At 35.4% G+C, this 47,711-nt stretch carries 44 protein-coding genes; 21 read left to right on the forward strand and 23 right to left on the reverse strand.

Going from position 1 to position 47,711, the window contains the following annotated elements:
- Positions 1 to 133: 133 nt before the first annotated feature.
- From ACE01R_RS15105 to trbB, 14 genes are all read right to left on the reverse strand, one after another.
- Positions 134 to 571, reverse strand: coding sequence for a hypothetical protein (locus tag ACE01R_RS15105; RefSeq protein ID WP_064534726.1), 438 nt, complete (start codon positions 569 to 571; stop codon positions 134 to 136).
- Positions 572 to 738: 167 nt separating this feature from the next.
- Entirely contained in the window at positions 739 to 1,131 is a 393-nt protein-coding gene (locus ACE01R_RS15110) for a hypothetical protein (RefSeq protein WP_064534728.1), read from the reverse strand.
- The gene (locus ACE01R_RS15115; protein ID WP_395552308.1) at positions 1,124 to 3,295 is read right to left on the reverse strand and encodes a DNA topoisomerase 3; all 2,172 of its coding nucleotides are present in this window, start codon (positions 3,293 to 3,295) and stop codon (positions 1,124 to 1,126) included. Before ACE01R_RS15115 ends, ACE01R_RS15110 begins: the two co-directional genes overlap by 8 nt.
- A 79-nt stretch (positions 3,296 to 3,374) precedes the next feature.
- On the reverse strand, positions 3,375 to 4,832 hold the full coding sequence (locus ACE01R_RS15120; RefSeq protein ID WP_395552314.1) for a TrbI/VirB10 family protein: 1,458 nt from the start codon (positions 4,830 to 4,832) through the stop codon (positions 3,375 to 3,377).
- Complete coding sequence (locus ACE01R_RS15125) at positions 4,833 to 5,276, reverse strand: hypothetical protein (RefSeq protein WP_004282000.1); 444 nt, start codon at positions 5,274 to 5,276, stop codon at positions 4,833 to 4,835.
- A 12-nt stretch (positions 5,277 to 5,288) separates the two neighbouring features.
- Positions 5,289 to 6,320: a P-type conjugative transfer protein TrbG gene (gene trbG, locus ACE01R_RS15130; protein ID WP_080547883.1), complete on the reverse strand. Its 1,032-nt coding sequence runs from the start codon at positions 6,318 to 6,320 to the stop codon at positions 5,289 to 5,291.
- A 27-nt stretch (positions 6,321 to 6,347) separates the two neighbouring features.
- Positions 6,348 to 7,052 carry a VirB8/TrbF family protein gene (locus ACE01R_RS15135; RefSeq protein WP_004282002.1) on the reverse strand — a complete coding sequence of 235 codons (705 nt, stop codon included), beginning with the start codon at positions 7,050 to 7,052 and terminating at the stop codon, positions 6,348 to 6,350.
- A 66-nt stretch (positions 7,053 to 7,118) separates the two neighbouring features.
- The gene (gene trbL / locus ACE01R_RS15140) at positions 7,119 to 8,477 is read right to left on the reverse strand and encodes a P-type conjugative transfer protein TrbL (RefSeq protein WP_228128555.1); all 1,359 of its coding nucleotides are present in this window, start codon (positions 8,475 to 8,477) and stop codon (positions 7,119 to 7,121) included.
- Between the two features lie 84 nt (positions 8,478 to 8,561).
- Positions 8,562 to 9,338 carry a type IV secretion system protein gene (locus tag ACE01R_RS15145; RefSeq protein ID WP_004282004.1) on the reverse strand — a complete coding sequence of 259 codons (777 nt, stop codon included), beginning with the start codon at positions 9,336 to 9,338 and terminating at the stop codon, positions 8,562 to 8,564.
- A gap of 40 nt (positions 9,339 to 9,378) precedes the next feature.
- Positions 9,379 to 9,777, reverse strand: coding sequence for a hypothetical protein (locus ACE01R_RS15150; RefSeq protein ID WP_395552316.1), 399 nt, complete (start codon positions 9,775 to 9,777; stop codon positions 9,379 to 9,381).
- Positions 9,749 to 12,238, reverse strand: coding sequence for a hypothetical protein (locus ACE01R_RS15155; RefSeq protein WP_159373006.1), 2,490 nt, complete (start codon positions 12,236 to 12,238; stop codon positions 9,749 to 9,751). Before ACE01R_RS15155 ends, ACE01R_RS15150 begins: the two co-directional genes overlap by 29 nt.
- A 12-nt stretch (positions 12,239 to 12,250) precedes the next feature.
- Positions 12,251 to 12,538, reverse strand: coding sequence for a conjugal transfer protein TrbD (trbD, locus tag ACE01R_RS15160; protein WP_001292901.1), 288 nt, complete (start codon positions 12,536 to 12,538; stop codon positions 12,251 to 12,253).
- Positions 12,539 to 12,591: 53 nt separating this feature from the next.
- Positions 12,592 to 12,969, reverse strand: a complete 378-nt coding sequence (locus ACE01R_RS15165) for a TrbC/VirB2 family protein (RefSeq protein ID WP_000561381.1) — start codon at positions 12,967 to 12,969, stop codon at positions 12,592 to 12,594.
- Positions 12,970 to 12,979: 10 nt separating this feature from the next.
- Complete coding sequence (trbB, locus tag ACE01R_RS15170; RefSeq protein WP_004282008.1) at positions 12,980 to 13,930, reverse strand: P-type conjugative transfer ATPase TrbB; 951 nt, start codon at positions 13,928 to 13,930, stop codon at positions 12,980 to 12,982.
- Positions 13,931 to 14,537: 607 nt separating this feature from the next.
- On the opposite strand from trbB, the gene ACE01R_RS15175 reads away from it, so the two are divergent.
- The 7 genes from ACE01R_RS15175 to ACE01R_RS15205 all read left to right on the forward strand — a co-directional run bounded on the left by ACE01R_RS15175 (position 14,538) and on the right by ACE01R_RS15205 (position 19,066).
- On the forward strand, positions 14,538 to 15,032 hold the full coding sequence (locus ACE01R_RS15175; protein ID WP_395552318.1) for a hypothetical protein: 495 nt from the start codon (positions 14,538 to 14,540) through the stop codon (positions 15,030 to 15,032).
- A 219-nt stretch (positions 15,033 to 15,251) separates the two neighbouring features.
- Positions 15,252 to 15,707, forward strand: coding sequence for a hypothetical protein (locus ACE01R_RS15180; protein WP_159373008.1), 456 nt, complete (start codon positions 15,252 to 15,254; stop codon positions 15,705 to 15,707).
- Between the two features lie 51 nt (positions 15,708 to 15,758).
- Complete coding sequence (locus ACE01R_RS15185; protein WP_159373009.1) at positions 15,759 to 16,094, forward strand: TrfB-related DNA-binding protein; 336 nt, start codon at positions 15,759 to 15,761, stop codon at positions 16,092 to 16,094.
- 73 nt (positions 16,095 to 16,167) lie between these two features.
- On the forward strand, positions 16,168 to 16,938 hold the full coding sequence (locus ACE01R_RS15190; protein ID WP_004282011.1) for a ParA family protein: 771 nt from the start codon (positions 16,168 to 16,170) through the stop codon (positions 16,936 to 16,938).
- 17 nt (positions 16,939 to 16,955) lie between these two features.
- The gene (locus ACE01R_RS15195; RefSeq protein ID WP_159373010.1) at positions 16,956 to 18,215 is read left to right on the forward strand and encodes a ParB/RepB/Spo0J family partition protein; all 1,260 of its coding nucleotides are present in this window, start codon (positions 16,956 to 16,958) and stop codon (positions 18,213 to 18,215) included.
- 139 nt (positions 18,216 to 18,354) lie between these two features.
- Positions 18,355 to 18,528: a hypothetical protein gene (locus ACE01R_RS15200; protein WP_000692790.1), complete on the forward strand. Its 174-nt coding sequence runs from the start codon at positions 18,355 to 18,357 to the stop codon at positions 18,526 to 18,528.
- 112 nt (positions 18,529 to 18,640) lie between these two features.
- Positions 18,641 to 19,066 (forward strand): hypothetical protein, encoded by a 426-nt coding sequence (locus ACE01R_RS15205; protein ID WP_001015365.1) that lies wholly within the window; start codon positions 18,641 to 18,643, stop codon positions 19,064 to 19,066.
- 49 nt (positions 19,067 to 19,115) lie between these two features.
- On the opposite strand, the gene ACE01R_RS15210 is transcribed toward ACE01R_RS15205, so the two are convergent.
- From ACE01R_RS15210 to ACE01R_RS15220, 3 genes are read right to left on the reverse strand one after another with little or no spacing between them, the layout of a single operon-like run.
- Entirely contained in the window at positions 19,116 to 19,601 is a 486-nt protein-coding gene (locus tag ACE01R_RS15210) for a hypothetical protein (RefSeq protein WP_395552326.1), read from the reverse strand.
- A 9-nt stretch (positions 19,602 to 19,610) separates the two neighbouring features.
- The gene (locus tag ACE01R_RS15215) at positions 19,611 to 20,336 is read right to left on the reverse strand and encodes an ArsA-related P-loop ATPase (protein WP_159373012.1); all 726 of its coding nucleotides are present in this window, start codon (positions 20,334 to 20,336) and stop codon (positions 19,611 to 19,613) included.
- Between the two features lie 15 nt (positions 20,337 to 20,351).
- Positions 20,352 to 20,714: a hypothetical protein gene (locus tag ACE01R_RS15220; RefSeq protein WP_064534759.1), complete on the reverse strand. Its 363-nt coding sequence runs from the start codon at positions 20,712 to 20,714 to the stop codon at positions 20,352 to 20,354.
- A 327-nt stretch (positions 20,715 to 21,041) separates the two neighbouring features.
- On the opposite strand from ACE01R_RS15220, the gene ACE01R_RS15225 reads away from it, so the two are divergent.
- The 7 genes from ACE01R_RS15225 to ACE01R_RS15255 are packed head-to-tail and all read left to right on the forward strand — an operon-like array spanning position 21,042 to position 30,608.
- Positions 21,042 to 21,428: a plasmid mobilization protein gene (locus ACE01R_RS15225; protein WP_159373014.1), complete on the forward strand. Its 387-nt coding sequence runs from the start codon at positions 21,042 to 21,044 to the stop codon at positions 21,426 to 21,428.
- Between the two features lie 9 nt (positions 21,429 to 21,437).
- A complete protein-coding gene (gene traI, locus ACE01R_RS15230; protein WP_159373015.1) occupies positions 21,438 to 23,345 on the forward strand; it encodes a TraI/MobA(P) family conjugative relaxase in 1,908 nt (635 codons plus the stop codon).
- Positions 23,346 to 23,353: 8 nt separating this feature from the next.
- A complete protein-coding gene (locus ACE01R_RS15235; protein WP_212749250.1) occupies positions 23,354 to 25,357 on the forward strand; it encodes a type IV secretory system conjugative DNA transfer family protein in 2,004 nt (667 codons plus the stop codon).
- Positions 25,357 to 25,944: a signal peptidase I gene (lepB, locus tag ACE01R_RS15240; RefSeq protein WP_395552341.1), complete on the forward strand. Its 588-nt coding sequence runs from the start codon at positions 25,357 to 25,359 to the stop codon at positions 25,942 to 25,944. Before ACE01R_RS15235 ends, lepB begins: the two co-directional genes overlap by 1 nt.
- Positions 25,945 to 25,952: 8 nt before the next feature.
- A complete protein-coding gene (locus tag ACE01R_RS15245; protein WP_228128556.1) occupies positions 25,953 to 26,621 on the forward strand; it encodes a lytic transglycosylase domain-containing protein in 669 nt (222 codons plus the stop codon).
- Between the two features lie 13 nt (positions 26,622 to 26,634).
- A complete protein-coding gene (locus tag ACE01R_RS15250) occupies positions 26,635 to 26,823 on the forward strand; it encodes a hypothetical protein (protein WP_004282023.1) in 189 nt (62 codons plus the stop codon).
- Between the two features lie 2 nt (positions 26,824 to 26,825).
- Positions 26,826 to 30,608, forward strand: coding sequence for a DUF5710 domain-containing protein (locus ACE01R_RS15255; protein WP_395552342.1), 3,783 nt, complete (start codon positions 26,826 to 26,828; stop codon positions 30,606 to 30,608).
- 134 nt (positions 30,609 to 30,742) lie between these two features.
- On the opposite strand, the gene ACE01R_RS15260 is transcribed toward ACE01R_RS15255, so the two are convergent.
- Both ACE01R_RS15260 and ACE01R_RS15265 read right to left on the reverse strand, forming a co-directional pair.
- On the reverse strand, positions 30,743 to 31,195 hold the full coding sequence (locus ACE01R_RS15260; RefSeq protein ID WP_395552344.1) for a hypothetical protein: 453 nt from the start codon (positions 31,193 to 31,195) through the stop codon (positions 30,743 to 30,745).
- Positions 31,196 to 31,222: 27 nt separating this feature from the next.
- Positions 31,223 to 31,876, reverse strand: a complete 654-nt coding sequence (locus ACE01R_RS15265) for a recombinase family protein (RefSeq protein WP_004282026.1) — start codon at positions 31,874 to 31,876, stop codon at positions 31,223 to 31,225.
- Positions 31,877 to 32,059: 183 nt separating this feature from the next.
- Between ACE01R_RS15265 and ACE01R_RS15270 the strand changes: the two genes are divergently transcribed.
- From ACE01R_RS15270 to ACE01R_RS15300, 7 genes are all read left to right on the forward strand, one after another.
- A complete protein-coding gene (locus ACE01R_RS15270; protein ID WP_395552346.1) occupies positions 32,060 to 33,004 on the forward strand; it encodes a hypothetical protein in 945 nt (314 codons plus the stop codon).
- 2 nt (positions 33,005 to 33,006) lie between these two features.
- Entirely contained in the window at positions 33,007 to 33,486 is a 480-nt protein-coding gene (locus ACE01R_RS15275; RefSeq protein WP_395552347.1) for a hypothetical protein, read from the forward strand.
- A 12-nt stretch (positions 33,487 to 33,498) separates the two neighbouring features.
- A complete protein-coding gene (locus ACE01R_RS15280) occupies positions 33,499 to 33,771 on the forward strand; it encodes a hypothetical protein (protein WP_004282029.1) in 273 nt (90 codons plus the stop codon).
- Between the two features lie 14 nt (positions 33,772 to 33,785).
- Positions 33,786 to 34,766: a hypothetical protein gene (locus ACE01R_RS15285; protein ID WP_395552348.1), complete on the forward strand. Its 981-nt coding sequence runs from the start codon at positions 33,786 to 33,788 to the stop codon at positions 34,764 to 34,766.
- A complete protein-coding gene (locus tag ACE01R_RS15290) occupies positions 34,763 to 35,791 on the forward strand; it encodes an Mbeg1-like protein (protein WP_004282031.1) in 1,029 nt (342 codons plus the stop codon). The genes ACE01R_RS15285 and ACE01R_RS15290 overlap by 4 nt, the downstream gene beginning before the upstream one ends.
- Positions 35,792 to 35,950: 159 nt before the next feature.
- On the forward strand, positions 35,951 to 36,727 hold the full coding sequence (locus ACE01R_RS15295; RefSeq protein WP_395552349.1) for a SprT-like domain-containing protein: 777 nt from the start codon (positions 35,951 to 35,953) through the stop codon (positions 36,725 to 36,727).
- A gap of 301 nt (positions 36,728 to 37,028) precedes the next feature.
- On the forward strand, positions 37,029 to 38,375 hold the full coding sequence (locus ACE01R_RS15300) for a DNA-primase RepB domain-containing protein (RefSeq protein ID WP_065996190.1): 1,347 nt from the start codon (positions 37,029 to 37,031) through the stop codon (positions 38,373 to 38,375).
- Positions 38,376 to 38,496: 121 nt separating this feature from the next.
- Here the strand turns inward: ACE01R_RS15300 and ACE01R_RS15305 are convergent, their stop codons facing one another.
- From ACE01R_RS15305 to ACE01R_RS15320, 4 genes are read right to left on the reverse strand one after another with little or no spacing between them, the layout of a single operon-like run.
- Positions 38,497 to 41,667, reverse strand: coding sequence for a type III restriction-modification system endonuclease (locus ACE01R_RS15305; RefSeq protein ID WP_395552350.1), 3,171 nt, complete (start codon positions 41,665 to 41,667; stop codon positions 38,497 to 38,499).
- Positions 41,668 to 41,679: 12 nt separating this feature from the next.
- A complete protein-coding gene (locus ACE01R_RS15310) occupies positions 41,680 to 43,545 on the reverse strand; it encodes a site-specific DNA-methyltransferase (protein ID WP_395552351.1) in 1,866 nt (621 codons plus the stop codon).
- A gap of 16 nt (positions 43,546 to 43,561) precedes the next feature.
- A complete protein-coding gene (locus tag ACE01R_RS15315) occupies positions 43,562 to 44,239 on the reverse strand; it encodes a DUF4391 domain-containing protein (RefSeq protein WP_395552352.1) in 678 nt (225 codons plus the stop codon).
- A gap of 2 nt (positions 44,240 to 44,241) precedes the next feature.
- Entirely contained in the window at positions 44,242 to 47,517 is a 3,276-nt protein-coding gene (locus ACE01R_RS15320; RefSeq protein WP_395552356.1) for a helicase-related protein, read from the reverse strand.
- Between the last annotated feature and the right edge of the window lie 194 nt (positions 47,518 to 47,711).

Raw genomic sequence — 47,711 nt, forward strand, 5'->3', positions numbered from 1 at the left:
GCCAGTCGTTCCTTTTGCCTGGTACACATGCTTAACCTGGGCCATAGGTTCTCTTCAGATCCTCAGTGATCTTCATTTGAATGAAACCTAAGTTACTACGCCAAAGATTAAAACTATGCTGTACGCGCATAGTTTAAAGTGATCCAGCAGCTTTGTTTTGAAATTCAATTGTGTTCACATCATTGTTTTTCCAAAGTCTATCTGCACATACTGCATGAAATGCTAAACTAGGAGTAAGCTTTATATCTCCCATCACTGTGTTTCTTGTAAATATGTACGCCCACTCTTTTGGTGAGTTTGGCTTACCAAGATATTTATCCTCCAAGTAATATCCACGTGAACACATAACAGTAAAATTTGCCTGAAAATTATGTTTAGAATTCGGATAAATCATCTTCATATCAAAAGAGCGAACATCATTGTCATTTGTTTTTACTGAATTTTTGTCTAAATAAACTTTTACTAACTCTTCTTTAGATTGAACAAAAGCATTTACTAATTCCCACTTAGGTTGTTGAGCAAAAGAAACAACAGGAATCATAAAGCAAAAAGATATAAATAGTTTTTTCATCTTAGATCCTTAATATAAAATAGGGTGAATGTATCATATCGTTTTGGTTTTAAATAGATGATATTTTGTAGAAATAATATCTATTGTTTATGTATTTAGTTTTTATTTATCATATTTATTATTTGAAAAAAGGAAAGGATATTAACTATCCTTTCCTTTAATAATAACTAGAACTGTTTTTTATAAAACTTAAACCTTAGATTTCCATATTTAATAATTAATAAAATATAGAAATTAATAAGATATTGCTGAGGTAGTCCTTTTAAATGAGAGAGCATTTCCCACATTTGTTGATCACTTTCATAAATATATAAACATTTAGCCTTCTGATAATATGGATTTTCAGTTTGCTTAATCATGTAATTATGAAGCTCAACAAAATGTTCTACTACATCGGAGGGAATTATTTTATTTTGCTGGTTATGAGCATCTATCCAAGTCTGAATAGCCTTTATATTAGTAAATCCCCGAAACTTTTTAATACTAATATATCGGTGAATTTCTTCAGCTGAAGAGAATCCTAGCGATTTCATAAGAAGAAAAAATTCTGCATTATTCATATTTTGGCGCACCATTATTATCTAAATAAGTGGTTGTGCATTTAGGATATGCAGAACATGACCAAAATTTGTAATTCTTTTTAGTTTTTGAGCTTTTTCCTTGACGTAATATTAATTTTGAATTGCAGCTCTTACATTCAAAATTTGAAAGTTCAACTTTTTTCATAATAGGGCCAGGTTTTCCCTTTAGATCAGGTTGAGTATGAGTACAATTTGGGTAGTTCGAGCATCCCCAAAATGGCTTTTTCCCACGAGTATTTTTTTTCAGGTATCCATCACTACAAGTAGGGCATTTGTGCGATTTATCCACTACATTTAGTTGTTTTTGCTTTACTTGGTCAATTTCACTACTGATAAAGTTCATGAGCTGAGATATGAAGGTTTGAACTTCATTTTTTTGGCGTATTTCCTTAATTTGTTCATGCCAAATTGCTGTCATATCAGGGTATTTAATTGTATCGGGTAGTGCGTCATAGAGCTTTTCCCCTGTTGTTGTAGGAATAATATTTTTCCCTTTTTCAACCAAGAATCCACGGTTAAACAAAGTAGCAATAATGCTATCCCTGGTCGCAGGTGTGCCAATAGATCCATGATCTGAAGCCTTATCTTTATCTTTATCTACTAAGATTTGTTTTAGCTTTGGATCTTTAATGTACTTAGCAGCACGAGTTAAATCCTTCAACAAGGTAGCTATTGTATAGAGGGGGGCTGGCTTAGTTTCTTTTTGCTCAAATATACCTTGAGTACAATTGCCCTGGCTATTATTTTCTAGGGATCTTAAATCTAAATTTTGTGCTTCGGGATTGTCTGCTATATCATCATTTCCTACATCATTTTTATAAAGAGTTTTCCAACCCCAGGCAGTCGGAACATTGGAAACTGTTTTGAACTGATAGCCTGAGCATTCAGTAATAACCGTTGTTTCATCATATTCATACTTAGGATAAAATTGTGCAATATATGCACGAGCGATCAGAAAATATATGTTCTTTAGCTCTTCCTTTAAAGTGCTAATATCATGTGTTGATTGTGTTGGAATAATCGCATGATGAGCAGAAACTTTATCACTATTGAATGCGCGGCTTTTAATACTTGAATTGGCATTTAAAATAACATTTTTAAAAACACTAGAGTTTTGGCTAATTACATTTAAAACAGCTGGTGCGTCATTGTGCATTTCTTCATTAAGATACTCACAATCGGATCTATTATAAGTAATTAGTTTATATTTTTCTCGTAATTCTTGAGTAATTGCTTTTACTTGATCAGGTTTATACCCAAACTTTCGAGAAGCATCTGATTGAAGCGTTAAAAGATTATATGGTAGCGGTGGATTAGTTTGCTTTTTCTCAGTCACAACGCTGGTAATAATCGCAGGCTTTCCGTGAATATCATTTTTAATATTTTCAGCAAAAACTTTATCAATAATCCGTTTCTTTTCATCTACAGGATCATTATCTCTTACAACATAATTTCCGATGTATGTTACGCCAAAATCGAAACTGCCTTTTACATTGTAGTAATAACTTTTCTTGTGACTGTTAAATTCTCGATAGCGTCTTACAACCAGCCCTAAAATTGGAGTTTGTACCCTACCTACTGATAAGACCCCATCCGATCCAGCTTGAAGCGTATAGCCGCGAGTTAAGTTATATCCAAAAAGTTGATCCGCAACACTTCGTGCTTCAGCTTGGAATCCTAAATGTTCATATTTACTATTACTTTCAATTCCATCTAAAGCGCGTTTAACAATTGCTGGCGTATAGTCATTAACTAAAACACGGTAAACAGGTTTATTATTTCCAAAAAACTCTAATAGCTCATCTACCAGCAATTGACCTTCATCGTCAGGATCACCAGCATTTACTATTGATTGAGCATTTTTAGTTAGACTTTTGATTATATTAACTTGTTTCTTTTTGTCGTCACTTATTTTTTTTGTCCACGGCACATGACAAAAGGGAAGATCAGCCATGTTCCACTTTGCATATTTTGAGTCGTAATCTTCAGGATCAGATAGTTTCAGCATGTGACCAAAACACCAGGTAACTTTATCACCATTGCTGCATTCAAAATAACCATCATTTTTTGTGAAAGAGGATGCAACTTGTGATGCAATAGCTTTAGCTAATTCAGGTTTTTCTGCAATAAATAATCGGCTCATGTAACCACCTTCGTTTTATTAGATTTAGTATAAAAATTAAAAATAACTATGAGGGATTTAATCCCTCATAGTTTTAAAGTTACTTACCGTATGGTTTAAGAATCATATCTTTATTGACCATGACATTAAATTCATAACCTGGGCGAATACGGATTGTAGGAGCAATATTTAGATTTCGCTTAATCAACTCTTGCCCCGTTTGTGACCACTGGCGGCCTAGCTCTTCAGCTAGTGTTTCACGATTATCTTGTGAGCTTGATTGGTTAGTATTGCCATTATCGCTAACAGCAATTTGACCCAAAGCAGAAAACATAGAAATTAAAGTAGCTTGACCGAATATTCTGCCATAGTGATTGTCAACTTTATCTTTAAATCCAGCATATCCAGCTTTATCCGTACCTTGCATTGTACCGAGTGACATTGAAGAGCCATTAGGGAAAATAATGCGTTGCCAAGCGACTAGGCCACGTTGTTGACCCATCGTTACACCATTATCATAAGTTCCAATTAACTTAGATCCTTGTGGGATAAGTAAAAAACGACCACTTGTAGAATCATAAACATTTTGTCGAACTTGACCGATAATTTGACCTGGTAAATCACTATTCATACCAGTAACTAACGTAGCAGGAATGACAGTACCTGTTTTAACTTCATAGTCACTCATAGGATCAATCAGAGCTTTAGCAAGATAAAAATTATCGTTAGATGGGCGTTGTGTCCACTGTTCTTTTTCACCTTGACGATTGATTGAATACATATCATCTTTATTTCCACCACCACCAGGCATAAAGCTATCTTGACCACCAGCCCCACCTAGTAAGCCATTTAAGTCACTATTAGGCTGCTGAGATCCGTTAACAGATCTTAATCCAGCTGAGTTATTTCCCGTTGATGTGGGCGCACCTAGAACCGCACCAAGATCATTTTGTGAGTTAGCTCTTTGCTGTTCCAGGCTTTGTAGGCGATTCATTTTAGATTGGAAAACGGCTTGTTGTTCTGCTTGCTTGGCTTGTAATCTCATATCAATATTACGTCTTTCAGCTTCAAGTAACATGATACGTCTTTTGTTTGCAATATCTTCTGGCGATCCCTCAATAACATTAACAGTAACAGCTTGTTGATTTGGATCAGTTGCAGTACATGGTTGTTGTTGAGGTGTGCCATCTGTACCAATTACAGGGTTTCCCTGAAGGTCTAAAACAGGCTCTAAGCATCCAGGAGCTTGAAGATTGTTCACAGGAATAGATCCTGATCCCGTATTTGCAAATAGATCATTAGGATTTGCACTTTCATTATTGCTTTGAGCTTGCTCTTCCTCTTTTTGAGTATCTTCATTATTGCCTGCTTTCATCATTGCTAGAGCAGTTAGAAATAAAACTAAGCCAACCACACATCCGATAATGATAAGTGGAAATTTTGTGAGTCTACGTCCACCAGTTAGTGCTTTAGACTCCCCTTGCTGCATATCAGGTGTTCTATCATCATGGAGATTAGCATTATCTATACCTGGATTTTTTTTATCTAAATCAGACATTTAATTCTCCTTGACTGTGTAGCTTGTGAATGGCTTCCATTGATTATTAACTTTAAAAGCCATGCCAACAGCTTCATTACCAGCCAAGTTAATAACGATAGAAACAGCATTATCAGCTACAGGCGAAACACGGTATTTTAGAACTGTAACTAATGTATTTTCAGGAAGGGGGGCTTCAACAATTGCATAGCCTTTATTCTGCAAAACTGTCTGAACATTGCTATAAATAACTGACTTTTTACGGTCAGGTACAATCAGTAAATTGGTATTGGCCGCAGGAGCTTTTAGCTGGACGTAATTAGAAATTACTTCGGATACTACAACCGCATTAGAATTGTTTACACCATAAACACTTGATCCTTTTGGCGTTGTAGTACAACCTACAAAATTTAAGGCTAGTATTGATGTAATAGAGAGCGTAAGTGCTTTAGTAAGTTTTTTCATGGTTAGCTCCCCTTATTTACGTTTAATGTCAACACGGGCTTGTTTTCGTCCTACACCACTAATTAGCATTGCATGATCAATCACGTTATCAACTACAAAACGATCACCTACTAAACGGTAGTTAATCAGCTGTTCTTTTTTGTCAGAACCAATAGCTAAAAGCACAGGTAAATTATCGTTAGTACGTGTCACATTTTCACTAAATTGAATATAGGTTTTTGATCCATCTGTATAGACGCGCAAAGGTTTCCACGGAGTATTATTGCCACTAATTTTAAAGTTAAAGTCTAAGTTAGAAATATTTTGTCCATTCGACATAATATTATTTGCATTATAAGACTTAACTTGCTGGTTGTATTTTTCCCAAGCAGCTTGAGTATCTTCGGGATAACTGAAGGCTGCTAAAGGCATCCAATCTTTCAAGCGACTAAGCAGCTTAACAACATACAAACGTCTATCTGTTGAGATAGTCATGTTTGTTTCTAGGTTACTATCTTTCGGCTTGATAATAATTACAGACGTTTGATTATCACCCGATCCTACTACTGAAGGGGCAACATTCCAGCGCACATTGTCAGCAATATCAATTTGCTGAATAACTTCCCCAGGCTGCAATTTCAGCGTACAAGCATATAAAGGCGCACATACAATAGTTGGCAAGCTGGCCCCATACGCAAACACTACAGCCCCCTCATTGCCATGAGTAGGCATATCGTTACGTTTAATCCATGAGTTCGCAGTAGCAACACCTTTAATCTCTTTTGGTGATAGTTTTGGTTGAACACCGTTGAAATAGTTCACTGGCACAGTATTGTTTGCACCGCTAGCAATACCATTTCCAATAGGTGCTTGGCCTAGTTGTTGTTGAGCTTGATTAGCAGTCTGCAAAAGTTGATTAATAGTTTGATTGTTTACGCCACCGTTGTTTAATTGTGCCGCTTGTTGGGCGAGAATTTCCGATGCTTGAGCTGGATCTACTGCATTATTTGCAAAAGCTGGACTGGTAAAAACTAAAGCTACTGCAAGTGAAAGCGATTTTTTCATTTTAAATATTCCTATATCAGAGATTTCTTAGAATTTGGTTGACCAGTTGAAGTCTTGAACAAATACGCCCATCGGATTACGCAAAATATTTGCTTCATCGGTAGGAGGTGTAATTTGAATAGTAGTAATTGCAGACATTTCTACCGAAGAAAGTGCAAGACCTTCACGGTTATGTTTTTGCTCCAACCATTCAACACGCCAAGAGTTTTCTGAAATTGGCAACACATTATGAATTTGAATACTAACTGTTTCCGTTTCAGCACGTTTAAATGGAATATTTGCTTTATAGAAAGCTGTCATTTTGTTGTGCGCTGGGCTTCCAGTTTTTAGCATTGAATAAACATTATTAACCAAGCCTTTTTGAGCTTCAAAGTCAGTATATACACTACGACTACCTTCAATGAATGAAGCAATTTGAGCTTTAATAATACGACTATCAGGCTTCATAGCAATATCTGCACGTTGAGTACCGACAGTTGAACCTAAGCGATCCACTTGAACAACATACGGTACATATTTGCTTTGAGATCCGATATAAATAACGCCAAAAACAGCAACTAAAGCAATACAGCTAGTGATAAGTGAAATTAAACGCCAGCGGTTACGCTCTTTAATATAAGACCCGTAGCGTTCCATCCATTCTCTTCTGCCGTTCAAATACGGATTACTATTAGTTGAAGAGTTTGAAGTGTTTTTAGGCTCTTCAGTGCCTTTTTTAGATTTTAGAAACATAGCTTTACCTAATGTTTGATAATTAAGTGATGGCTAGAAAATAACTAGCCATCGAATCAGGAATAATTAAGAAATAGTATTGTCTTTGTCACTTTGCGGCTGTTTGTTATCACCGCTGTCTGAAGCTTCTCTTTTGCTCTTTAATGAATCCTTTTGAGCGTTCATAGAAGAAGCCATTCGACCCCCGATAGACGTTCCAGCTGTAGAATGACTAGATGTTTTTCCTGTTAATCGCCCTCCAAGATCACCAGCTAACCCTCCAGCATAGTTTTTGCCAGCTTGACCAATCAAACCAAGTACAGATCCACTTTTACCGCCAGGAGTAGATCCATTTGCACCGCCATTTGCACCTGATGATTTAAGTTGTTCACTTGCCAATTTAAAAGATGAAGAAACAGCTGCACTTTGACCAGCAGTTGCTATAGCTGCACCAGCTGCCGCACCTGTTACTGTTGCTAAAGAACTTGTTAAAGCTCCACCACTTCCAATAGACGTACCATTGATAATGCCTTGAACCATTTCGGGAATAATTTTCGTTAACGCAAGTAAGATAACAGAACAGCCGATAATTCCTACAAGGTCAATATTTTTGTTTACATCTAATGATGCTGTCCAGTCATTAATTAAAACTAAACCGATACCAGCAATTAACTGTAATACGAAAATTTTTGCGCCTACTGAAACCGCATATTGTAATGTGCGGATTGCATAATCTTTAGTCCATTGAGAACCACCAAAGCCCATAAGTAAGACGCTGGCAGAAACAACAATATACATTTCAACTAACGCTAATACAAGGAAAGCACAGATTAAAGCGAAGCAAATCATAATAATAATTGCCGCAATAAGCATTCCTAATGAATCCATTGGCGACCATGCGCTAATCGAGTTAAATATTTTTTCAACGATTTTTAAACCTTCTACAAAAAAGTCAGATGGTTTTAGTAGGCTTGTACCTGAAGCTGATGAAGCTGCATTTCGGAAACTGTCTACAATCGCTTTAGCAAAACTTGATGAATTTATTAAAAGCCAATAGAAGAAACAAATAAAAATAATTTGGTTAAAAATTGTTGATAGCCATGTCCCGAAATCATTAGTTCGGAAAGCAAGACCAATCATTGCCCAGGTAAATTGAATAGTTGCCAGGAGCCAAAATAGATCAGTAGCAATCGTTAATAGAGGGCCTTCCCAAGAAGTAGCCGCATTCTTGAACTGGTCAACCATAGAATTGACAGTATTCACATCAACCGCATGGGCTGGTGAGGTAAACGCCAAAATAGAAACTATAGCTAAAAGTAAATAAAGCTTCTTTTTTAATGACTTATTGACTACTGGCAAAATCATATTAGAACCCCTTTGATTCATGCTTCTCAAAATCAATATTAGACTTGTTTCGATCAGCCCAATCTTTTTGAGTTTTTTCATCTGTATTGCTATGTTCAGCTTCATTGCTGCAAGCAGCAATGAAAACTGAAATAAAACATAAGATTAAAATTTTCATCTTCATGTTTAGTAGCCTTTACTTGAGTAAGAACCGAGATTACTTGTATTGCGGTTTTTCCAGTCGGAACGCATAGCATCTTTTTCAGCCTGAGCTTGAGCTTGAGCTTCCATTGTTGCTCGTTGTCCTGTCGCCAAAACAGAATGAAGATCATTCATTTGTTGACCTAAGACCCCAAGTAGTTGATTAGTACCCTGGATTTGAGAAACAGTTGAAGCACCAGCGGCCCCCGCAGATTCACTTAAAACATTCCCAATTTTTACATTACGATCCGCAATAGCACTAACACTAGCTTGGGCTTGCATTGCCGTAGCATTCGCATTCTGAAGCTGATTAGACCATTTGCCAAAATCACTTAGCATTTGATCAGGCGTTTTATTTTTATAGCTTTGTGCATTCGGATATAAAGCTTTAAATTCTGCTTGCACCTGGCCTACAGATTGTTTCAAAGAATTTGAAGCCTGGATTACCTTATTTAGATCCGATGTTTGTTTGCTCATTTGAGAAATAATGCCTGAATAGTTGCTGATACCTAATTGGCGCAACATTTGCTCAGATAGACCATTACCACGTATTGCCTGGTTAATCTGATTAACTTGTTGGCTAATTTGAGTTGCTTGGTTAGTAGCATTAATTAGCATATTCGCAAAATTTCCCCCATCAAAAACAGGGATACCCGTTGCACTTGCAGTTGTTGAAATAGTTAAAGTTGGAGCAATAACACCGAAAGAAGTTATTACGCTTACAACCGCAGCTATGACTTTCTTTTTAAACTTAGGTTTCATCTTCTTTACCCTTTTCGTTAACGAAAATTATTGATATGGATTACCAGTTAATTTCTTGAGTTAAATCGCCACCGTTTGGATTAGCACCTTTAAAAGTTACAGTGATTGCATTGCAGTAACGACCATTAAAGATAACTTTTGGCCGTGTTTCACTATCGGGGCAGAGTGAACTAGAAACGCGTCTTGTAAATGGATTGGATTGCTGAGTAATTTGATTTTGTTCTCCACTTGGCCCCACAAAAGAACAGTGTGGAAAGCCTTTACCTCTAGCTAGGCGTTTTTTTACTTCTATAATTGTTGAAGCACATTCAGCCAAGCCTTTACCACCAGCGAAACACAAAACCGCTTTACAACCAAAATCGTCAGCCATTGCCATAGATGAAACAGTAGTTCCACCTATCACAATAGAACTAAGCAACAGCTTCTTTAATAAAGTCATGATCTATTCCTTTTTGTTTTAGCCATTCAAAAGGCCAATTTTTACCGTAAATTGCCATTAGCTCTCTCATTTCTTTATTGTTGTCTTTGTAATTGGCAGCAACAAAAGCAAGAGCAATATCATCTAAACTTAAAGTAAACAGTCGTTTACCTTCAGAACTTAAATAGTAATAATCACGCTTACGAGTTGAGTTTTTAATAATGTTGATTTCAACATCATTTAAGCCAATAGCTTTATAAAGATCCAAAGGGCCAGGCACTTTATCAGTACCCTCTTTATCCGCTTCAGCATTAGGAAGAAGAATTTTAGTTAAACAGTTTTCAACTAAAACATCGAAAATTCCTGAATTTAAAGCATCGGTTAATGATTGAGTAGCCATTACGACAGAACAGTTGGCTTTACGCAAGACTTTCAACCATTCACGAATTTTATCACGAAATGTTGGATGGCCTAACATTAACCAAGCTTCATCTAGTGACAAAATTGTAGGACGACCATCTAAAGATTTTTCGATACGTCTAAATAAATAAAGGAGAACAGGAAGTAAGTTCACTTCCCCCATTTCCATGAGGTTCTCGATTTCAAAAACTGTCCACCAGCCAGCATTTACATTTAGGTTATCTTCGATACCTGAAAGAATGCCGCCAGCAGCAGTAGAAGCATAAGGATCTAACGCACTACGAATATCGACTTCTTGGATTTCAGAAATAAACTCTACTAAACCACGTTGACCAACAACAGTTGAATCGCGGAAAGAAGCTAGAGCTTTGGTGAGCATTTGTCTTTGAGCTGGTGTTAGTGGTTTCTTTGCTTGAAGTTCATAGCATGTAGAAAGCCAATCTAAAGCCCAGGCAAAATCAGAGTCAGAATCAATGTATTGTAATGGTGCAAAACGGAGATCTTTTGCATCACCTAAATCACCGCCAATGTCATAATGAATGCCGCCACATGCTAAAGATGCAGCCCACATAGAGTTACCTTTATCAAAGGCAAAAACACGAGCATTGGGGTATCTTAAAAACTGAACTGCAAGAGTATTAAGTAAAACTGATTTACCTGAACCAGTTGGGCCAATAATTAAAGTATGACCTACATCGTCAATATGTAGATTTAATCGGAATGGCGTTGCCCCACTTGTTGCCCCATATAGTAAAGGGGGTGAATTAGGTGGGAAATAAGGACATGGATTTTCTGGACGACCAGCCCATACAGAACTTAATGGAATAAGATCAGCTTGATTTAGTGTGTGAATTAAAGGCCGTCTAATATTTGCATCTGCATGACCTGGAATAGTGCCGATCCAGCTTTCTAATGAATTGATATTTTCAATACGGCAAGTAAAGCCCAGGCGTTGTATTTCACGAACAACCGCACGAGCATCTTCATGTAAGTTTTTTAGATTTTTTCCAAAAATTACTACTGTGCTTGTAAAGTAACCATAAGAAACTAAGCCGCTTTCTGCATCACGAACCGCAGCACTGGCATGTTCTGCCATATCTAAAGCGTCATGGTTAATTTTCCCTTCCATTTTTAATGTTTGAGAAATAAAACCGCGCACTTTTTGTCGCCACTTTTTTTCTACACTACGCAGCTCTTTAATTGCTGTTTGATGATCTAGGTAGATCATGCGATTTGACCAGCGATAAACAAGCGGTAGTGTTTCAAGTACGGCTAAAATATTTGGATAAGACTCAGGTGGATAGCCTTCGATTGTTACCAGGCACATGAAGTTATCATCTATTTTTGGCGTATCCCCTGTTACTAATAAGTGATTGCCAACAAAAGTATCTAAATATGCCCCATGTGGAGGAATATTTTTTTCTAAGAAATTACCAGTTACGCAGAACTCCAAATAATTAACTAATTGATCTCGTGTATGTGTTTTCCCGAAATCGTCAGTATATGTATATGAGTTCATGCGTTGGAGCTGAACCGCGTTAGCTATCAAATCTTCAAAGATTGACAGTTGTTTTTCAAAGTAATCGAGGATGATTTCTTCACTATTTTTCTTTTCTGACTCTTGGCTATCCTCCCAAACCATACTAGATAATTTGCTTGAAGTTTTGTTGGGCGGTAGATAGGAAATCACTAAAACATATTCAGTGACAAAGTGATTACCTTCTTTTTGAAACTTTAAGCGTCTTTGTTGATCAATAAGTCTACTTATAGGATCAGGGAAAAAATTATCTTCATTATTAGGATAGTAGTTATCAGTCATCCGAGCAGCATCATGCCATGTAACCCACCCATCCCCAAAACGTGATAATGCTGCATTTACACGGGCTGTAATGTAGTTGCGCTCTTCAAATGAAGCTGAGGAAATATCATCAGCTCGATAGTAATACCCTGCCATTAAAGAGCCATCTTTACCGATAACCACCCCTGGATTTATAACTGAAGCAAAGTTTAGTAAATCAGGTAAACCCTTTGCTTTATCACGATATGTACTTAGTTTAAACATAACTCAATCCTATTATTCGGTACGGAACGGGCGTGATTTAGGTTGATAAATTTTTTGTTGTTTAAGTTGTCGCCTATATATTTCTGAAGCATACGGATCAAATTTAGCCATACGTCTTAAAAAATACATGGAAACGAACCATAAAATGATACCAATTACTATGCTTGGTAGAGTTTTGATAGCCGCAATCAATGCAAATGTAATTAGTCCTACAAGTAGAACGGGAATACGTTCACCACCAGCCATTAAGTTTGGTCGGTGTAAACTTCGATTGATTCCTGTATGTCTTAGCTCACTCATATTTTCTACCCTTAATTTCGCTAGTTGAGCAATGCTCAACTAGCAATACATTATTAAAGACCAGGTAATAGAGCTGATTTGCCTGTTAATTGTGTTAAGAAACCAGCCGCAAATACAATTACAGCTACAACTAATACAATCACAATCATGGTACGCACAAAGCCAGTGATTTCACCGCCAAACGCCAAAGCTAAACCAGCACCCAAGATACATAGAATAGAAATACCGATTGCTACTGGCCCTGTTAGCGAGTCAACTAACTTCTGAAGCGGTGATTCCCACGGCATACCACTACCACCAGCACCAGCTGCATGAGCGAAGTCAGGAACAAGAAGAAGCGCAGCTACAACAAAAAGCATAAGAGCTACACCAAGAATTTTTTTGACATTTTTTTGTGTTTGGAAAAATGCCATTTGTGGATTTGCGATCATTTTTTATCTCTCAGTTATATGATGAAAATTTGTAATCACCGTTCTTAAAACCATCTACAGTGATAATTTCTTTGATTTTTCGCCCTGTGGGCGTTTTTACAATACAGACCACTACGTTAACGGCTTCAGCAATGAGTTGTTGCATTGGATTTGCTGACACTTCATTGATTAACTGTTCCATTCGAATTAATCCAGCTCTTGAATCATTCGCATGTACCGTTGCGATCCCTCCAGGGTGGCCCGTATTCCAAGCCTTGAGTAATGCTAGTGTTTCCCCCCCTCCCCGTACTTCACCAACTAGAATGCGATCAGGGCGCATTCGCATCGTTACTTTTAATAAGGCAAGCATACTTACATTAATGTTTGAGCGCATGACAACTGCATTTTCACTCTTACATTGAATTTCGTTAGTATCCTCAATAATAATCAATCGGTGATCAGGATGCCGAGTAGCTACTGAATCAATAATTGCATTAGTTAACGTGGTTTTACCTGTTCCAGTACCGCCTACAACCAATATGTTTTTACGTGAATCTACACAGTCAATAATTAGTTGTTTCTGAGATTCATCCATGATTCCATCACGAACATAATCATCTAAAGTGAAAATCTTTTTTGCTTTTTTACGGAGTGAAAAAGTAGGTTTTGCAACAATTGGAGGGATAACCCCTTCAAAACGACTTCCATCAATCGGCAATTCACATTCTAAAATAGGATTTTCACTGGTGATTGTTGTATCTAAAAGTTTGGCAATTGTATTCATCATTGAAATGGCGTTAGAGGGTGACATTTCCCCGAAAACTTCCATTTCTTTACCAATTCTTTCACACCATAAGCGACCATCGGGATTAAGCATTATTTCTACAACATCGTCTTGTTCCAGTAGATTTAAAATGCTTGTTCCCATTTCTCGCTTCAGTTTATCTAACACTCGTAAAGTATTAGCATCGGCTATAGTCATTTTTACCCTTTTGTAGTAATGCTTATTTGAAGTTTGTGGGAGTTAGTAGACTTGTCAGTTATAAATCTAAAAAGTCGATCTAAGCTGCTCCAAAAACGAGGTTGCTTTTTCGAAGTTACTAACAGAGATTCTCCATCTTTCCAATTCAATGAAATATAAACAGAAAACTTTCCTTCAATCGGTATGATCCTAATGTGAGTAATTGCATCATTTTCCAGGCTTTCGACAAGCATAGACTCACTTATAGTAGTATCAGTTAGTAACGGCATTCACCAAACCCTTAATGTTTATTAGACTTTTCTAATCAAAATTAGAAGTATCATTTCCTTTGTACGTAATTTAAAAAATCTCATGATGAAATTTAATTATTAACGATTGGTTTCATTAAATATGACTGAACAAAATGTATATTTTGATAGGTCGAAATATAAACATTAAATTGATTGATGAAAAGCTCTATTTACAAAAGATAACTTAACTTACAGTTAATTACAGATTGGCGAGATCTAGTGATCTAATAGTCAGTGTTTATACGGCCTAAGTGGTCTTTTTTTCATAATTATTTTTCTGATGATATGCTGTCTAAAATTAATTTGGATTAAGAGAAATGGCGGTATTGTTAAGAGAAATTGGAAAGCTATTAGCTGTACTAGATGAGTCGGTATGGATGGAAAACGCCAAAAAGGAAGTAAATGATATTGCTTCTTTTTGGAGTAATTACCAATATGCTTTTCAAGCCATTCTGAATAACAATATGTCTATTCCAGCTGATGAACATAAATCACGCAGAGTCAAGTCTGTACTGACCAAAAATAAGTTTTGGTCTTCAGGTCTTGAAGGTTTAAAATCTCTTTATAAAGAAAATCAATTATCTGTCCAGGATCTTCAGTTGTTAATGGATGGGTACAATGAAGAAGCGGAAAATATTTTTATGGCAAACGATTTTAACCGCTTTAAAACTTTATCAAATTTGTCAGCACAAGAGATTTCTGAAGTCATGAATATTAATAAAAACAGTGTTCTATCGTGGGTTGGTCATAAAAGAAATATGCCAAAGCAGGCTTATAATGATGCAAAAAGACTTTTTAAAAATTTTCGTTAACGAAAATATAGGGTTTAAAAGTAGGCTATGAAAAATAGTCTACATAAGTTTACAAAATTACAATGTAATACTTTATTGTAATCTTTTGGAATCTTATATATAATGAATCTATCAAGGCAAATATTAGTTTTTTTAACAAGTAGTAAAAACATTTGTCTTACTAATCAATTAATCTAATGATTTAAATCAAAAAAGGTAGCGAAAGCTACAGGAGCAAATATGGTAACTTTAGCAATAAGATCACCTGAAGAGTTAGCAGAGCTTAAAGGTTATAGCGTTCAGTTCGAGTCTAAGATTCAAACTTTAAACACTGATGATTGTCCTATCACGGGAATTTTTAAGCTCTTTTATGAGCAAAATGTGTTTAATGTTGCAAAGATTTCTGATGATTATACTGGCGGCCAATGGAAGCTTGATCAAGGTTTTTGGTTGTTAGATAGTGACCAATGCTTCATTGTGGGTAATCCAAATGCAATGCGTAATGAAAGTTTAGATGCTAAATCTTTCAGTATGTTTTGCTCAATAAGTGCATTAAATATCTTAGCCTGGCATTACCATAATAAGGGCTTTTCAAATTTAGCTAACTTAGCTATTTATGGCTATCACAGGGCTTATACTCAATTAGAGTTTGAGAATGATGTTAAGGTTGATGTAATTAGATCTCTATTAGACTAATTTTAAGTTGGGCCAGTTAAGCTGGCCCAGCAATAATTTTTAGGAGCAAATATGGCTGGCAAATCAATTTACCCGAACGCTATTACAAGTGAGCAGTGGGATGATCTACTGCCCTGCTTGGATTCTATGCTTGACCGTACTAAAACCTACTGTAAAGAGGTGTTAGTCAATGGAAAGTCTGTTGCAGAAGTTGCTAAGAAATATGATCTACAAAGACAAGTAGTAAATAAATCAGTTTCAAAAGTTTATGCTATTTTTTCTAAGAAAAATGCTGGTAAAAAGGATTGGGTAAAGCTTACTGTTTTTGTTCCTAAAAATGTCGCTCAAGAGATACTTGAAATAGAGAAACGGGAACATCAATCAATAGGATTGAATAAAACTATGTAATACTCTATTGCAATCATTTTAAATTAACTTAAAATCAAATTAAGGTAGCGAGAGCTATAATTGAGAGAAATTTATGGACATTAAAAATTCTAAAAATCCGACAGTGGCCCTAACAGTTGCAAACCAAAAGGGTGGTGTAGGTAAAACGGTTTTAGCAAGTAATGCAGCTATATATGCTGAAAAAGCATATCGTGTCGTGGTTATTGACTTAGATCCGCAAATGAACGCATCAAAAGTTTTTGCACGAAGAGGGTATAAAGAAAATTATACTTTTGATCTTTTTCAAAAAGAATTAGATTTTTCAGAAATCGGGCTTAATGATAACAATGCTATTTTTAAGGCTTCACCTGAGCTTTTAAATTTGCAAGATTTAGATCTAGACTTGTTTGCAAAAAACATTCAAAACTTGAAACAACATCATGAAAATTTATTTATAGTATTTGATACACCCCCTGTTGCTGGCGCGCTTCAAATTATCTCTTTAGTCTGTGGTGATTATCTAATTTCACCTATTGAAATGAAAGAGTTTTCAATTGATGGTGTTTCCCAAATCATTAATACTTTTCAGAATGTTAAAGAGCAGCATAACCCAGGACTAGAGTTTTTAGGTATGGTTGCAAGTCGTGTTAAGCGTGGTAGTCCATTGCAAGTAGAAATTTTAAGCTCATTAAAAGAAAACTATGGAAATATGCTTTTCAAGTCAGAAATCTATGAAAGACAAGTAATTGACGAAGCAGTAACAGATGGCAAGGCTGTTTGGGAGCTGTCTAAGTCAAAAGAAACAGGAAAGCTAATGAAGCAGTTGCTAAGTGAGGTTTTCGAGAAAATTGAGAAAATGCAGTAATTTTTGGAGTGAGAGATATGTCTAAAGAAAATAAGTCACAGCTAGGTAAATCAAGTACAGCTATCGCAAGCCTTGGTGGTATTAGTGGTGCTAACTTCGGTAATTTAGTTGGGAAAAAGGCTTCATCAAACGCCAAAAAAGAAAATCTTTTAATTAAACTAGATTTGATTGAAGAAGATCCATTAAACGTGCGTACCATTTTTAATGAATTGCAGCTTGAGCAACTAGCCGAATCTATAAAAGAAAATGGTGTTTTAACTCCAATTTCAGTACGTGAAAACCCTGATAAGCCTGGTCACTTCATTATAAATAATGGAGCAAGACGGTTTAGAGCTTCACAAATAGCCCAACAAGAAACGATTCCAGCGTTCATTGATAATGAGCATGATGAATTGAATCAAATGATTGATAATATTCAGCGTGAAGATTTATCAATTATTGAAATTGCAGAAAAAATAAGAAAACTATTAGCACCTGGTAATTTAACAAAGTCAGCTTTAGCTAAACGTGCTGGAAAACCGCCAGCTTGGGTATCAAAACATTTAAATGCTTTACAAATGCCACCCCGTTTAAGACTTTTATACGATTTAGGTCAGTGCAATGATTTGGAAGCCATTAATACCCTGGTGAATCGGTGGGAAAATCATAGTGCTGAGATTCAAAAATGGTTAGAAACTTTTGAAGGATCGAGCAAATTAATTACACAGGCAGGAGTGAGAAAGTTCTTTAAATCCTTAGATGAAAAACTAGAAAAAGAAAAAGAGGAAAAGGAAAAAAACTCAAAACAAATTGATATTGAGGAACAGATCCAGGCACAGATCCAAGCTGGCGGCCCTGTTGATGAAGAGCTTATCAACCAAGTTTATAATAAACCTGTTTTAACTCCATTGAGCCAGGTTGGAGAAGTTGAAGAAGCTGAAGCAATTTCTACCAATGAACAAGCATCGGTTAGCCCACAGTGCTTTAATGAGGATCTCAGTGTTCCAAAACCTACAGCAAATGAAAATGTTAATGTTTCAGAAGTTGAAGTAGATTTTTCTCAAGAGGACTCAACCATAGCTAAAGCTGAAAAAGTTTTATCTATCTTAAAAAATGTTGATGAACTTCAGCCAATATTAAAAGATGATGATCAGTATATTGCGCTTAAAATCTCTTTATTGAAGGGTACTGATGAAGAGAGTAAGAAACTACAGTCTAAGGCCGTGAGCAAGCTCTTAGGGCATCTAGGAGAGCTTCGCAAAGAGTTTCCTACCCTTGATTTAGATATTAGCTTCTAACTTTCGTTAACGAAAAGGACTGTTAAAAAATACAGTCCTTTTTTTTGTGTTGTATTGTAACCTTTTATTGTATCCTTTTATTATTAATAATATACTAATTTCACCCCCTGAAGATAGCGAGAGCTATAGGAGAATTGATATGAAAATTAAAGATTTAATTATTGGAATTTTTGCATTTCCAGTTTTACTCCCGATTATTATTATTGCTTCCATCCAGGATAAAAAAGCAATTGCCAAAGAAAGAGAGAATGATAAAGCTAATTCGGAAAATACTTTAACTAAGTCAAAGCCTGGTAAAGCTAGAACTTCATAAAAAAGTTATATTCAGCTAAATATTTTCAAGAAATTCTTTGATATAAGTAATGACATATATAAAGAATATTAGCTGCTTTAGAAATCTAATCCATGATTGTTAAGGAGTGAAAATGAATCACTTTTATTTTGGCGTTAATCCATATTTATGGCTTTTAATAGCATGTATTTTGTTTGCTATTTCAGTTTACCTTGTTTTGAAAAAAGTTATGAACAACAAGGTTAATCCTCAAGGCTGGCTATTGGTATCAGTAGCTATTTTTCTAGGTGCAATGTATAGCCAATATGCTTTTTACGATCTAGGCCGAAATATCTCAAAAAGTGATGCTAAGAAGATCCAGGTAGCATACCAGGAGAGCTTATTATCACCAGCTGGTTATGACTTTAGGGATGCACTAAGTAATTTGTTAGATGATAAAGGTATCATAGTGCCAGCAGAACTAAGCTATATTGGAACTGATATATATTCTAATTCTTTCACTAAAGAAGATTGGAATAAGTTAGCAAAAATTCATAAAAAAACTAATAAATATATGTGAATTAAAAAACAGAATATAAAAAAAAGGGATCAAAATTGATCCCTTTTTTTCATTTAAGTAGAAATATTCCAATATTCATAACAGTTAAACAAGCTAAGAAAATACAAACATAAGTTAAGTATGTAACTTGCTTTTCATGACTAATTTTTCCATTTTTCAAAATTGGGGATATTGAGTTTTTAACTTGAAGATCTAAAGCTGCTACTTCTTTTTGGAGTTTCTCAGTCTGAGCCTGGAAGATTTCTTTTACTTCAGATTCAATGTATCTACCAGCATGAGTTATAAGCTCTTCAGAGATCTTTTTAGCAGCATTAATAGATTGTACGTGTACTTGTTCAATTTGCCCTACACTTTCATTAAAAGCATTAACAGCATTCTTTGAAGCATAATCTAAACATAATTTATTAATGATTACTGCAACTAGAATTGGATCATCTTTTGAAACAAGAATATTATAATCTTTTGCTAAAGTTGAAACGATATAGTTTTGCAACTCTACTAAATCTTCGCTTTTAGGCTGTCCAGTTACTATCATATTTCACCTTTAGATGAATTGTCTAAGTTGATCATAAATAGATTTTTGCACAGTTTTAATTCTTTGGCGTTGCATTAAACCAAACTCTTTTCCTGATAAAATTTCATTGTAGGTTTTTTTAGCTTCCAGCATTTTTTTAACATCTTCACCAAAAGTTTCACGAGTTCTTTGTTCAACAAAAATTAATTGTTGGATGCGGTCTTGAAGTTGTTTATATAGTTTGAAAGATTCAAAACCCTTTCCATCCATTTCAATTTGACCATTATACTCATTCAACCAAACAATTAAATTAACATAATCAGGGATTCTTTCAGAGATTTGATGTAGGCCATTCAATGTATCTTGTAAGGATTGCCCACCCATAATGATAGTATGAAAGTTAATTTCTGCACCCATATCTTTGAAAATTTCAAAAACATTATTTTCTATAAAATATGCTAAAAGAGGAATAAAAGAAGAAGCACCGTTATCTATTACAACATCTTTTTCAGATTCAAAAATAAGCTCCATCATTTCATCAAATTTACGTGGATTAATGTTGTTATCCAAAAGTAAATCAATGTGTTTTACATTTAATTTTTCAAATGATGCAAATGTAGAGTTAACTGGATCAGTGTCAATATTAAGACTTTCCTTTTCACTATCTAGATAAAATTGCGCGATTTGAGTAGAAACGAAAGTTTTACCTACTCCACCTTTACCCTGAGCAATAATATTAATTGTACGTTTTTCCATTTGAATATCCTTCAATTAAATAAAATCTTTACCTTTGGTACTGTGATCATAACTAAAGCCTGGTTTACGCTTTGTCAGTTTTTCGAGATTTTTTTCAGCATTAGAAGATAGTTTATCACTATTTTCTGCTTGAGTTTTTTCGTTAACGAAATTTTCTTTTGTCGTACTATTTGGTTTTTCTGCTTTTTCGTTTTTGGAGTTAACAGCAATTATTTCAAGTTTTTGAATATTCCTAACGAAAGTAACATAGTGAATATTCTCATTTAAATTCGATATTAATTTATGAATCTCTTTAAGGGTATATCCCTTTTCATTCAACTCTTTGATCTGATCCGATGATTCAATGATGAATTTTCGGGCTTGAGAACGTCCAACCATATTAATTCCTTATTTTTTAGAATAGTGCAATTAAGCGCAATTAAGAGCTATTAAGTGCAATCAAGAGCTATTAAGTGCAATTATATGCAATTAAGCCTAAAAATGGCGGTTTTTTACAATATTTTATGAATTGAACTGCAATTATATGCAATTATATGCAATATATATAAAGGGTATTGAAGGCAAGATGTGTAATGTTATATAACACGGCAAGCCTTAGTTATCTAAATTACCCCCACTTATTCGCTATTCAGCTCAACGGGTCATCTTGTCCTACGGAGTAATTGGCATAGCCAAGTTTTTCTTTTTGGAGTTAAACCTAAAAAAATGGAAAATATTAATCCTGGTGAATCGGTGAAAAAACCGAAGAGAAAACGCCAAAGTGTAATACAGGTTGTAGTTACTAAAGAAGAGAAGGCACAAATTGAAAAAAATGCTGAGTTAGCAAAAATTTCTACTTCTCAATATTTAAGGGATCTTGGATTAGGTTATAAGCCTAAAAGTTTGGTTGATATTATGGTAATCCAGGAGGTCAGAAGTCTTAAATCTGATATGAATAAAGTTGGTGGTTTACTTAAACTTTTGCTATCGGGCCAAAAAGTTGATCCAAAAGAATTTAGATCTACTGTAAATGGATTGCTTTTAGATTTTTCAAGAAATCAAAATTCATTAGATATTTTAATTTCAAAAGTTAGATCAAAAATTAAATTTTAGGTTTTTACTATGATTGCAAAACGTGCAAAAAAAAGTGCGAATAGAAGTCTTAAAAGGACTTGTATGTATATTGCTGATCAAAAAAATTCAAATGAATTTGAGAAATCTATTCCAGGGCAGAAAGCAGAAAATATAAGACTGACTAACTTAAATTCTGAAAATCTATATGATGCTTTTTTAGAAATGGAAGAAACCCAGGCTTTAAATACTAGATCTAAGTCTGATAGAAACTATCATTTAATTGTTTCTTTTCCTGTTGGCGAGAAACCTACTGAGTCCGTATTAGTAGATATTGAAAATAATTTAGTTGAAAAAATTGGATTAGGAGAGCATCAAAGAATTTCTATTGTTCATAATGATACCGATCATTTTCATTTTCATGTATTGATTAATAAAATAAATCCTATTACACACAATAATATTGAGCCTTATTATGATCAAAAAGACTTAATGAAAGTGTGTGAAGAAATGGAGATAAAGCATGATTTGTTGAAAACCAATCATAAGACTACACAGAAAATAAAGTTAACCGAAAGTGAAATATTTAGAAATGAGGAAAGTTTGACTCATTTTTTAAAAGAAAATATTTCTAAATTTTCCAATTCTAAAGATTGGGATCAGTTACACAATAAAGTTAATGCTTTAGGTGTAATGTTAAAAAAACGCGGTGCTGGACTAATTTTTGAAGATAAAAATTTAAAGATTTCTGTTAAAGCATCATCTATTGCTAGAGAACTATCCCTTAAAAAACTTGAATCTTCTTTAGGTGTATTTGAGGGTGGAGAGAAAATATATGAACGAAGAGAACCAAATAACAGTAACGGAGATAGTAGAGGAAGAGGAAATAAGCCAGGAGGAAATGCTTCAGGTAATGCAGCAGGAACAGGAAGCAATGTCTTTATCGAGCAGCTCAAGCGGTTATATCAGTCCTACGATAGCGAATCTTCCAGTTTCTTCAAGACCGAGTCCCTCCACGATGTGCGAGAATTGTCCAGCATCATTATGGATGGTGACACCAAAGAGCCTAACTTGTTTCTGTCAACTAATGAGATTGAAAACGTACACGAGCGAAGAGCCAGAGATGATTCTAAAAGAGTGCGATGGAGTGGAAAAGGCTTATCAAATGATGGATCAGTAAAAGGGTATGATAAAAATCGGTTTATTAAGTCTAGTGTTTTATATGAAGAGTACAAAAAGGAAGTTAATCACTTTCACTCTTCAAGAAAAAAATTGTCTATTCAACAAAAAAATGAACAGGCACGTTTCAAGACTACTTTAAAAAACTGGTTAGAATCTGAAAAGAAATTAATTAAATTGAAAGGAGGATCTTTTCAAGATAGAAAATTAAGGTATCAAACACTTTCTTTAAAAGCTAAGTCTATGCGTGATAAATTTTATTCTAGACAAGCTAAAGAACGTGCAAATTTACCGAATAAGCCTTCCTGGAATGAATTTCTGAAAGCTAGTGTTTTAGCTAATAATCAGTATTCAGAAGCAGCTCTAAAAACTTTAAGAAACCAAAATAAAAATTTGGTTTCAAAAATGGAAAATGATTTTTCTAGTCAAAAATCAATTCTGAATAATTTTGATTCTAAAGTACGATTGAATGGAACTATTGCTTATAATTTGTCTAATAAGCCAGCTGTATTAGATCGTTCCAAAGATTTAAAAATTGAAAAACTCGATGAGAAAAGTGTTCTTTTAGCCTTAATGGTTGCCAAAGAAAAGTTTAATGATCGTCCTTTAAACATTAATGGATCTGATGAGTTCAAGAAAATGGTTGTTAAGGTTATCAATGATAATGGGTTAAATATTTCATTACGTGATAAAGAGCTAAATAGCCGTTTGATTAACCGCAGACCTGAAAATATTAGCCTTAAAGAAGATACGCAAAGTATTAAAAGTAAGAAGAGGTAGTTATCACAATGAAAGATTATGATTCAGTCAATAAACGAATGCCAAGATGGGCTGTATTTACTATTGGCTTCTCTATTTTAATCATAATGCTAATAGCGTTATCTTCTTGGGCTACTCAAGAAATGGCGAGGATATTTGGCTATCATAAGCAATTGGGAGAGCCGCTATTTGGTCGGATTTATAATCCCTTTAAGTTTTTACAATGGTATTTGCAGTATCAAGTACCAACAGGCCAGGGCCTAAGACCTTTATTAGATAAAGTGGTACTTAAAGTTTTAATGTTGGAAGGGCTGGCATTTTTAGTTGTTGTTATAACGTGCGGCTTTATTACGAACTCAAGACGTAAAAATGAAAATATTCATGGTTCAGCAAAATGGGCTGAAGAGTCTGAATTGCAGCAAATGGGGCTTGCACCACCAAAAGGCAAAAAGGGCGAGGGTGTAATAGTTGGTGGATTCAGAAATAAAAAAGGACAATTACAGTATCTAAAACATGATGGGCCTGAACACGTTATTGGAATTGCACCTACTCGAAGTGGTAAGGGCGTTGGGTTAGTAGTTCCTACTTTATTATCATGGAAGCATTCCGCAATCATTAGTGATATGAAAGGGGAATTATGGTTAATGACTTCAGGCTGGCGCAGTAAGTATGCAAATAATATCTGTATTAAGTTTGACCCAGCAGCTACAGAAGGGAGTGCATCTTTCAATCCTTTAGGTGAGATCCGCTTAGGCACAAAATATGAAATTAGTGATACTCAAAATATGGTAACGATTCTAGTTGATCCTGAAGGTAAGGGGTTAGAGGATCACTGGTCTAAAACTTCTCATTCATTATTAACAGCCGTAGTTTTATATACTTTACATCACGTTAAAGAAAAGACTTTACAGATCGAAGATAAGAAAGAGAAGTACCGTATAGCTAGCCTGGGTGATGTTGCACATACCTTATCTAATCCTGATCAACCGCTTGATGATTTATGGAATGCCATGCTTTATCAAACCTATGGGAGAGATAGGAATGATCAACCATGTACGCATCCAGTTATGGCCGCAGTTGCTAAAGATATGCAAAATACGCCTGAAGATGAACGTGGATCAACAATTTCTACAGCTCGATCATTCTTAACCCTTTATCGAGATCCAATTGTAGAAGCAAATACTTCAGAAACGGATTTCACAGTGGGCGATTTGATGGATCATGAAAATCCAGTTTCCCTTTACCTTGTGGTAAGACCAGGCGATAAAGACCGTTTAAAGCCGCTAATTAGATTGATGCTTACTTTGATCTTGCGCGTACTTGTAAAAGATGGAATGGAACTAGACGAAAGCGGTTCTGCTAAAGCGGCTCATAAACATCGTTTGTTAATGATGCTAGATGAGTTTCCAGGTTTTGGACGTTTGAAGGTTTTTGAAGATACATTACCTTATATTGCTGGTTATGGGATTAAGGCTTACTTAATTGCACAGGATATTGAACAATTACGAGCTAGTGATGCGTATGGTCGGGAAGAAACCATTTCTGCAAACTGCCATGTCCGTGTCGTTTACGCTCCAAACAAGATTGAAACAGCTGATTGGATTTCTAAACTGTCGGGAACTAAAACAGGACATGAAGAGCAAATTTCTACAAGTGGCGCACGTTTTGGCGCAGTAACTGGTCATGTTAATAAGTCTATTCATGCGTTCGCTAGACCCTTACTAACGCCTGATGAAGTATTACGCTTGAAAGCTCCTAAGAAAAGTACAGATGGTAAAAAAATTGTCGAGTCAGGAGATATGCTTGTATTTGTTGCAGGTAACAATCCTGTTTACGGTGAACAATCATTATTCTTTTTAGACGAGGTTTTTGTAGATCGTTCAAAAGTAAAAGCACTTAATGAATCTCAAGTTGTTAGAAAGCGTTTATTGATTAAGTCTGAAAATCGTAGTGATCAATCTCAAGTTAAGGATTTTTCTTTAGGTAGTAAATTGACAAGAAATAAGGGATCTGAAGCAGGACTAGAATTTTAATGAAACTAACCGCTAATAAACTCCAAAAAAAGATAGTTGTTGCTACTGTTATCTTTCTTACGTTGGTTATGACTCTATTTATGAGTCGTATATTAATATTCAATCTAACAGATAGTTTGCCATTAGGTTTATGGAAAAGAACATCATTAAGTCTTGAACGTGGTGGAGTTGTGGGCTTTTGCCCCACTCTATCGGATCAATTAAAAAGTGATTATCGCCTTCAGGCTAGCAAGAATGGCTTAATGCGTATTTGTGATGAAAATATTCAAATGATGATGAAACCAATCGTTGCCGTACCTGGTGATAAGGTTGAAATTAAAGATAACAAAATTTTCGTTAACGAAAAGTTTGTGGTTGAGAGATTAGAAAAAGATGGTTATGGCAAATCAATAGAATCTGTTAAGCCAGGAATTTATAATGTTACTGAAGGTGAATATTGGATGATTTCAACTTATAATAAGGGCAGCTTCGATAGCCGTTATTTTGGTGCAGTTAAAGCCGAAAATTTAAAATATTCGCTTGTACCTCTATTTGTAAATAAATCTAAAAAATTTTGTTGGAATAGCCAGCAATATAAATGTCTATAGGTGGATCTATGTCTAAATCTTTTACAAGCCGTATGGCTGTTAAAAAGGGTGCATTACGCTTATTAACTGCATCCATTGGAGCAACAGCTCTTAGTGTTTTTTCTATTAATGTCTATGCTGTTCCGTATGAGGAATTGATTCAAAAGCATTCTTTAGCAAACGGAATTGATCCTAATCTAACCATAGCAGTAATCACAAGAGAAAGTGCTTTTAAGCCTACAGCTCGATCACATAAAAACGCTCAAGGTTTAATGCAAGTCCTTCCTGGTACAGCAAAGTTTATGGGTGTGAATCCAAGTAACCTTTATGATCCTGAGCAGAATATTATTGCTGGTACAAAGTACCTGGCATATTTGAGCAGAATTTTTAACGGTGATCTTACTAAAGTGCTAGCTGGCTATAATGCTGGTCATGGGGCCGTTATGAAATACAACGGTATTCCTCCCTATAAAGAAACTCAAAACTATGTACGTTTCGTTTCAAATCGCTATTTAGCTTTAAGTGAAGGGGAATCTTCAGGTTATAGTTATCAGGCGGCAAGTTACCAGCCAGTAAGTTATAAACCCGTGAACTATAACGCTAACTCAAATTTTCAAAAACCAAAGATGAATGACTCAGAGCAACAGCTTTATAACTCACTCAATAACGGCACAACAATTTTTGTCCGTAATTATTAACTAGGAGATCAATATGGAAAATAAACCCCAAGAAGAGATCCAAGATCTTGATGATATAAAAATTGAAGTAATAACCGATGATTTATCTTTATTAGGTGTGCCTGGTGTAATGGTCGAGGTAGATCCTGAAACAGCTGATTCATTCGGTGCATCTTACACGCCTGAAGATGAACTAAAAATCATGTTCGATGAGGGAGATTAATAATGAAAAAGGAATATGTTCAAGACATTGCAGATCGTCTAATAGAGCAAATTAAATCGAATACTGCCCCGTGGCAAAAGCCCTGGGAAGCAGGGAAAAGCATTGATGTACTTCCAATAAACTTAAATACTGGCAACCCTTATAGAGGTATGAACTTAGTTAATCTAATGTCAGTAGCAGAAGCAAAAGGCTTTACTGATAACCGTTGGATTACCTATAAAGGAGCAGAAAAACTAGGCGCACAAGTTAGAAAGGGGGAAAAGTCAACTTCAGTCCATTATTGGAAATTTAGTGAAGAAGTCGCTCTAAAAGATGAGGATGGTAAGCCAGTATTAGATAAAGATGGTAAGCAAGTAACTGTTCAAATGAAGTTAGATAAGCCGCGTGTGTTCTTTGCTAATGTTTTTAATGCAGAACAGGTCGAAGGCTTACCACCAAAAGAGCAAGTTATTAAGCCTTTAGAAGAATGGCAGCGGCATAAACGAGCAGAAGAGATCCTGGAAGCGTCAGGCGTAAGAATTAGGCATAAACCTGGTGACTCTGCATATTACAGACCCAGTACAGATGAGATCACATTACCAATTAAAGAACAGTTTCCAACAGCCGATAATTATTATGCAACAGCTTTACACGAGCTTGGTCATGCCACAGGTCATCCCTCAAGATTAAATCGTGATTTAAGTGGTGGCTTTGGTAGTGTGAATTATGCAAAGGAAGAGCTGAGAGCTGAAATGGCTTCTCTATTTATTGGTCAAGAGCTGCAAATTGGACATGATCCAGGTCAGCATATTGCTTATCTGAAGAGTTGGGTGAAGGTGTTAGAGGATGATCCAAAGGAAATATTTCGAGCAGCTAGAGATGCAGATTTAATTAGCTCATATCTTTTAGATTTATCCCAAGAGCAGAAAATAGAAAACACTCAAACCAGTGATCAAGATATTGAAGAGATCAAACAAGTATTTTTATTACGTCAACAAAATACAGATTTAGACCAATCAGTTAAAACCCTAAATAAGATGGGTAAAAAAGCTGGTTTTACTTTGGCGTTAAAACCAAGCGGTGAAGAATTAAGAGCGCACTTTCTGAAAAACAGTGAAGCTATAGATCCGTATGTTCATATTCATAAAGATGGCTCTATAGGGCTTATAAGCAACATTGATTCCCCTATGGTTATGTTGGGTAGACCTGAAGCTGTATTAGCTGTTACGAGTGCTATAAACCCATTCCGTGATGCTGTTACCATATCAAGTGAAGCTAAAAATTTTATTAAGAGAGTTCAAGAGGAAGAGTTAAAACTTCAAACAAGTGATTTTTCTGAAAACTTTAAAAATCTTCAAGCTGAACTTGAAAAGCAATTTAAAGATAATGGAATTTCATCTTTAGTTGAGCTTAAAAAAAATGGCAATCAAGAAAGCTTAAAAGTTTCCTATGTAGGTGAAGCTAATAATTTGCATCACTATTCAAGTGTTATTAATGAGAAAGGATTCTTATCAATTGCCTATAACGGTGTTGATTCTCCTAGTTCTAATACTGGATCTGTAAGTAAACATTTAGGCGATATTACTGATGCTAGTTTTGCCTATGATGATCTATCTGTTAACAGCCAATCTCATTCTGAAGAGGTTATTTCACGCCTTAGATCTTATAAAGAAAATGGATTAGGGGATTCACCACAAACCACATGGCTTAACCTGAGTAAAGTTGCTCAGGAAAATGGCTTCTTTGCACGTATATCAGATAATATTCTGCCAACCCATATAGGTGAAGAAGAGCGAGAATTACAGCCAAAATTCATTATTAATTATGCGGATCAAGAGCAAATTAATATGGATGTTAACACTCTGATTTTTGAAAATGGTAAGGCTGTTACTCTTCAGAAAAATGAAGAATATGAAGCGATTCAGGTTACTAGCGACCCCTTAACTCAAGCAAAAAATTTACTAACTCTTGTTAATGCGGAGTTAAACATGAACGCCAAAAGTAAAAATACAGAGAAAACTTATATTGACGTAGGTTTTGGTGATAAAGAGGAAGCAAAACAGTTAGGTGCAAAATGGGATGGAAAAGCTAAGTCATGGTATGTGCCATCTGGCGCAGATCTGACACCTTTTGAAAAATGGAAAGTGATTACACCTGAAGAGTCACAGAAAGAGCAAGTTAGTAAGCGTAATTTTATTAATGTACCTGTAGAGGAAAAAGACGAAGCTAAACAATTGGGTGCAAGATGGGATCGAGTTCAAAAATCTTGGTATATACCTGATGGTTTAGATAGTAAGCTTTTTGATAAGTGGTTAGAAGAAAAAGAGGAGATTCAGCAATCACCTGTTCCAGCTCAAATAGATTTAGATAATGTTGCACCAGCAATGAAAGACCTTATTAAAAATGTAGAGCAACAGGAAGAAGTTATAGAGCGAACTGAAAAAACATATTTAGCTGTGCCTTATGTTGAAAAAGATGAAGCTAAACAATTGGGCGCAAAATTTGATAATGATGCAAAGGCTTGGTATGTGCCAGCAGGCGTTGAAAATGCACCTTTTGAAAAATGGCTTCCACATAATCAGCATCAAATTGATTTGCCTGATACTTCAAAAAGTATTCGGCCTGAAGATGAATTTAAGGCAGCTTTAATGCAAGCTGGCTTGATGGTGCAAGGAGATCCTATCATGGATGGAAAAATGCACCGTGTACCAGTGGAGGGCGATAGAAAAGGTCAGTTTAGTGGCTCTTACAAGGGATTCTCTGATGGTCGTCCAGCTGGCTATATTCGCAACTTTAAAACAGGCTTAGAGGAAAAATGGAAGTCTAATAGTGTTTCATTTAATGTTGTTGATACTGCAAGAATGCGAGCAGAAGCAGCACAAAATCGCGCTAATAATGAAAAACGCCTAGAAATGCTTTATGAGAAAACAGCACAACAGGCTCAAATGGTTTATAGCGTTGCTGAAGTTGCACAACAGCACTCTTATTTAGATAAAAAAGGGATTGGAATTAACCAAGTTATTAAACTTGTACCCGATCCTGAAGATTTACCGCCTGGCTGTGAAGTTAAAATAGCTAAAACATGGCAAGAAGCGAAACAATGGCGTGAAGATAATGCGACTAAGGGAATTAAGGAAACGATCCTCACAAAAGGAGATCTATTAGTACCTGGTTACAATGCCGAGGGTAAGCTGATGATGCTCCAAACTATTAACGCTACTGGCTTCAAAGGGTATATGAAAGATGCTAAAAAAAGTGGAAGTTTTGCTGCTTTTGGTGAGCTGCAAAATGGGAAACCTTTTTTAATAGCAGAAGGGGTAGCTACCGCTATAACTTTGCATGAACAAACGAAACAGCCAGTCGTTGCAGCCTTCGATAGCGGCAATCTACTAAATGTTGCAAGAGAGTTAAGGGAGAAATACCAGGAGAGTAAAATTTACCTAGCTTCAGATAATGATCATATTTCTGAAGCTAAAAATCGTGAAATGGGTAAAAATGGAATACTAAATCCTGGTGTGGAATATGCTCTTCAGGCCGCTAATGAAATTCAGGGCTTTGTTTTAACTCCACGTTTTGCTAAAAATGATCCTGGCACTGATTGGAATGATTTATTTCAAAATCAGGGCAGGGAGCAGTTTCATGAACAAATGAAGTCTGAATTATCTAAGGCAAAAGTTTTAGAACAAACAGCACAGATTGCCGAAAACAAACTAACTCAACATACTGAGATCAGTAGGAAACTTGAGGATCAAAAAGTAATTGATCGGAAACAAGACCAAAGAGAATCAGTTAAGATGAAGCGTTAAATAAAAAAAGCCCTCATTTGAGGGCTTTTTTATTTATGAAGTTTTTTATATTCCATATTCTTTTACTTCAGCTTGCATTTTAGTCTTTAATTTAATTGATTGGATTGCATTAACAGCAATATCAAAAGTATTAATCATCTAAAGAGCCAGGTTGTAAAATGAAAAGCAAGGTATAAAAGTGCTGGTAAAAAGAACAGCTTCCAACGGTAGTTATAAAGGTTTAGTTTTTCTAAGAACTTTAAAATTATCTTTAATAAAAATGGAATTAAAACAAATAAATAGAAACAAATAGCTAAGATAGCTAGAAACCAATTCAGGTTGTTATAGGGGGTGAGTTCTAGGGTTCGACAATATTCATAAAATTCAGGAATTAATTTAAGTGGCTCTACTATTGTGTAGTCGTAGAAAGCTAGTAAGTAACGAGCAGAGCTGTCTTGATGTTCCCAATTACCTATGAAGTTCCATAAAATCACGGCAAGAATTATAGCAATAATCAAGCCTACTTCATTCGGTGCAATTGAACGTGATTGAGTAGAGGTATCTTTAATAGATACCCGTTGCTGTTCAGGAAGTTCAAAATCACTCATATAGTCACCACTTTAATTTTTTGCCTATCAAGTAATATTAGCTTTGTTTAGTTCAGTCAATTGCATAGTTGTTCCCATAATTTTTAGTAGTTCCTCCTGTTGGTGTTTTTCATATTCTTTACGATAACGCCAAAGTAAAGTTGAAGAAATATTATTTTCTGCAAGAAACTTTTTCTTATCAAATTTCTTAATATCTCTATCTTCAAATTGTTTAGCAATTTCTAAACGCTTTTCTAGTTTATGTCTAGGTTGTTTGCCCTTATAAAGTCCATTTCGTTTAGCAATACTTATTCCTTCATCCCTTCTTTCAGCTAAGAGTTTTTTCTCAAATTCAGCAAAATAAGAAAACACAGCTAGTAACATTTTTTTCATTGGATCATCCGTGTGGGGATCTAATGTCAAATTTTCGTTAACGAAAACTAATCCTACTTCTTTGGCTAATATAGCTTCGATAGTATTGATTGTATGCAAAGCGTCACGACCTAAGCGATCAAGTGAGTGAACATATACAGTGTCACCTTCTCTTATATAACTAAGCATTTCATTTAGTATAGGACGATCAGTTTTAGAACCTGATGCTATTTCTAAATATTCTTTATCTAATGCAACTCCAAGAAGTTGCCTATCATGTTTTTGCTGTGCAGTTGAAACACGCTTGTAACCAATTTTTTTACCACTCATAAACTATAAAACCTGTACTATATGAAATGATCCTAATGATATTTCTTTCGTATAGCAAGTTGCTATCTTATATGAAACAAAAATGCACTAAATTTCACGTTTCATTAAGTTATAATCAAATGAAATCAAAATCACTTCTCAAATCGCAACGATTCAATCATTTTTTTAATAAATGGAGTATCTATGACTGGTTTAAGTCATCTAAAGCCTGGATCAATGAAGGGCCAAATTTTAGAGATAACAAATTCAAAGAATCCTGAAAATGAGTATGTTCTAGATTTTTCAAAATCTGAAAAAGAGCTATTAAATGATTTACGACTTGCTATAAATAGTGGTGCGGAAAATGTAAAGCTCAATGTGATAATAGATACTGAAGCTAATCTTTTTAAATATGCGGTTAATAATCTAAAAGAAGAGCGAATAACTCCACTAAAGGGAATAGCCCAGGAAAATTCTCAAATAGTAGATAAGTTAAAAACTATCCAGCCAGTTTTTGGAAACTTAATTGAGCTAGAAGTCTTAGACGTAGGAAGAAACCAAGCTATTTCAAGTTGGAAGGATATAGATAAGTTAAGAAGCACTACCGAAAAGCAGTATCTAGAAACTTTTGAATCAAGATTGAAACAGGCGTGGGAAAAAGGACAGATTAATCAAAAAGGGCTAATTGCTTTAAGTGGTAATCATCAAAATGCAAGTTTAATTACAGACCAAAAAATTGATAGACTGCAAGAAGTTAATGGGCCAGCTGTTTTAAACAAACAACCCAAACAAGAAACGCCAAAAAAAGCTAATCTAATTGAAGCATTAACACCAAGTCAGCTAGAAGCAGAAAGGAAAAAAGTCTTTTCTATCATTGAAGGCATGAAAGTTGGTAAGGATCTAAAAGTATTGAAGCCGCAGCCAGGCACACATGAGGGCTTTATTGTTGGCGTAACAGATCATTTTGTTGTGCAAAGACTTGGAGCAGAAAGTAGCTTTTTTATGGTGCATAATAAAGCTGATCTACCTACTGCTAAAGTGGATTTCAAAGAACGTGTTAGAGTCCACAGAAATGACCAGGGACAATCTAATTTAAAATTATTAACACATGACCAGGCTCAAGACAAAAGCACAATGCTGAAGAGGTGATTATGAGCAAACTATATAATATTGAGGTGACTCAAGGCACAAGCCAGCCAGTCATAGAGCCTGATGTATATAATGAAGAAACTCTACTTTTCTATTTAAATAGATTTGGAGTTGAAGAAAATTCTCATGACTATAAGAGGTTAATGAATGGTGAACGGCTGTTAATTACAACATATAAGAATGAGCCGCTATCAATCAAACTTATTGAATATTATGAACTCAGTGCTGCACAAGTACAGATTGTTAGAACCTTAAAAATTTGTGCTGGTATCCTAGTGATAGTTGCATTAATTTTAGTGTCTATACTAGACAATTTTAAGTTGTTAATCATCTTGATACCTAATGCACTATTGTTATGGTTTACAAGTAAAAAGCTAGAAATTACTTCTTCAGAAAAATTTGAAGAAGTAGCAAAGCGAGTGCTAATAATGTTAGGAATTAGTATGCTAGTATTCTCAATTGTCGCATTTTTTATTATTTAAAAAGGAAAAAATATGTCTGAAACAGATTTACAAAAACTGCAACGCTTAACTGCTGAAGTGAATAGTTTGAAAGAAAAAATGGATCAAGAAGCAGAAGAAAAAGCGAAATTAATTGGTAAATACTTTATAGAATTTGCTTCTCTTAATGAATCTAATGCAGAAAGCTTTTTGAAGTTTTTAGATGAAATTATCGAAGATAAAAAAGCTCATAAACTTGCTAAACGTAAAGAAGCAAAAGCTCTAGCTGAATATATTGCTTATACGGTGAGTAAGAACCCAACTTAACAGGAGTAAACATCATGTTAGATAAGAAAGTTAAGTACGCAATCACTTCTTTGGCGTTTAATCAAAACAATGAATACTTAGCTGTAAGTAGTTATTCAAGTGATGTGATTGAAATATGTAAAATTGAAAATGATGCTATTAAGACTGAAAAAGAAATTAAATTGAAAGGGGAGAATAACCCAATCAATAGTTTAATTTGGTCAAATAATTTTCTTATCTGCATTGATGATAATTCAAAACAAATAAGTAAAATTGATTTTCAAACTGGATCTACTAAAGCAGAATTTACTCATGAGCATTCACGAGGATTTGAATCAATAGATTGTTTAAATTTAATTAATGGGAATAAGTATTTAGTTAGTTCTAAAAAAATTCATCCACCCACAATTGAAAAATTAAATATAAATGTAAGTCATAAAGATCTAGAAAATGTTTTTATATTAGATGATGATTTAAAGCTTATAAATTCTTGTTCTGTGCCTGGAAATATAATTCAAGCAAGATTCTATGAGAGTGATCAAAGCATTATTGTTATTTCAAAATATCTAGATGGAACAACTCTATATTTTCTTGATATGTCATTGAATATAAAAAATAAAATTAAAATAACGGACGAGAAAGCCTTGTCTGCATTTATCGCTGTAAATAGTAAAATCAGTGTACTTCTTCAGATTAATAAAGATGAGGTTAAAACTGTTTTTATAAGATTAAATGAATCTTTAAGTAAAATTGAAGAGTATAAAGAATTTAAAGATTCTAAATTTTCTTTAAATATTCCTGAATATATAAATAGTGTTTTTGGATATAAAAATATTTTAGTTACTGAGGTTTTTACTCGTAAAGACAGTAAGAGTTTTTTGAAATATTTTGATTTAAATCAAAATAAGTTAGTAGAAACTTATGAAACTTACGGCTTTATGGAAGCTATGGCATTTAGTGAAAAATTTATTGCCTGGGCGGAAAACAATAAGATTAAAGTGATTGAAAACGTATGACAAACATTAAAAATCTACTGGATGCTTCAAAAAATACTTATCAATATCAGGCCCAGGCCAAAGAAAATGGAGTTAAAGATTTTGCACTTTTTTCCACTACATTTGATGAAAAATCTAATCATTCAGGATTAGCCTATATCAATGAGAGTAGCGGTGAGGTGATCGTAGCCCATCGAGGTACTGATTTTACGAAGGTAAAAGATATAGTTACTGATTTAAAAATTGTGATGAATTGGAAGGAAACAAAGGCTGATATTTCAGCAGTAAAATTTACTGATTCAGTTATAGACGATTTGATTGATCAGGGTTTTGATATTAAGAAAGTTATTCAAACAGGGCATAGTCTTGGAGGACGTTTAGCACAGCATTGTTTAAAAACTTTAAGTGAAACTTCAGATTACAAGGCTGAATCAATTACTTTTAACTCAGCTAGAGTTAGTACCCATGACACCCAGGATAAAGAGTTTAATCATCTTAATTTAAGAGCAAAAGGAAATGGGGTTTTCACAACAGACCTTGTGACCAGTTTTGGAAGTCATTTAGGTGAAACAGTTGATATTGTATTGCCAGAAATAAAAAACTTTATTCAGGCCCACAAGCTAACTTCATTTGAATTAATGGAAGAGCATTATAAAAAAATTTTTAGTGAAATTCCAATTTCAGAGTTAATTCAACTCAGTAAAAAAAGTAATGATTTTGAACTTTTAGCTTCATCTTTAGGCATAGAAAAGACGGATCTCTTAAAGAATATTTCTCAGATGAATATAGATTTATCTAAAGAAGCTAATATAGTTTCTACTCAAATTGGTAAATCTTATAAAGGTGAAATTATTGCTGAAACGCCAAAAGAGTATATTCAACAACTTGGGGAAAACTCGAAATATTTTGCTCTTCATGTGAAAAGTAATCTAAAAAACCCTATAAATGTGGGCGATAAAGTTCAAATTTCTTATCCTAAAGACGCTAGTAAAAAGGCTGGTATTGAACAGATAAATTTAAGTAATTCAAAAGTAAAATCACGTTAATTTTGCTTTTATTTTTATAGCCAAGATATTCTATATCTTGGCTTTTTTTTACTCAGACAATGATCTAAGGTATCTAAATTGTTTCAAATCTAAGAATTTGCATATATATACTTTGTTTCGTACGATACAATAAATAAAACCTAAAAAATATCGTTATTTATGAACTTAAATAGTCCAACTGAAGAAATTTATTTAAAGCTGCAAAGAGCATTTCAAAAGTTTAATGAGCAGTTATTTGGTGGAAGTTTATCTAACTGTGTAATCACATTAAGAGCTAATAAAAGAACAGCTGGCTACTTTTATAAAAATCGCTTTGGTAGTAAGGGTAACGATAGCCTATACCATGAAATAGCGTTAAATCCTGAATGGTTTGGGGTTGTGGAAAATATTGATATATATCAAACACTTGCTCATGAAATGGTGCATCAGTGGCAATTTGAATTTGGTGTGCCTAGTCGGGCTGGATACCATAACGAAGAGTGGTCTGCAAAGATGCAATCTATAGGGTTAATGCCATCTCACAACGGGAAACCAGGCGGTAAAAAGACAGGTCAAAATATGTCAGATTATGTTATCTCAGGAGGTATGCTTGAACGAGCTTATAAGGAGCTTGTAGAGGAAAATTGTATAGTTACCTGGTATGACCGAATTATTCTATCTTCTGAGCAAATAGGGCCAATCAGAGCCAAATTAGAGAAGGAAATTCAACAAATACAGCTGAATGGAGGTGATCAACATAAGCTACAAGAAAAAGAGTTAATTATTAGTGCTTTATCAAAAATGGAAATTATAAAAATGAAACCACCAGGCAACAACGGGGATAAAAATAAAAAAAAATATAGTTGTCCTGGATGTAAGAGCAATGTTTGGGGTAAGCCACAGTTAAACTTAGTTTGCGGAGATTGTTTAAAAAAATATCAATTAATTGATGTTTAATTTGGAGTTATTACGCTTTTACACTGTTTTTGTAAGTCTAGTTGTAGTATAAATATTTCAAGAAAATGAAAAGCCCCATCGAACTCATTTACTTGGCGGTAAAATTCGACAGGGCTTTTATATCACTGGATCACTTAGTTTAGCTTGGAGGGCTAGCTGCTGTAATCTGTAGACAATATTACAGTTTACCGTGGCAATTGCAATAGATAATCATACTTTGTATATAAAAAACGAAAGAATTTTATACAAATGATTTGCAATTCCTTCCATTGCTACTCTGAAGTTATAAGAGTAAATATAAATGGGAAATACAGCGGTAAAGTTTGATCAACATGGATTGTTTGAGTCACCTGAAGATCATATAAACTTTTTACATAATAAAAGCCTAGCCGATAAAAAGCCTGGCACTATCATTGCCTGGACTCCAAAAAACGAAAATAAAAAATGGCAGACTTTTACGTTTGACGAAGCTCAAAACCATATCCCATATTTTGTAAAGCAAGCTGATGTTTATGTAACTCCAAACGCATTTTATGGTTGGAGAACAATAAAAAATCTTCACACACTTCAAGCACTTTTTATTGATATTGATTTACATGATTTAGATTTTTCTATAGAAGAAAATCTACTAGCAATTCCAGCACTGGTTGAAGATCGTTTAGATCGTTTAGTAAGAGCGCAGATCCCTGAGCCAAATTGCATTGTTTATTCGGGCCGTGGTGTTCACTTTTATTGGTTAATTAATCCAACTCATCCTAATGCTCTTCCGCGCTGGCAAGCATGTCAAAGACGTTTAGTTGATGTATGTGGAGCAGATAAACAAAGTGCGGATGCTACACGTGTTTTGCGGCTTGTTGGAAGTACCAATAGTAAGGTAGAAAACTTTACTGTTAAAGCTGAAGAACGACATAAAAAGGTATTTGATTTTGATTGGTTGCATGATCAAGTTATGCCTTTTTCACGTCAAGAATATAAAGATAAGATCCGAGATATTAATGTTCTTCGAGCTAATAAAGGATTAAAACCTGTCAGAAAAGCAAATACAGCTGGCAGTATTTATGCTCGTTGGTATCTTGTTTATCAGGATCTTTTAATCATCATTGAGTGCCAAGTAGCTTTAAATAAAAAAGGCCCAGGTCTACCAGCTGGTATGCGTGACCTATTGTTGTACCATCTAGCAAACGCTTTAAGTTGGTTTACTATTTCAGATGCACTAGAAAATGAAGTCGCTGAGTGTGCAAGAAAATTTACTCCAAGCTTGTCACATCAAGAAGCTCTTTCTTATTGTTCAAGTGTAATCAACCGAGCCAAAAAGACCCAAATTGAAGGTAAAGAACATCGTTATCGCTACAGACGAGAAACGATTTATCGTGAGTTAGAGGATCTTATTCCTGAAGAAGTCTTACCACGCTTAAGGGCTATTATTCCAAATGAATTGGCAAGAGAAAGGAAGTTGGAAAGAACGTTGGAATCAAGACGAGAAAAAGGGATAGCTGAACGGGTCATCTATCGTGAAAGTCTTCAGACCAATAAATCTAAAGCGATTAAATTAAAAGCCCAAGGTTTAAAATATAAGGAAATCGCATTAGAACTAAATCTATCCATTGATACTATTAAAGGGTATTTCAGGAAAGGTGTATTGGTATGATGCCTTGTATAGTGGCGCGTGTCAGGCGTTTACTGCATTTGTTATGCTCTCTCCCCTTTCACAAGATGGTGAAGCTTTATATGTTTAATAAGGGGCTTCACCATCTTTTTACAGTTAATATTTATTGAACTAATTTCATCAAACTACCAAAACTATCAATCACAGAATATTGAACTGCATCCCCCAATGATTGATTTTCTTGATTTATAGTAGCGAAGAACTTTTCAGCACTTTCAGTTTTACGTTTCTCTTTTTCCCGTAGGTCACTGTCTAGCATTGAGCCTTTAGTTTCTGCAACGAAATAGATTTGGCGTACTTTATCCTTATTGAAAGCAATCGCCCAGTCAGGGTTATAGCTACCAAAAGGCGTAGGGATCTGGAAACGATCAGGAAGTTTAGCGTAGACGACCACCTCATCTGCACCATCCAACTCTTCAACAAATTTACGCTCATTATCAGAATCAGTGACGACATAATCCCAGATATGACGCTCTGCCTTATACGCCTGTAATGGAATATTCTCATTACTTACAAATATTTCATTGTCAGGATAAGTGCTATCTAAAGGATTATATTTCAGTCCTTGAATGACCATTTTTGCTTGCTGTTCATTGATGATACGACTCATTTCACGAATGAAAGCTTCTGGATTCAACTTAAATTGTGAAAATACCGCAGCGTTAATTCCCTGTAAGATACGGGCAACCGTTTTACGAGTGAGATTGGTATCATCGGCAATATTGCCAACCAGATCATAGGTCACTTGAGACTGAATAGAAATATTCGCAACCTCAGTTTTTGAAGTCACCTTCCCAAACATTTCTTTGGCTTTGACTTGCTCATAGGTGGATTCATCATTCTGTGTAGCTTCTGCAAGTTTATAACTCAGCGTTTCCACAAATTTATTATTGCGTTCAACAGCAGTACGTTCAACAGCACTAATGCTTTGCTCAATGAGTTTTTCAGAATCCAGATGAATTTGATAAACTGCTTTACGGTTAATTCGAGACCATAAAGCCTGAAACTCTTTACGTTCTAAATTGGCTTGGTTGATCGTATTGGTTAGCTTTTTATTGCCATTATCAGCCATACCCTCCAAAGCTTTAGGATCAAACAGCCCATCAATCAGCTTGTGAATTTGCTCAGTATATGCAACCAAGTTTTCAGGCAATTCAGCCAGCGTGCCTTGATCTTTCGCTTCGTGATACTTTGGCGTTAACTGATCATTGTCATCAATATAATCGTGCTTAGACAAATGCTTATTGATTTGCTTTGCCATCAATTCAGTGACTTCAACACTAGAACCATCTGATAACTTAAAGATTTTCCCTTTAAAGTAATCAGGGGTAGCTTGTGTGGGGCGATTCTGAATCGTATTCAGAATTTCTGATTGTAGATTCGACACAAACTCTTTGTAACTTTCATTGGTCACAACTGTGAGATTATTCAGTTTATGAATTTCTCCTAAGGCCCCTTGGAAATGGTTGGCATCCATACGTTCGCCAAATTTATTCACTGCAAGGCGCATACCACGGCCAACTTCTTGGCGACGAGAAATTACATTATCTGAATGCTTTAAAGTACAGATCACAAACACGTTCGGGTTATCCCAACCTTCTCGTAACGCTGAGTGAGAGAAAATAAAACGAGTTGGCTCTTCAAAGGAAAGTAGGCGTTCTTTATCTTTTAAAATCAGGTCATAAGCGTCTGTATCATTCGATACCTGAGCTTCTTCAGCTTTCTTATCAATTGCTGGATTGGCAAGACGTTTTGATTTCTTATCAATTGAGAAATAACCGTTGTGAGTACGGTCTACCTCAATTGCTTTCAGATAGTCAAAATATGGGTCATTTTCTAAGTTTAGATCCAGAACTTCATTGAGTACCTGTTGATACTGTTCCTTGAAAATTTGAACGTATTCGCCATCTACAGGATTATTATCCTCATCATATTGACGATATTTTGCCACTTCATCAATGAAGAAAAGACTCAGGACTTTAATACCCTGATTGTATAACTGACGCTCTTTTTGAATGTGTGCACGAATCGTTTCACGGATCTGAATGGTACGCATGATCTTTTCATCAACATGCCCTAATGCTTCACCCACATGAATTTTGGTGCCATTCAAGAAAGTCACCGAGTTATCTCGTGCATCAATGTCTGAGACGACATAACGGTCATTGTATTGTTCGGCCTTATTGGAAATATCGTAAAGGTTATCGCCTTTACTAACCTTTCTGACTTCACGTTTAAAACCATTCTTGGTTTCTATCTCAATTTCCAAGCGAGCGACAGGTGCAGATTTAGATACGATGATGTCCTGTAAGTATAAATAACCATGTGTACCCGTTAAGCCTTGTACTTCCACACCTTTTACAGTGATTTTTTTCACCAGTTTTTGGTTATAGGCATCCAAGGCATCCAAACGATAGACAAGGTTATAGTTACGCTTATGTGTCGCTGAATAGCGCAGAATAAACAATGGGTTGAAGTTAGATAAAGACTCTAGGGTTTTATCTGCACCCATCTTTTGCGGTTCATCCAAGATCAAAATTGGACGGTTACGACTAATCACATCAATTGGACGACGCGATTGGAATTCATCCAGTTCATCATAGATACGACGGTTATCTTTACCTGTCGCATTAAACGCTTGAACGTTAATCACCATGACATTAATGCCACCATTCGAGCTAAAGCTTTCCAAGTGGTGTAATGCTTTGGAATCATAGATAAAGAAACGGGCCTTTTTGCCGTATTGCTCTTGAAAATGATCAGCCATCATATTCAGGCTTTTGTAAACGCCCTCACGAATAGCAATGCTTGGTACGACCACAATAAATTTCGACCAGCCATACTGCTTATGTAATTCAAACATAGTACGGATATAGCAATAGGTTTTACCTGTACCTGTTTCCATTTCAATATCAAGGTTTAATTGGCTTTTGGTCAGGTTCTTGCCTTTGCCATTATCATCCGTGATGAGTTGAGATGATCTTTGTAATCCACTTGCTGCTTGTACTTCCTGAATGTTTTTCAGTACAGCTTGTAGATCAAAAATATGGGCATTCTCAAAACCAACATCGGCAATCACTTTTTTAGCCTTGCCACCTTGTAAGTCCAAGGTTTCTTCAAGCATATCAACCTGTGCAGTTGCTTTTTTTACTTTAGCTGCACCTTGGTCAATCATGTAACGATGACCTTCAGAACGTGGTTGTCCTTTAAAGCAATCCACAATCGCTTGTACAGAATCTTTCTGATAATCAAGAGTTTTAAAACGGATTTCCATTATCTAACCCTCTTAAAGAAACTTAACTTCAGTATCACGAGAGAGCTGTTTAAAGCGTTCTTTGATATTAGTTTTATGATGGTCTAAATGAATGGCCTTTTCTGCCGATACGAAGCGTAAAGGACGATCTTTGGCAACTTCATCAACCACATCGAAAGTCAAATCATCAAAACAAGCTACAAGGCTATTGCCTGCAACGTAAAAGACTTCTTTTCCTGCAATAGTTTTACGTTCAATCGGTAAAGAAAGTTCAAGCCCCCAATCCAACATGACTTGGAATAACAGATCTTCAGATGTACGGTCTTCTTTAATATTTGAAGCTAAATCCAGCATATCAGCTTGTTTTAAAGCGTCAGGTGTGTAATACACATCTTTCATATTGGTTGAGTCAATTTTTAGAACTCGGAAACCAATATCTAAGTTTTCAATACCTTCTTTATTAGCATTATCTTCTAAAATTTTCTTACCAGCACGACGGATACGTTCTTTAGAGATTTCAGCAATCGTTTTATAGCCTTTTTTGTACATTTCTGAATGTACATCAATATCTTCAGGGATCTGAACAAGTAAAATTTTTCTTTGTCCTTGGTCTTTCATGTTAATTTGAAAAACGGCATCTGCGGTAGTGGAGGAACCACTATAAAAATCTAAAATAATTGAATCTTGATCTGTTCCAAGTTCTATAATTCTTTTCAATAAGCCTGTTGGTTTAGGATGATTAAAGGCCACAAAGCCAAATAATTTAGAAACTTCTGCCGTTCCTACATTTCCTTCATCAATATCATCCCACAAAGTATCTGCTACTTTCCCCTCACTATCTCGCTCATTCCAATAAGCCTTTTCTGATAAAGTGGAATTTCCAAACTCTAAACGTCCATCATTTTCTAATTTTTTCAATTTTTCTTTATTCATCCTCCAACCTTTTGCAGGACAAGGCCAAACTTTTCCATTATTATCCACATAATCATAAGTTGTTTCTGGGCCAGCTCCTCCTGTTTTCTGTAGAGGATATAAACGATACTTTCCTCTCCCATCATTATCATCTTTGTTATACATTTTTAAGGTTGCTTCAGATAATGGTTTATAAACAACATTAAATTTGTGTGCTAAAAAATTTTTTGAATACATTAATACATATTCAATATTAGTAGGAAATTGCTTACTTACGGTTTTTCCACTACTGTTTTTCTTCCAAACAAATTGATTAATAAAATTCTTTGAGCCAAAAACTTCATCACAAATTTTTTTTAAATTTTCTTGCTCATTATCATCAATACTAATCAAAATTGAGCCATCATCAGAAAGTAAGTTTCTAGCTAACTTTAATCGACTATATACCATACTTAGCCAATCAGAATGAAAGCGACCGTTACTTTCAGTGTTTGCAATTAAACGATTACCATCTTCATCTATTTGGTGTGATTTTTCAAAAAAAGCGTCTATACTTTCAGCAAAATCATCTTCATAAATAAAGTCATTACCTGTGTTATAAGGTGGATCAATATAAATCAGCTTGACTTTACCCAAGTAATTCTCTTGCAGAAGTTTTAAGGCTTCTAGGTTGTCACCTTCGATAAACAAGTTTTCTGTCTTATCAAAATTAACGCTTTCTTCACGACATGGGCGCAAGGTTTTCGCAATTGGTGCATTAGCCGTTAAAATGGCTTCTTTTTTACCGACCCAATCAAGACGATAGCGTTCCTGCTCACCTTCAACCAAAACTTGTGAAAGTTCTTGTTTAAGTAATTCAAAATCAATGGCTTTTTTTAGCTCGCCATTTTCACCTTGTGCTTCCGTCACACAGTTTGGAAACAGTGCTGCAATTTTTTCGATGTTGCTATCAACAAGGTTCGGGCTGTGCATTTTTAACTTGTCCATCAATATACCTTTATATTTAATTCACTAATTTGTTTAAATCAGATTCAAGTGCATGAATATGCTTATTGAGTTCAACCTTACGATTAAACTGTTTTTCCGTTCTCAACTTGGATTTCAGCTTATCAAGCTGCTTTTGTAAGCTTTCAAGCTGTTGAGCTTTTTGCAATTGAAGTTCAATAGAAACCGATTCATTATCGTTTTCCTGATTTTTACTTAATGCGATCGGCAATATCTGTGCGATGAAATGTTCATATAGATCAGCCAGTTTTAAGTAAAGAGGCAATTCAACACGATCATGATCTTCTAGCCACTCAGAAGCATAATATTGACCTATCACCGCTTTAGTTTTATCTGCTTGATTCAAACGCTTATAGGTTGCAACAACTTTCACTTTATCTTGATAAACCACTTCAAAAATAATTGGAGTGAGAATGAGTTTATCAATGAAAGATAGAATCGACACATCTAAATCTTCAACCCGACTTTTCACTCGAAAGATTTGAATTTCCTTCAAATCTTCCTGATCTTGGAGGTGAATTGTAGATGAAGCCAACTTGTAAGCCCACCGTATATTTTCCACTTGATCAACAAATAGTTGTTCGATCTTGGTATTGGCTTTTCCTTGTTCATAAAACTTATTTTTCGGAATTAACCGATCCACTTTAGCCTGCTGCGGAAACTTGTATAACTTCATGCTTAAGGTTCTTCAATCACAATAAAGCTAATCAGCTCAAAGTCATTTAATCCAGAAACTACATCCACTAACGCAGAAGTGCTCAAACCTGAGAAAAGGCTATCAATATCCTTTTCCGCTTTTACGTCCTGAATGGTATGAATCACAATATCCAACAATTCTGAATATTGGCTCATATCTCGTCCATCATTGGTTTTCTCATTGAACTTTTCATACGCTTCAGGAATCGGATGATCTTTTCCTCGACATGCTTTACGAGCTACATCCAATAAATATTTGGCTTGGGTATAGTCATAAACGACTTCACCGCCTTGATTAATATAAACTAAGTAATATGGATATAAGCGGTTGCTTTGGCTGTTAGGCGACTCAGGATGTCGTGCTCTTAGGGTGAAAATGACTCCCGCATTTAAACCGAGTTCTGGCTGTGCAGGCACAACAGTATGTAGTCCATTCGGTAATCGCTCCAATTCAGGATGCTCTTCCATATAGCCAAGCAAATCCATACGGAAGTCATTCAAACCTAAATCAGTAATAGAAACCCCTGTGTTGGCATCTTCCAAGTCTAAAACTTCAGTTTGTAGCTTCTGTAATTGTTCACGACGATAGGCAATATCATTAGCTTGGGCACTGAGGACGTTATCATCTCCCGTACTGGTCATATCAACGATCACCATGCGATTCTCGACCCGTTCACGCAAGTTAATATATTCATCTAGGCTAATGTCAGGCCAGTAATTAACGAGCTGAATGACGCTGTTTGATGAGCCAATACGATCCACACGCCCAAAGCGTTGAATGATGCGTACAGGATTCCAGTGAATATCGAAATTAATCAAATAATCACAGTCCTGTAAGTTTTGTCCTTCAGAAATACAGTCCGTTGCAATGAGCACATCAATTTCTCTGGATTCTTCAGGGAATACGTCTGCTTTTTGCTTTGATTGTGGAGAGAATAGAGTGAGCAAGCCCTGCATATCATAACTTTGACGGCTTCCCACTCTGGTCTTAATCGTTGAAGTATTATCACTGCCGATCACTTTGGCACTGTGCAGACCATAGGTTTCCAGCAGGATAGGAGCAATATGCTCATAGATATAATTCGCTGTATCCGCAAAGGCAGTAAATATGATGACTTTACGGTTATTGGCATTAATTGGGTTCTGAATTTTCTCAACAACATGCGCTTTAAGATGTTGTAGTTTGGCATCCTTTTCAGCGTTAATTGGCTGAATCATTCGCAGTAAACCGAGAATAATGTGGTAGTCACCGTCTAGATCCGTTTTCCAGCTCAACAGATCCATATCAGCCAAATGAATTTTTAGCTTATTGCCAATAAGGTCTTCAGTATTAAGCAACTCACCATTTTCATCCTCATCATAGCCAAAGTCGGGTGAAATACTAACTTCATCATCCGCCTGACGAGCTTCAAAGTCCGCAATTTTAGCGAGTACATTTTCAATATTTGTCTTTAAAACGTTGAGCGTCAGCCTAAACGCATGGACAGAACTTTCTAGGCGTTTCAGCAAGTTGACCGTCATCAAGGCCTGTAAACTTTTTTCACGGTCTACCTGTCTTAATTTACCTTTGCCTTCTACACGAGTATCAAAAATCTCTTCATACTTTTTTAAAGCACTTGGAAAGATATAACTGACTGGTGCATAGACTGACATCTTGATTAAAGACAGATCTGCATAAATTTGATTCAGAGAAACACTATCCTGATCGGTTGATAATGCACAACGGAATGAAATCGGCTTGAGTCGTTGAGGGAACTGTCCAATATCTTTGGTGTCATAGAAAGTTTGAATGTGTTTTCTTGAACGAGCAATCGTCACGCTATCTAACAGCTTAAAGAAATCGAAATCCAGAAGGTTAAGAATTGCTTGAGTTGTCCGTTGGGCAGGATCTAGTTTTGCCCAGGCATTAAAGCTGGCCTGTGCTCTACGGAATATGGTTTCGATATCACGTTCAGTATCGAGCTTATTTTCCAATAACGTTGCATTCCCTTCATAAGCAAGGGCGAGCTGATTCTTAAGGTCAGTAAAGTGATTGTTTACTGGCGTAGCAGATAACATTAACACTTTAGTTTTCACGCCCTGACGAATCACTTGATTCATTAAGCGGTCATAACGTGTTTCACGATCCTTAAACGTGCCACGGTTACGGAAGTTATGCGATTCATCAATCACAACTAAGTCATAGTTGCCCCAATTGATTTTCGCCAAATCTATGCCTAGGGTTTCACCACCTTTGCGAGAGAGATCCGTGTGATACAGCACATCGTAGCTAAAACGGTCTTTAGCAAAAATGTTCGTGACTAGGTTGGCGTTATAATTCGTCCAGTTTGCTCCCAATTTCTTAGGACATAAAACCAGAACGCTCTTGTTTCGTAATTCGTAGTATTTGATCACAGCCAATGCGGTAAAGGTCTTACCCAAACCAACACTGTCCGCCAAAATACAGCCATTATAAGTTTCTAGTTTATTGATGATGCCTACTGCTGCATCTTTTTGGAAATTGAACAGCTTATTCCATACTAAGCTATCTTGATAACCTGTGAGATCATTCGGCATGACATCTGCATTGATATCTTCCAAGAAGTCTTTGAAGATGTTGTAAAGCATTAAGAAATAAATACGTTCAGGTGGATTTTCCTGATAGACAGACTCAATGTGTCGAATAATTTCACTGGTGACATCTTCAACTTTTGAGGTGTCATTCCAAATTTGATTGAATAGCTGAATATAGGTTTGCACCATTGGTTGCTCATCAAAGCAGTTCACCATATTGGAAATCGCATTGCCTTTTTCAAAGCCAAGTCCCATCGGGGTAAAACCCTGAATAGGCATATAGGTTAAAGACTGCTCAGGTTTCTGAATACTGATGAATTCCTGCATCTGTGCATTGCTATTATTTGACTTAAATTTTGCTTTTCGTCGTATCCAATCCGCACATTCTTTAGCAATTGCTTTTTGTGATAACTGATTTTTTAAGTGAATTTCAAATTCTGTTCCATACAGGCTGCTTTCACGGTCTTGTTTAGGAATAACAAACTCACGTTTTTCCTTTTTTAGCTTATCTGTGACGTTATCAGCGACAAAGGTTGGAGATGTAAAAACAAATTGCAGCTCTTCGATCTTTTCTAATTCTTTTTTTAAAGCAGCATAGGCATAGATTGAAAAGTATGAAGCGGCAATCTTTAATCTGGATTTGCTACTGAGATTTTCCCCTATATCTGAACCTAAAGTATTGTTGAGGTTATCAATGAGTTTCATAAGAGATTGGGGGTGAAATATAAAAAGATGAGAAATTATAACAGTATAACAACCCTATACATGCCTCAATTCCAAAGTAAAGCATTCAATCTAAAAAAGTGTATAGGTGTGATGCCTTGTATAGTGGCGTTAGCCAGCCGTTCCTTTTGCCTGGTACACATGCTTAACCTGGGCCATAGGTTCTCTTCAGATCC

It is taken from the genome of Acinetobacter sp. BSP-28 (assembly GCF_044130285.1).
Classification (GTDB): Bacteria; Pseudomonadota; Gammaproteobacteria; order Pseudomonadales; family Moraxellaceae; genus Acinetobacter.

Excerpts from the sequence above, each read along its gene's own strand:
- ACE01R_RS15260 (WP_395552344.1), bottom strand. The coding sequence starts at position 31,195 with ATGAGTGATTTTGAACTTCCTGAACAGCAACGGGTATCTATTAAAGAT.
- ACE01R_RS15320 (WP_395552356.1), bottom strand. The coding sequence starts at position 47,517 with ATGAAACTCATTGATAACCTCAACAATACTTTAGGTTCAGATATAGGG.
- ACE01R_RS15225 (WP_159373014.1), top strand. The coding sequence starts at position 21,042 with ATGGAAAATATTAATCCTGGTGAATCGGTGAAAAAACCGAAGAGAAAA.
- ACE01R_RS15305 (WP_395552350.1), bottom strand. The coding sequence starts at position 41,667 with ATGGAAATCCGTTTTAAAACTCTTGATTATCAGAAAGATTCTGTACAA.
- ACE01R_RS15255 (WP_395552342.1), top strand. The coding sequence starts at position 26,826 with ATGAAAAAGGAATATGTTCAAGACATTGCAGATCGTCTAATAGAGCAA.
- ACE01R_RS15180 (WP_159373008.1), top strand. The coding sequence starts at position 15,252 with ATGGTAACTTTAGCAATAAGATCACCTGAAGAGTTAGCAGAGCTTAAA.
- trbL (WP_228128555.1), bottom strand. The coding sequence starts at position 8,477 with ATGAAAAAACTCAAAAAGATTGGGCTGATCGAAACAAGTCTAATATTG.
- ACE01R_RS15175 (WP_395552318.1), top strand. The coding sequence starts at position 14,538 with ATGGCGGTATTGTTAAGAGAAATTGGAAAGCTATTAGCTGTACTAGAT.
- ACE01R_RS15105 (WP_064534726.1), bottom strand. The coding sequence starts at position 571 with ATGAAAAAACTATTTATATCTTTTTGCTTTATGATTCCTGTTGTTTCT.
- trbD (WP_001292901.1), bottom strand. The coding sequence starts at position 12,538 with ATGAGTGAGCTAAGACATACAGGAATCAATCGAAGTTTACACCGACCA.
- lepB (WP_395552341.1), top strand. The coding sequence starts at position 25,357 with ATGAAACTAACCGCTAATAAACTCCAAAAAAAGATAGTTGTTGCTACT.
- ACE01R_RS15250 (WP_004282023.1), top strand. The coding sequence starts at position 26,635 with ATGGAAAATAAACCCCAAGAAGAGATCCAAGATCTTGATGATATAAAA.
- ACE01R_RS15215 (WP_159373012.1), bottom strand. The coding sequence starts at position 20,336 with ATGGAAAAACGTACAATTAATATTATTGCTCAGGGTAAAGGTGGAGTA.
- ACE01R_RS15125 (WP_004282000.1), bottom strand. The coding sequence starts at position 5,276 with ATGAAAAAACTTACTAAAGCACTTACGCTCTCTATTACATCAATACTA.
- ACE01R_RS15300 (WP_065996190.1), top strand. The coding sequence starts at position 37,029 with ATGGGAAATACAGCGGTAAAGTTTGATCAACATGGATTGTTTGAGTCA.
- ACE01R_RS15110 (WP_064534728.1), bottom strand. The coding sequence starts at position 1,131 with ATGAATAATGCAGAATTTTTTCTTCTTATGAAATCGCTAGGATTCTCT.
- ACE01R_RS15315 (WP_395552352.1), bottom strand. The coding sequence starts at position 44,239 with ATGAAGTTATACAAGTTTCCGCAGCAGGCTAAAGTGGATCGGTTAATT.
- ACE01R_RS15115 (WP_395552308.1), bottom strand. The coding sequence starts at position 3,295 with ATGAGCCGATTATTTATTGCAGAAAAACCTGAATTAGCTAAAGCTATT.
- ACE01R_RS15220 (WP_064534759.1), bottom strand. The coding sequence starts at position 20,714 with ATGGTTGGACGTTCTCAAGCCCGAAAATTCATCATTGAATCATCGGAT.
- ACE01R_RS15295 (WP_395552349.1), top strand. The coding sequence starts at position 35,951 with ATGAACTTAAATAGTCCAACTGAAGAAATTTATTTAAAGCTGCAAAGA.
- ACE01R_RS15280 (WP_004282029.1), top strand. The coding sequence starts at position 33,499 with ATGTCTGAAACAGATTTACAAAAACTGCAACGCTTAACTGCTGAAGTG.
- ACE01R_RS15135 (WP_004282002.1), bottom strand. The coding sequence starts at position 7,052 with ATGTTTCTAAAATCTAAAAAAGGCACTGAAGAGCCTAAAAACACTTCA.
- ACE01R_RS15245 (WP_228128556.1), top strand. The coding sequence starts at position 25,953 with ATGTCTAAATCTTTTACAAGCCGTATGGCTGTTAAAAAGGGTGCATTA.
- ACE01R_RS15165 (WP_000561381.1), bottom strand. The coding sequence starts at position 12,969 with ATGATCGCAAATCCACAAATGGCATTTTTCCAAACACAAAAAAATGTC.
- ACE01R_RS15310 (WP_395552351.1), bottom strand. The coding sequence starts at position 43,545 with ATGGACAAGTTAAAAATGCACAGCCCGAACCTTGTTGATAGCAACATC.
- ACE01R_RS15270 (WP_395552346.1), top strand. The coding sequence starts at position 32,060 with ATGACTGGTTTAAGTCATCTAAAGCCTGGATCAATGAAGGGCCAAATT.
- ACE01R_RS15290 (WP_004282031.1), top strand. The coding sequence starts at position 34,763 with ATGACAAACATTAAAAATCTACTGGATGCTTCAAAAAATACTTATCAA.
- ACE01R_RS15200 (WP_000692790.1), top strand. The coding sequence starts at position 18,355 with ATGAAAATTAAAGATTTAATTATTGGAATTTTTGCATTTCCAGTTTTA.
- ACE01R_RS15235 (WP_212749250.1), top strand. The coding sequence starts at position 23,354 with ATGAAAGATTATGATTCAGTCAATAAACGAATGCCAAGATGGGCTGTA.
- ACE01R_RS15285 (WP_395552348.1), top strand. The coding sequence starts at position 33,786 with ATGTTAGATAAGAAAGTTAAGTACGCAATCACTTCTTTGGCGTTTAAT.
- traI (WP_159373015.1), top strand. The coding sequence starts at position 21,438 with ATGATTGCAAAACGTGCAAAAAAAAGTGCGAATAGAAGTCTTAAAAGG.
- ACE01R_RS15265 (WP_004282026.1), bottom strand. The coding sequence starts at position 31,876 with ATGAGTGGTAAAAAAATTGGTTACAAGCGTGTTTCAACTGCACAGCAA.
- ACE01R_RS15190 (WP_004282011.1), top strand. The coding sequence starts at position 16,168 with ATGGACATTAAAAATTCTAAAAATCCGACAGTGGCCCTAACAGTTGCA.
- ACE01R_RS15275 (WP_395552347.1), top strand. The coding sequence starts at position 33,007 with ATGAGCAAACTATATAATATTGAGGTGACTCAAGGCACAAGCCAGCCA.
- ACE01R_RS15155 (WP_159373006.1), bottom strand. The coding sequence starts at position 12,238 with ATGTTTAAACTAAGTACATATCGTGATAAAGCAAAGGGTTTACCTGAT.
- ACE01R_RS15210 (WP_395552326.1), bottom strand. The coding sequence starts at position 19,601 with ATGATAGTAACTGGACAGCCTAAAAGCGAAGATTTAGTAGAGTTGCAA.
- ACE01R_RS15120 (WP_395552314.1), bottom strand. The coding sequence starts at position 4,832 with ATGTCTGATTTAGATAAAAAAAATCCAGGTATAGATAATGCTAATCTC.
- trbB (WP_004282008.1), bottom strand. The coding sequence starts at position 13,930 with ATGACTATAGCCGATGCTAATACTTTACGAGTGTTAGATAAACTGAAG.
- trbG (WP_080547883.1), bottom strand. The coding sequence starts at position 6,320 with ATGAAAAAATCGCTTTCACTTGCAGTAGCTTTAGTTTTTACCAGTCCA.
- ACE01R_RS15205 (WP_001015365.1), top strand. The coding sequence starts at position 18,641 with ATGAATCACTTTTATTTTGGCGTTAATCCATATTTATGGCTTTTAATA.
- ACE01R_RS15145 (WP_004282004.1), bottom strand. The coding sequence starts at position 9,338 with ATGAAACCTAAGTTTAAAAAGAAAGTCATAGCTGCGGTTGTAAGCGTA.
- ACE01R_RS15150 (WP_395552316.1), bottom strand. The coding sequence starts at position 9,777 with ATGACTTTATTAAAGAAGCTGTTGCTTAGTTCTATTGTGATAGGTGGA.
- ACE01R_RS15185 (WP_159373009.1), top strand. The coding sequence starts at position 15,759 with ATGGCTGGCAAATCAATTTACCCGAACGCTATTACAAGTGAGCAGTGG.
- ACE01R_RS15195 (WP_159373010.1), top strand. The coding sequence starts at position 16,956 with ATGTCTAAAGAAAATAAGTCACAGCTAGGTAAATCAAGTACAGCTATC.